Here is a 53078-nt window from a genome sequence, read left to right as displayed (position 1 = left end):
GACCTGTATTCGCGTAAGGTTGTGGGCTGGTCGATGTCTGAGCGCATGACGGCTACGCTGGTTTGCGACGCGCTGCGCATGGCGCTGTTTGCTCGCAATCGGCCTCGGGGAGTGATCGTGCATACTGGCCGTGGTAGCCAATACTGCTCGCGCGAGCACCGCGCCCTGTTGGAGCAATACGCTTTGATCGCCAGCATGAGTGCCAGAGGCAACTGCTACGACAACGCAGCAATGGAGAGTTGGAACCACAGTCTGAAGGTCGAGGCCATCCATGGTGAACACCTCGCCACACGGGAGCAGGCCAAGGCTCATGTGTTTGACTACATTGAGGTTGACTACAATCGGATCCGGCTGCACTCGACCCTGGGCTACCTCAGCCCAGAGCAGTACGAGCTGGCCAATGTCGCTTAGATAGGTGTCCGTAAATCAGGGGCAAGATCAGGGAGGTGGACATGGAAAAAGGCGGCGGGCCGGCGAAAAAAGAAGACCCATCGGTCAAGCGCTGCGCGCTCGCCCGGTCCCCCGAGGGGACGCTTTTTGTCTCGGGCGGCCCGGCGACAAAAAAGGGCCGCAATCATAGCGGCCCCGCGTGTCCCCCGTGTCCCGCGCTCTCAGCGCCGGTGGTGGATGGCGGCCGAGGCGGACTGCGCCACCCGCGCGGCTTCGCGCACCGCCAGCTGGCGATGCAGCCAGGGCGTGGGCGACTGCGCGGCCGGGTGCGGCGGCAGCGGGATCGCCGCGGCTGGCGTGTCGTCGTTCTGGACCAGCCGCCGCGGCGGCGGCGACAGCAGCGCCTGGAGCCGGCCGGCCGCATCGGCCAGCAGCGCGTCGGTGGCCTCGCCGTCGGCGTCGAGCACCTCGGCATGGCGCGCCAGCAGGCTGCGCACGGCGGCCAGGTGGGCCAGCAGGGCCTGGCTGTGCAGCAGCAGGCCCGCGAGCGTGTAGGCCGGCAGGCGCACGCGCGCGGGCTCGGCCCGGGTGCGCTGGGCGGCGGCGGCCAGGCTGTTGAGCGCGTCGTAGACCTCGCGGCGGGCCAGCCGCAGCGGCACGTCGCTTCCGGTCCCGGGGCGCTGCACCACCAGCGCGGCCAGCTCGCCCAGCGCGCGCCGCAGGCGGCCCACTACGCGCACCAGGCCGTGCCGCTCCCACGACGGCAGCACGTAGCTGAAGCCCCAGGCCAGCGCCGCGCCCAGGAGGGTGTCGGCCAGCCGCTCGGACACCGAGAAGCCGTGCTCCGGCGCCGCCAGGTGGGCCTGCAGCAGCGCCATCAGCGTGGCGGCGATGGAGGTGACGAGGTAGCGCCGCACGGCGAACGCATGCGCCGTGCCGACCGCGGCGAGGAACACCACCGTCGTGACGAGCGGCGTGTGCACCTGCGCCAGCAGCAACACCAGGGCGCAGCCGATCAGCGTGCCGGCGATGCGCGCGTTGCGCCGCGCCAGGGTCTGCTCCAGCGTGCCGCGCAGCACCACGGCCACGCTCAGCACCAGCCACTGCGGGTGCGCGGCCCAGGGCAGGGCCAGCGCGATGAAGTAGGCCGCGCCCAGCGCCACGGCGGCGCGCAGCGCATGCCGCAGGATCGGCGAGCGCAGCGTCGTGTGCCGCTTCAGCGCGGCCAACGGCCAGCCTTCGACCGAGACGAACGCCTGCAGCTGCGCGCGGTCCAGCTGCACCGTGGCCGGGCCGCCCTGCATCAGCGCCTGCATGCGGGCCAGGTCGTCGCGCATGTGGCGCGAGCGCTCCAGCACCAGGCTGACGAGCACGGCCCGGGCGTCGCCCTCGGCGAAGCGGGCAGCGGCCTCGGCCAGCGCCTGCACCGGATCGGCGCCGCCGGGGCGCGGGGGCTCCCAGGGCTGGGCGTAGCGCAGCGCGTGGTACATGCGGCGGAACACGTCGGCGGTCTGCGCGAGCTGCGCGGCCATGGCCTCGCGCACCCGCATGCCGGCGGCGTCGTAGCCGACCAGCTCGCGGTCCAGCTCGCTGACCAGCAGGGTCTCGCGCAGGTCGATCGCCAGCAGCAGCAGCAGGGCGGTCTGGCGCCGGGCGGCAGGGCTGTCGGGCGCGGCGAAGAGCAGGTCGCGCGCGACCTGGAGCTTCTCGTCGAAGTCCGCGGTCTCCTGGATCCAGTCCTGCAGCGGGCTGGCGGCGCCGGCCGAACGGGGCTCGCGCACCACCAGCGCCGCGCGCGTGCGCAGCAGCCGGGCCACGGCCTGCAGCACCGAGGCCAGCGCCAAACTGCGGTAGCGCCGCTGCATCAGCGTGGAGGCCGCCAGCGCCCAGAGCACGTAGAGCACCGCGCCCACCGCCGTCCAGCCCACACGCTCCAGCAGCGGCGCCAGGCCGTGCAGCGGCGGCGCGGCCATCGCGAAGATGAAGGCCAGGATGCCGACGAAGGACACCGGCCCGGCGCGCTGCCCCCAGGCCAGCGCCATGGCGGACAGAAAGGCGATCACCACGACGGCCGCGCCCAGCGCCAGCGGCCAGGGCCGCAGCGCATCGACGCCGAAGCTGACGGTGCAGGCCACCAGCGCCGCCGTCACCAGCCGCAGCCGGGCGCGGGCCTGCGGATTGGGCAGGTCCGCCAGGCTGGTGCAGACGGCGCCGCTGGCGGCCAGCAGCGCCGCGCCCGGGCCGCCCAGCAGGCTGGTGACGCCCTGGATCACCGCCACGCCGAGCGTGACGCCGATGCCGTTGATGGCATAGGCCGGCAGGCCGAGGCTGCGTCGACGCAGCCAGGAGCGGATGGGATACGGCGCAGGCATGGCGCCGAATCATACGGTCGCCTTCGGCCTGCGCTTGTCGGCATGTGCCGCCTAGACGAGCGGCGGCGAAAGCCGCGCGAAACCCTCCTGGCGCCGATAGGGGAAGTACGGATAGGCGGCGGCCACCGCGCTTGCCGCGTCGAGACGCGCGACCTGTGCCGCGGTCAGGGCCCAGCCCACCGCGCCCAGGTTGTCGCGCAGCTGCGTCTCGTTGCGCGCGCCGATGATGACCGAGGCCACGGTGGGCCGCCGCAGCAGCCAGTTGAGCGCGACCTGGGGCACGGTCCGGCCGGTCTCCCCGGCCACGGCGTCGAGCGCGTCGACCACGCCGTAGAGGTGCTCGTCGTCCACCGGCGGGCCGAAAGCGGCGGTCTCATGCAGGCGGCTGCCGGGCGGCGGCGGCGAGCCGCGGCGGATCCTGCCGGTCAGCCGGCCCCAGCCCAGCGGGCTCCAGACCAGCGCGGCCACGCCCTGGTCGTGGCCCAGCGGCATCAGCTCCCATTCGTAGTCGCGGCCGACCAGCGAGTAGTAGACCTGCTGCGCCACGTAGCGCGGCCAGCCGTGCCGGTCGGCCGTGGCCAGCGATTTCATGAGCTGCCAGCCGGCGAAGTTGGAGACGCCCACGTAGCGCACCTTGCCTGCGCGCACCAGCGTGTCGAGCGTGGCCAGCACTTCCTCCACCGGCGTGCCGGCGTCGAAGGCATGGAGCTGCAGCAGGTCGATCCAGTCGGTGCCCAGGCGGCGCAGCGCGTCGTCCACCGCGCGCAGCAGGCGGGCGCGGCCGGTGCCGGCGTCGTGGGGGCCGTCGCCTACCGGCAGGCCGGTCTTGGTGGAGACCAGCACGCGGTCGCGCCGGCCGCGGATGGCCGCGCCCAGCACCTTCTCGGACGCGCCCTGCGAGTACACGTCGGCCGTGTCGAACAGCGTCACGCCGGCGTCGAGGCAGATGTCCACCAGCCGGCGCGCCTCCTGCGCGTCCGACTGGCCCCAGTGGCTGAAGAGCGGCCCGCTGCCGCCGAAGGTGCCGGCGCCGAAGCTCAGCGCCGGCACCTGCAGGCCGCTGTGGCCGAGGCGTCGGTATTCCATGTGGTTGTTCCTTTCCAGTCGATGCAATGCCCCCGAGGGTAGGGTGGGGCGCCGCGGCGCACTAGAGTGCCGGGCGGAACAACATCTGTGAGCGCAATTCACTCCCCATGGCACGCAGCAGCAGCGAGATCAACCGGTCGGGCGAGATGGAGGTCTTCGCCCGCGTCGCGGCGCTGGGCGGCTTCTCGCCGGCCGCGCGCAGCCTGGGCATGACGCCCTCGGCCGTGAGCAAGCTGGTCGGCCGGCTGGAGGCGCGGCTCGGCGCGCGGCTGCTGAATCGCTCGACGCGCCAGCTGCTGTTGACGGCCGAGGGCCAGGCCTTCCACGAACGGGCCGTGCGCATCCTGGCCGACATCGCCGAGGCCGAGCGCACGGCCGCCGGTGGCGGCGCGCCGGCCGGGCACATCCGCTTCAACACCAGCGCCTCGTACATGGCACATGTGCTGGCGCCGCTGCTGCCGGCGTTCTTCGATGACCATCCCTGCATCACGCTGGACATCGTGCAGACCGACGCGGTGATCGACCTGCTGGCCGAGCGCACCGACGTGGTCGTGCGCGCCGGCCCGCTGCGCAGCTCCACCCTGGTGGCGCGCGGCCTGGGCGACACGGCCTTCACGGTGGTGGCCGCGCCGGCCTACCTGGAGCGCTTCGGCACGCCGCGCACGCCGGCCGACCTGGACGGCCACCGCCGCCTGGGCCTGGCCTATGCGCGCAGCGGCAGCGAAGGCTGGCCGTTCCGCGACGCCTCGGGCGCCACGGTGGCGCTGCCGGTCAACGGCCCGGCGCATGCCGGCGATGGCGAAGGGCTGCGCCGCCTCGCGCTGGCCGGCCTGGGGCTCGTGCGGCTGGCCGCGTTCACCGTGCGCAGGGACATCGCCGCCGGCCGGCTGGTGCCGGTGCTCGACGCCTTCAACGCGGGCGATCGCGAGAGCTTTCACGCGGTGCACGTCGGGCAGGGCGGGCCGCTGCCGTCGCGGGTGCGGGCGCTGCTTGACTTCCTGGCCGAGCACGGCCGGGTGGCCTGAGCGCCTGAATATCCCGCCGCCGGCCTGCCCGGCCGGACTCTCCTACCATGGAGCCCGGCCGGGCGCTGGATCGTCGGCGGCCGGTATCCCACAACGACACACCGCATCCATGAATTCAACCGATATCCAGCTGCTGGTGATCGCGCTGCTCAGCGTGCTCGGACTGGTCGGGCTGATCGTCTCCCGGCTCCGGCTGCATCCCTTGCTGGCGCTGCTGGCGGTGTCGCTGGCGGCGGGCCTGGCCACCGGCATGCCGCTGGACCGCCTGCTGCATTCCGTCTCGGGCGGCGTCGGCAAGACGCTCGGCGCGGTCGGGCTGGTGGTCGCCCTGGGTGCGATGCTCGGCAAGCTGCTGGCGGATTCCGGCGTGACCGACAGCGTGGCCGACGCCATCGTGAGCCGCGCATCCGGCAGGGCGCTGCCCTGGGCCATGACCGGCGTGGCCTTCATCATCGGCATTCCGATGTTCTTCGAGGTGGGGCTGGTCGTGCTGCTGCCGCTGATCTTCGGCGTCGCGCGCAAGCTGGAGGCCGAGAAGTCCGGCGCCGGCTCGCCCTACGTGTACGTGGGCGTGCCGGTCATCGCCGCGCTGGCGGCCATGCACGGCATGGTGCCGCCGCACCCCGGACCGCTCACGGCCATCGCCACGCTCAAGACTAGCGTCGGCGCGACCATGCTCTACGGCTTCATCGCCGCGGTGCCGGCCATCGTGCTGGCCGGGCCGATCTATGGCGCGTTCATCGCGCCGCGGCTGAGGGTACGGCCGGACGACGCGCTGATCGCCCAGTACGCGCCGCAGGCGGACGCCACCGCTGCGCCGGCCCGCCGCAAGGCGCCGCCCGGCATCGGCCTGGGGCTGCTCGCGGCGCTGCTGCCGGCCCTGCTGATGCTGTTCCATGCGGTCTCCGAGGTCGTGCTGGCCAAGGGGTCGGCCGTGCTGCATGCGGCCGCCTTCGTCGGCGATCCGATCATCGCCATGCTGCTGGGCGTGGTGTTCGCGATCGCCGTGCTGCGGCCGGGCGTGCCCGAGGCGGTGCGCCAATCGCTGAGCCAGAGCGTCAGGCCCGTGGCCAACGTGCTGCTCATCATCGCCGGCGGCGGCGCGTTCCAGCAGGTGCTGACCGATGCGCACGTCGGCGACGCCATCGTGCACATGAGCCGCCAGCTGGCGCTGTCGCCGCTGCTGCTGGGCTGGCTGATCTCGATGCTGCTGTCGGTGTCCACCGGCTCGGCGACGGTCGGCATCGTGGGCGCGGCGGGGCTGCTGGCGCCGCTGGCCGCCTCGGGCACGGCGGTGAACCAGCCGCTGCTGGCGCTGTCCATCGGCTGCGGATCGCTGTTCTTCAACTATGCCAACCATGCCGGCTTCTGGCTGGTGAAGGAATCGTTCGGCATGGACATGGGCGAGGCGACCAAGACCATCTCGGTGGTCCAGTCCATCGTCGCGCTCGTGGGCCTGGCGATGGTGCTGCTGCTGGACCTGCTGCCGCCGCTGGCCTAGACCAGTCCGATATCCCGCGGCGCCACGTCCGGGAACACCTGCGCCAGCCGGGCGCGGTCCAGCCCGTAGATGCGCTGGAACACGCCGCCGAGCACCGCGCGGTATTCGTTCTTCACCGGCCAGTCGCGGTTCTGGTTCAGCGTGGCGGGGCCGACGGCCACCTGCTCGCCCGCGAGCCGGCCGCCGCGCACCGCGCCGCCGGCGACCCAGTAGACGCTGCCGTGGCCGTGGTCGGTGCCGCGGGTGCCGTTCTCGCGGAAGGTGCGGCCGAACTCCGAGACGACGACCACGACGGTGCGGTCCCACGCGGGGCCCATCTCCTGCGCGAAGCCGGCGAGGCCGCGGCCCAGGTTGTCGAGCAGGCTGGCCAGCTGGCCCTGCGCGCCGCCCTGGTTGACGTGGGTGTCCCAGCCGCCCACGTCGATGAAGCCGAGGTTGTAGCGCTCCTTCAGCAGGCCGGCCATGCGCCGCGCCTCCAGCTCGAAGCCGCGCGCGGAGATCGCCTGGCGGCTCGCGGCCTCCATTTCCTGGCGGCGCGTCGCTGCGTCGGGTGCCATGCCGGCGGCCTGGGCGGACGCCTGCTTCTGCTGCGCCGCGGCCTGCTCGGCCACGGTGCGGCGCAGCTCGAAGCCCTCGGCGATCAGCGGGGCGTAGCGCGTGCCCTGGTACATCTGCGCGAGCAGGCCGGTCTGGCGCGCATCGAACGGCGCGCGGGCCGTGCCCTTGAGCGAGACGTTGGGCACGTTGACCGGCCCGGCGAACGCGGCCGGCACGCCGTCGGTGAAGGCCACGGGCTGGCCCCGGGCATCGAGCACGCGCGCGAGCCGGTTCAGGAAGCCGCTGCCGCGCAGCGCCGCCGGCGGGCCGCTGCCTTCGCCCGGCAGCGGCAGGCCGGCCTCGACGCTGTCCTGCGTCTCGAAATGGCTGCGCGAGAGGTCGTCGGTGCCGGCGAACGGGATGAAGGCCAGCTGGCGCGCCTGCCACAGCGGCAGCACGCTGGGGCCGAGCGCCGGGTGCAGGCCCCAGCCATCGGCGCCGTGCAGCGCCAGGACGGCCTGCGGGTTTTCCGGCGCGCCGGCCGCGGGCGGCCGGGCGATGGCGATCGTGGGGCGCGACTCGTAATAGAAGTCGCTGCCCGTGGGCACGAGCACGTTGGTCGCATCGTAGGCACCGCGCAGGAAGACGAGCAAAAAGCGCGCGTCGCCCGCGCCCGGGGCGATCTGGGCCTGGGCGAAGACGCTCGGCGCGGTCGCGGCGAAGGCGCCCGCGGCTGCGAGTTGCAGCCATTGGCGGCGGTCGAGTAAGGTCATATCAGCACTCCAGGTGTTGCATCATGAAAGCGCGGCGTTAAAACTGGCGCGGCCCAGGCCGGCAGACGCCCGCGCAAGGGCCGCCCCGCCGCGCTGGCGTCGCCCCCTTCCGGCAAGCGAAGCGCAGCCAGAGACGAGGGAAGCGGCAAAGCCGCTCGGGGGGGAGGTCCTTCATTCACTCCTTCATTCATTCGGGGGACGACAGCAGGACGGTGTTCCACTCGCCCTGGCTCGCCGCCTTCGCCAGCGCGTCGCGCGTGGCGGCGCCCAGCGTCGGCTCGATCTGGTCGTAGTAGAAGCGGTTGGCGATCTGCGGAAAGCCCGTCTGCGCGGCGGGCTTGCCGTCGTCGCCGTTGAACAGGCCGCCGCCGCCGTTGCCGATGGCGCGCGCGATCTCGAAGCGCTTGACCATCTGGCCCGAGCTGGCCCAGGCGCCCTCGGCGAGCGGATAGCCGTCGGGCGAGACGCGGCCATAGAGCGGCTCGCCGAGCTGCTGCAGCCAGTTGGCGACCGGCCGCAGGTTGGCGACGGGCCGCTCGCCATAGGCCAGCCGCAGCGACGAGACGACGTAGCGCATCGGGTCCTTCAGCCGCCCGGCCTCGGGCGTGGCCAGCGCCGCATCGAACTCGGGCGCGAGGAACAGCGTGCGCAGCACGGCGGCGATGTCGCCGCCGCTGCGCTGGAAGGTCTGCGCCATGCGGTCCACCAGCGCGGGCGGCGGCGTGTCGGCCACGAAGTAGACCGCCAGCTTGTGCGCGATGAAGCGCGCACAGGCCGGATCGCGCACGAGGATGTCCACCGCCTGCTGCACCTCGCCGAAGCCGCTGCCCTCGATGCGGTGGCCGAGGAAGGTCTTGGCGCCGAAGTCGTGGCGCGCGGGGTTGAACTCGAACAGGCCGTCGCGCCGGTAGAGCGCCGCGCGCGCGGGCGGCAGCTTCGGCGGCTGGCCGCTCGCGTTGAGGCCCACGCCGGTCAGGATGCGGGCGAGTTCCTGCACGTCCTGCTGCGTGTAGCGCGAGCCGCTCGGGCCGCCCGAGACGCCCAGCGTGTGCAGCTCCATCAGCTCGCGCGCGTAATTCTCGTTGACCCTGCCGGCCGCGCTCTGCGCGTTGTCGAGGAATTCGAGCATGGCCGGCGCGGTCAGCGTGGCCAGCACGAGGTCGCGAAAAGCGCCGAACGCATGTGGGCGCACGGCGCGTTCCTCGTAGTCGGCCAGCGTCCAGCGTACGTTGGCCTTGCCGCTGTAGACGCTGAAATGGTTCATCCAGAACCAGGTCATGCGCTCGCGCAGCGGGTCGGTGGAATACAGGGCGCGCAGCAGGTGGCGGCGCTGCGCCTGCACGATGGCGTCGTTGCCGGCGCGGTTGTAGGCGTCGCGCGCCTGGCGCTGGGCCTCGGGGTCGGCCTTCAGGTCGTTGTTGATGTGCTGCTGCTCGGCGCGCGCGGCGCGCCAGCGCTGTTCGGCGCTCTGGTCCAGGCCGGGCAGGGCGGCGATCTGGCGGGCCAGCGCCGGCGGGTCGGCCGGCGGCGCCTTCAGCTGGGCATCGAGGAACGCCGCGCGCCCGACGCTCGCGAGCTGCGCCGCCGCGCCCGGGTCGGCGCCGTAGCCGGTGCGGTCCAGCCAGGCGATATCCGTGGTGGGGAGTATGGTGCCAGGGCGCCCGGTTGATGTGCGCTGCAGGGAGGTGGATGGAGGAGTATGCGTGCACGCCGCCAAGCCGAGCAGCAGCGCGGCCAGCGCGCCGCGCCAGGGCAGGGCGTGCCGCGGCACGGTGCGGGGCCGGCGGGCGGCCCGGTTCGGATCGACGTCCATGGCTTATGGATGGGCCGGCGCCCGCGGAGTTCGGCAGCACATGTGACGAAGGGGCAGCAAATGTACGCCGCCGGCCGGGCTGCGCGACAATAGCGGGTTTGGCCGCCGCGCCGCGCTGCGCGTCGCCCGTCTTCCTGCTCTTCCCGCACCCGCCTACGCCATGAACCGCAGAACCCTTACCGCCGCCCTCGCCGCCGCTTCCCTGGCCGCCCTGCTCGCCGCCTGCGGCAGGCAGGAGCCCGCACCGCAGGCCGCCGCCGAAGCCCCGCCGGCGCCGCTGAAGATCGTCGTCGGCCTCGACGACAACTTCCCGCCGATGGGCTTCCGCGACGCGAAGAACGAGATCGTCGGCTTCGACATCGACTTGGCCCGCGAGGCCGCCAGGCGCCTGGGCGCCGAAGTGGAGTTCAAGGCCATCGACTGGAGCGCCAAGGAGGCCGAACTCGCCGGCAAGCGCGTGGACGCGCTGTGGAACGGCCTGACCATCACCGAGGAGCGCAAGGCCAACATCGCCTTCACCGCGCCCTACATGGAGAACCACCAGATCATCGTGGTGGCCGCCGCCTCGCCGATCCAGTCCAAGGCCGACCTGGCCGGCAAGACCGTCGGCGCGCAGGACGGCAGCAGCGCGGTCGACGCGATCAAGAAGGACGCGGCCACGGCCCAGAGCTTCAAGGAACTCAAGACCTTCGGCGACAACATCACCGCGCTGCTCGACCTGTCGGCCGGCCGCCTCGACGCGGTGGTGGTCGACGAGGTCGTCGGCCGCTACCACGTGGCGAGGAAGGCCGGCGAGTACCGCGTGCTCGACGACAACTTCGGCACCGAGGAATACGGTGTGGGCGTGCGCAAGGACGACACGGTGCTGCTCGGCCGCCTCGACCAGGCGCTGGCCGACCTGAAGAAGGACGGCACGGCCGCCAAGATCGCCAACCAGTGGTTCGGCAAGGACATTGTGAAATAACAACGGCTGACTGGCAGGGTATGGGGCTGCAACCCGTGATCATCGCTGGCTACAGGCTGTAACCCTCCTGGGTATGGATTACGTCCTCTCTCTTCTCGGGCCGCTCGCGCAGGGCGCGACGGTCACGCTCAAGCTCTTCGTCATCACGCTGGCGCTGGCGGTGCCGCTCGGGCTGGTGCTGGCGCTGGCGCGCACGTCGCGCATCCGCACGCTGAGCCTGGCGGTCAACGGCTACATCTGGCTCATGCGCGGCACGCCGCTGATGCTGCAGATGCTGTTCATCTACTTCGCGCTGCCGTTCGTGCCGGTCGTGGGCGTGCGGCTGCCGGACTTTCCGGCCGCAGTCGTGGCCTTCGCGCTGAACTACGCGGCCTACTTCGCCGAGATCTTCCGCGCCGGCATCCAGTCGATCGACCGCGGCCAGTACGAGGCTGCCCGGGTGCTCGGCCTGACCTATGGCCAGACCATGCGCCGCATCGTGCTGCCGCAGATGGTGCGCCGGATCCTGCCGCCGATGAGCAACGAGACGATCACGCTGGTCAAGGACACGTCGCTGATCTACGTGCTCGCGCTCAACGACCTGCTGCGCGCCGCGCGCGGCATCGTGCAGCGCGACTTCTCCACCACGCCGTTCGTGGTGGCCGCCGCCTTCTATCTCGCGATGACGCTGGTGCTCACCTGGGCTTTCCAGCGGCTGGAGAAACGCTATGCCAGGCACGACGAGTGAGGCCGCGGCGTCCGTGCCGATGATCGACGCGCGCGGCCTGCGCAAGCAGTTCGGCGCGGTGCCGGTGCTGCGCGGCGTGTCGCTGCAGCTCCAGCGCGGCGAGGTCGTGGCGGTGGTCGGCCCGTCGGGCTCGGGCAAGAGCACCTTTTTGCGCTGCCTGAACCACCTGGAGACGATCGACGCCGGCCACATCGCGATCGAGGGCGACGTGCTCGCCACCAGCGGCGGCGGTGCCGACGGCCGCGCCGTCTACGCGCCCGACGCGAAGGTGCGCCGCATCTGTCGGCGCATGGGCATGGTGTTCCAGCACTTCAACCTGTTCCCGCACCTCACGGTGCTGGGCAACGTGATCGAGGCGCCGATCCTGGTGCGCGGCCTCAGGCGCGAGGAGGCCGTGGCCCGCGCCGAGGCGCTGCTCGGCAAGGTCGGCCTGCTGGCCAAGAAGGACAGCTACCCGGCGCGCCTGTCCGGCGGCCAGAAGCAGCGCGTGGCCATCGCCCGGGCGCTGGCGATGGAGCCGGACATCATGCTGTTCGACGAGCCGACCTCGGCGCTCGACCCGGAACTCACCGGCGAGGTGCTGCGCACCATGCGCGCGCTGGCCGAGGAGCACATGACCATGCTGGTCGTCACCCACGAGATGGGCTTCGCCCGCGAGGTGGCGCACCGCGTGGTGTTCATGGACCAGGGCGAAATCCTCGAGGTCGCGCCGGCCGCCGCATTCTTCGCCGATCCGCAGCACCCGCGCGCCCGCGCCTTCCTGCGCACGCTGCTGTAGCGGCCCCGGCGCACGGCCTATGCCCCCATTTACCTTCATCAGTGTATGTATGAGTTACCATCGCGTGCCCTTGGGTGGTGGTTCTCCTCTTTTCCTGCACACCATCCCAGCCTCCTTCCGTTCTTCGCCCTTCCTTTTCCTGACTGCATGTCCCAGCAGCCTTTCCTCGCGGAACTGCGCAACGTTTCCTTCGGCTATGGCGACCGCCTGGTGCTGCGCGATGTGTCGCTCGCCGTGCCGCGCGGCAAGGTCACGGCGCTCATGGGCGCCTCCGGCGGCGGCAAGACCACGGTGCTGCGCCTGATCGGCGGCCAGCAGCACGCCCGGCAGGGCCAGGTGCTGTTCGACGGCCGGGACGTGGGCGCATTCGACGCGCACGGGCTCTACGCGGCGCGCCGGCGCATGGGCATGCTGTTCCAGTTCGGGGCGCTGTTCACCGACCGCTCCGTGTTCGACAACGTGGCCTTCCCGCTGCGCGAGCACACCGACCTGCCCGAGGCGCTGATCCGCGACGTGGTGCTGATGAAGCTCGGCGCCGTCGGCCTGCGCGGCGCGCGCGACCTGATGCCCAGCGAAGTCTCCGGCGGCATGGCCCGCCGCGTCGCCCTGGCCCGCGCCATCGCGCTCGACCCCGAACTCGTGATGTACGACGAACCCTTCGCCGGGCTGGACCCGATCTCGCTGGGCACGACGGCGCGGCTGATCCGCGAACTCGGCGAGGCCATGGGGCTCACCAGCCTGATCGTGTCGCACGACCTCGACGAGACCTTCCGCATCGCCGACCACGTGGTCGTGCTGGCCAACGGCGGCATCGCCGCCCAGGGAACGCCGGCGGAGGTGCGCGGGAGCACCGACCCGCTGGTCCACCAGTTCGTCAACGCGCTGCCCGAGGGACCGGTGCATTTCCACTATCCGGCGCCCGACGCGGCGCAGGACTTCAGCACGTTCCACTGATGGCCTGGTATCAACCCGCCGACGTCGGCTTCGCCGTCCGCTCCCAGCTCGCCGGCATCGGCGCGGCCGCGCGGCTGTTCGGGCGCCTGGTGGCGCTCACCGGCCCGGCGCTGCGGCGCTTCGGCCTGGTGCGCGACCAGATCCACTTCCTCGGCAACTATTCGCTGGCGATCATCGGCGTCTCGGGCCTGTTCGTCGGCTTCGTGCTCGGTCTGCAGCTCTACTACATCCTGATGCGCTTCGGGTCGGCCGACACGCTGGGGCTCGTCGTCACGCTCGCGCTCACGCGCGAACTGGGGCCGGTGATCGCCGCGCTGCTGTTCGCCGGCCGCGCCGGCACCTCGCTGACGGCCGAGATCGGCCTCATGAAGGCCGGCGAGCAGCTCTCCGCGATGGAGATGATGGCCGTCGATCCGGTGCAGCGCATCCTCGCGCCGCGCTTCTGGGGCGGCGTGATCGCGCTGCCGCTGCTGTCGTCGGTGTTCAACGTGCTCGGCATCCTGGGCGCCTGGGTCGTCGGCGTGGCCATGCTCCGCCTGGATGCGGGCGCCTTCTGGGGCCAGATGCAGACCGGCGTGGATGTCTGGACCGACGTCGGCAACGGCGTGCTCAAGAGCCTTGTCTTCGGCGTGACCGTCACGTTCGTCGCGCTGCACCAGGGCTACACGGCCCAGGCCACGCCCGAGGGCGTGTCGCGCGCGACCACGCGCACGGTGGTGGTCGCATCGCTGGCCGTGCTCGGCCTCGATTTCATCCTCACGGCGCTGATGTTCAGCGTCTGAAAGAGATAAGGATTCTTCGATGCAACGTTCCAAGAACGACGTCTGGGTGGGCCTGTTCGTGCTGATCGGCGCGGCGGCCGTCCTGTTCCTCGCGCTGCAGTCGGCCAACCTGCTGTCGCTGAGCTTCGCCCAGCGCTACCGCGTCACGGCCAAGTTCGACAACATCGGCGGCCTGAAGCCGCAGGCGGCGGTCAAGAGTGCCGGCGTCGTGGTCGGCCGGGTCGACGGCATCGCTTTCGACGACAAGAGTTTCCAGGCCAGCGTGACGCTGGCGCTCGACCAGCGCTTCGCCTTCCCCAAGGACAGCTCGGTCAAGATCCTCACCAGCGGCCTGCTCGGCGAGCAGTACGTGGGCATCGAGGCCGGGGCCGACGACAAGAACCTGGTGGCCGGCGATACCATCGCATCCACGCAGTCGGCCGTCGTGCTGGAAAACCTGATCGGCCAGTTCCTCTACGGCAAGGCCTCTGGCGACGGCGGCGACACCAAGACGGGCAATAACAAATGACGACGAAACCCATGCTCCTCCTCCTCGCGCGCAGCGCCGCCGCCGTGGCCGCGCTCGCCCTGGTGGCCGGCTGCGCCACGGCGCCCGGCGGCGATCCGCGCGACCCGTTCGAGCCCTTCAACCGCGACGTGACCCGCTTCAACGACGCCGTCGACAACGCGGTGCTCAGGCCGGTGGCCATCGGCTACCAGAACATCACGCCGCAGTTCGTGCGCACCGGCGTCAACAACTTCTTCGGCAACCTGCGCGACGTCTGGTCGCTGGTCAACAACGTGCTGCAGCTCAGGGTCCAGGCCTCGGGCGAGACGCTGATCCGCATCGGCACCAACACGCTGTTCGGCCTGGGCGGCCTGGTCGACATCGCCAGCGAACTGGAGATCGACCGCCACAAGACCGACTTCGGCCTCACCCTCGGCCGCTACGGCGTGCCCACCGGCCCGTACCTGGTGCTGCCGCTGCTGGGCCCGTCCACCGTGCGCGACACCGCGGCGCTGCCGGTGGAGTGGAAGGGCGACGTGCTCAGCTACGTCCACGACGTTCCGGTGCGCAACTCGCTCTATGTGCTGCGCCTGGTCGACACCCGCGCCGGCCTGCTGCGCGCCGGCTCGGTGCTGGAGCAGGCCGCGCTCGACAAGTATTCGTTCACCCGCGACGCCTACCTGCAGCTGCGCAACGCCAGCGCGCAGAAGGCCGACGACGGTTCGCTCGATGACGATCCGGCGGGCGCCGACGCGGCGCCGGCCGCGGGCGCCAGGCCCTGACCGCGATGGCCGATCGGCGGCGTTGCATGCTGTTGCAGCACGCTGTCGTGCGTTGGGAACACTGGATCATGAAGCACGGTCCAAACCGCAGGGCCGGCCGCCGCTGACCGCACGGGGCAGCCCGCCGCACACCATACGAAAGGATTCCACACATGCATGCCACCTTCCTCACCCGCCGCGGCCTGGGCCGCATCGCCGCGATGCTGGCCGCATCCGCCAGCCTGGCGCTGCCGCTGGCCTCGCATGCGGCCGACGAGGCGCCCGACGCCTTCATCAAGCGCGTCTCGGTCGACGTGCTCGATGCCATCAAGGCCGACCGTGCGGTCAAGGCCGGCAACCTCGACCGCATCATCGCGCTGGTCGACAGCAAGGTCATCCCGAACATCAACTTCGAGCGCATGACCGCCTCGGCCGTCGGCCCGGGCTGGCGCCAGGCCACGCCGGAGCAGCGCCAGCGCCTGCAGGGCGAGTTCAAGCTGCTGCTGGTGCGCACCTATGCCGGCGCGCTCAGCGAGGTGAGCGACCAGACCATCGTCGTGCGCCCGGTGCGCGCCGGCGCCGACGACAAGGACGTGACGGTGCGCACCGAGGTGCGCGGTCGCGGCGATCCGATCCAGCTCGACTACCGCCTCGAGAAGACGCCGGGCGAGGGCGCCGGCTGGAAGATCTACAACGTCAACGTGCTCGGCGTGTGGCTGGTCGAGACCTACCGCAGCCAGTTCGCGCAGGAGATCAACGCCAAGGGCGTCGACGGCCTGATCCAGACGCTCGAAGCGCGCAACAAGGCCAACGCGGTCGGCAAGAAATGACGACAACCCCCCGGGCAACTTCGCTGCTCCCCCCTTCTCTGGCGGCGCGGCGCTTGTCGGCGGAGGGTCGGCGCCAGCGCGGCGGGGCGGCCCTTGCGCGGCGTCCGATGGCTTGCGCCGCGCCGGTTGTCGGCACCTTTGGTGGCGCAGGGGGGCGGGGGGAGCCGGGGTGAGCAGGAGCCAGACCGCCGATGCCGGTGCCACCACGCTGGTGCTGCCCGCCGAGATCACCTTCGGCAAGGCGGCGGCTTGCCGCGACATGCTGGTGCAGGGGCTCGACGCTTCTGCGGGGCGCCGGAGCGGCCCGGTGGTGGCGGATGCGTCGGCGCTCGCCGTGTTCGACAGCTCCGCGCTCGCGGTGCTGCTCGACTGCCGGCGCGAGGCGCTGGTGCGCGGCCGGGCGTTCGCGGTGCGCAGCCTGCACGACGGCCTGGCCGGGCTGGCGAAGCTGTACGGCGTCGATACGCTGCTGCCGGCCGGCTGAGGCCGCTGTCCCGGGGTCTGCGGCAGCCCCGGGCGGCGGCGCACCTTAAAATCGCGGGTCCCCATGCCCGCCGCCGTATCCTTCCAATCGGTCTCCAAGACCTACGCGACGCCACGCGGCCCCCTGCGGGCACTCGATGACGTGTCCCTCGACATCGCCGAAGGCGAATTCTTCGGCCTGCTCGGCCCCAACGGGGCGGGCAAGACTTCCTTGATCAGCATCCTGGCCGGCCTGGCCAGGCCGTCGGCCGGCCGCGTGACCGTGGGCGGCAGCGACGTGCAGGCCGACTACGCGGCCGCGCGCCGCAAGCTCGGCATCGTGCCGCAGGAGACCGTCTTCGACCCCTTCTTCAACGTGCGCGAAACGCTGCGCATCCAGTCCGGCTACTTCGGTCTGCGCAACAACGACGCCTGGATCGACGAGCTGCTGGAGAGCCTGGGCCTGGCCGACAAGGCCACGGCCAACATGCGCCAGCTCTCGGGCGGCATGAAGCGCCGCGTGCTGGTGGCGCAGGCGCTGGTGCACAAGCCGCCGGTCATCGTGCTCGACGAGCCCACGGCCGGCGTCGACGTGGAGCTGCGCCAGACCCTCTGGCAGTTCGTCGCCCGGCTCAACCGCGACGGCCACACCGTGCTGCTGACCACCCACTACCTCGAAGAGGCCGAGGCGCTCTGCGGGCGCATCGCCATGCTCAAGCAGGGCCGCATCGTGGCGCTCGACTGCACCAGCGAGCTGCTGCGCAAGGCCTCCGGCAGCAGCGTGCTGCAGTTCCGGCTGGAGCGCGGCGAACTGCCGCGCGACCTGGCAGTGCGTGCGCGTACCACTGGGAGTATGATCCAGCTGCCGGTGCATAACGCCCGCGAGATCGAGTTACTCCTGGGGAGTATCCGTGGGGCCGGCTTGGCACCCGAAGATGTCGAGATCCGCCGCGCCGACCTGGAGGACGTCTTCCTCCAGGTGATGTCGGCCCCGGTGCCGATCGAGCTTGCGCAGGTGGCGCGATGAGCGCCGACCCGCATCGCGGCCAGCGCGCAGCGGCGCGCCCCTTGCCGGCCACGGCCGCGCCCGCCGCGGTGGAGGGAGGGGCCGGCGGCTGGCGCACGCTGTTCTACAAGGAGGTCCTGCGCTTCTGGAAGGTCGGCTTCCAGACCGTCGGCGCGCCGGTGCTCACCGCTGTGCTCTACCTGCTGATCTTCGGCCACGTGCTCGAAGACCACGTCAAGGTCTACGACCGGGTGGGCTACACCGCCGTCCTCGTGCCGGGCCTGGTGATGATGAGCGTGCTGCAGAACGCGTTCGCCAACACCTCGTCGTCGCTGATCCAGCGCAAGGTGATGGGCAGCCTCGTCTTCGTGCTGCTCACGCCGGTGCCGCCGCGCGGCTGGTTCCTGGCCTACGTGGGCTCGTCGGTCGTGCGCGGGCTGGTCGTCGGGCTGGGCGTGTTCGTCGTCACGCTGGGCTTCGTGCGCACCGGCTTCGCGGCGCCGCCGTGGATCCTCGTCTTCGCCTTCCTCGGCGCGGCGCTGCTCGGCACGCTCGGGCTGATCGCCGGGCTCTGGGCCGAGAAGTTCGACCAGATGGCGATGTTCCAGAACTTCCTCATCATGCCGATGACCTTCCTGTCCGGCGTGTTCTATTCGGTGCATTCGCTGCCCGCCTTCTGGCAGGGCGCAAGCCGCCTCAACCCGTTCTTCTACATGATCGACGGCTTCCGCTACGGCTTCTTCGGGGTGAGCGACGCCTCGCCGTGGCTGAGCCTGGCGATCGTCGGCGGTGCGTGGTTGGTGGTCAGTGGTATCGCGCTGCACCTCCTGCGCACCGGCTACAAGCTCCGCGCCTGACGTTTCTTCCTGTCTCCGCCCCACCATGACCGCCGACCAACTCCGCGAACTCATCGCTGCCGCACTGCCCTGCGACCACATCACCGTGGAGGGCGACGGCGCGCACTGGTACGCCACCATCGTCTCGCCGCGCTTCGACGGCCTCAGCCGCATCCGCCGCCACCAGCAGGTCTATGCCACGCTGGGAACGCGCATCCAGACCAACGAGGTCCATGCGCTGTCGATGAAGACCTTCACGCCGGCCGAGTGGGCGACCGCCGGCGGCAAGGACTGAGCGCATGGACCAGCTGCTGATCCGCGGCGGCCGCCGCCTGCAGGGCGAGGTCGCCATCTCCGGCGCCAAGAACGCCGCGCTGCCCGCGCTGTGCGCCGCGCTGCTCACGGCCGAGCCGGTCGAGCTGCGCAACGTCCCGCAGCTGCACGACGTGACCACCATGCTCGCGCTGGTGCGCGCCATGGGCGTGGCGGCCGAGCGCGGCGCGGCCGCCGGCGTGGTGCGCATCGACGCCGGCACGCTGACCTCGCCCGAGGCGCCGTACGAGCTGGTCAAGACCATGCGCGCCTCGGTGCTGGCGCTGGGCCCGCTGCTGGCGCGCTTCGGCGAGGCGACCGTCGCGCTGCCCGGCGGCTGCGCCATCGGTGCGCGGCCGGTGGACCAGCACATCAAGGGCCTGACGGCGATGGGCGCCGGGATCGCCGTCGAGCACGGCTACATGATCGCGCGCCTGCCCACCGGCCAGCGCCGCCTGCGGGGCGCGCGCATCGCCACCGATATGGTCACCGTCACCGGCACCGAGAACCTGCTGATGGCCGCCACGCTGGCCGAGGGCGAGACGGTGCTGGAAAACGCCGCGCAGGAGCCCGAGATCGCCGACCTGGCCGACATGCTGATCGCCATGGGCGCGCGCATCGAAGGCCACGGCACCAGCCGCATCTGCATCGAGGGCGTGGACCGGCTGCACGGCTGCATCCACGAGGTGGTGGCCGACCGCATCGAGGCCGGCACCTTCCTCTGCGCCGTGGCGGCCGCCGGCGGCCAGGCGCTGCTGCGCCATGCGCGGGCCGACCACCTGGACGCGGTGATCGAGAAGCTGCGCGAGGCCGGCGCCTCCATCGAACCGGCGCCCGGCGGCCTGCGCATCCGTGCCGACGGCCGGCTCAAGGCCCAGTCGTTGCGCACCGCCGGATACCCGGGCTTCCCGACCGACATGCAGGCGCAGTTCATGGCGCTCAACACCGTGGCCGCCGGCACCGCGACGGTGACCGAGACCATCTTCGAAAACCGCTTCATGCACGTGAACGAACTGGCCCGCCTGGGCGCGCGCATCCAGGCCGACGGCCGCACGGCAGTGGTCGAGGGGGTGGAGCGCCTGTCGGGCGCCACCGTCATGGCGACCGACTTGCGCGCCTCCGCCGGCCTCGTCATCGCCGGCCTGGTGGCCGACGGGCAGACCGTGGTCGACCGCATCTACCACCTCGACCGCGGCTACGACCGCATGGAAGAGAAGCTGCGCCTGCTGGGCGCCGACATCGAGAGAATTTCCGCATGACCATCACCCTGGCCCTGTCGAAGGGGCGCATCTTCGACGAGACCCTGCCGTTGCTCGCCGCCGCCGGCATCGAGGTGCTGGAAGACCCCGAGAAGTCGCGCAAGTTGATCCTGCCGACCAACCGACCCGACGTGCAGGTCGTGCTGGTGCGCGCCACCGACGTGCCCACCTATGTGGAATACGGTGGTGCCGACCTCGGCGTGACCGGCAAGGACACATTGATCGAGCACGGCGGCGGTGGCCTCTACCAGCCGCTGGACCTGAACATCGCCCGCTGCCGCGTGAGCGTGGCCGTGCGCCACGACTTCGACTATGCCCACGCGGTGCGCCAGGGCGCGCGGCTGAAGGCCGCGACGAAGTACACGTCCATCGCGCGCGACTTCTTCGCGGCCAAGGGCGTGCACGTGGACCTCATCAAGCTCTACGGCAGCATGGAGCTCGCGCCGCTGACCGGCCTGGCCGACACCATCGTCGACCTGGTCTCCACCGGCAACACGCTCAAGGCCAACCGGCTGGTCGAGGTCGAGCGGATCATGGACATCAGCGCACGCCTGGTGGTCAACCAGGCCGCGCTCAAGCTCAAGCGCGAGCCGATCCGCCGCATCATCGACGCCTTCGCCAGCGCCATCCCGAAGGACTGATACGCCATGACGACGACCCTGCAAGCCCGGCCGCTGCGCCTGTCCACCGCCTCGCCGACGTTCGAGGCCGACTTCCAGGCCCGGCTGCACTGGTCGGCCGACACCGACGCCGCCATCGAGCAGCGCGTGGCCGACATCCTGGCCGACGTGCAGCGGCGCGGCGACGCGGCCGTGCTGGAGTACACCGCGCGCTTCGACGGCCTCTGCGCCCCCGGCATGGCGGCGCTGGAGCTCACGCAGGCCGATTTCAAGGCCGCGTTCGACGCCATTCCAGAGGCCCAGCGCGACGCGCTGCGGGCCGCGGCGAAGCGGGTGCGCAGCTACCACGAGGCGCAGAAGAAGGCCAGCGGCGAAAGCTGGAGCTACCGCGACGAGGACGGCACCCTGCTGGGCCAGAAGGTCACGCCGCTGGACCGCGTAGGCATCTACGTGCCCGGCGGCAAGGCCGCGTACCCGTCCAGCCTGCTCATGAACGCCATCCCCGCCCATGTGGCCGGGGTGCAGGAAATCATCATGGTCGTGCCTACGCCCGTGCGCGGCAGCGTGGCCACCGGGGGCTCGGGCGCCGCCACGGCCGCGCGGGGCGAGCGCAATGAACTGGTGCTGGCCGCCGCCTGCGTGGCCGGCGTCACGCGCGCCTTCACCATCGGCGGTGCCCAGGCCGTGGCCGCGCTGGCCTACGGCACGGCCACGGTGCCCAGGGTCGACAAGATCACCGGCCCCGGCAACGCCTACGTGGCCAGCGCCAAGAAGCGCGTGTTCGGCACCGTCGGCATCGACATGATCGCCGGGCCCAGCGAGATCCTGGTGCTGGCCGACGGCACCACGCCGCCCGACTGGGTGGCGATGGACCTGTTCAGCCAGGCCGAGCACGACGAGCTGGCGCAGAGCATCCTGCTGTGCCCCGACGCCGCCTACATCGACGCGGTGCAGGCATCGATCGACCGTCTGCTGCCTGCCATGCCGCGCGCCGAGATCATCGCCAAGTCGCTCAACGGCCGAGGAGCACTGATACTGACGGAGAGTATGGAGCAGGCGTCGGCGATCAGCAACCGCATCGCGCCGGAACACCTGGAAGTATCCAGCCGCGACCCGCGCCGCTGGGAGCCGCTGCTGCGCCACGCCGGCGCGATCTTCCTCGGCGCCTACACCAGCGAAAGCCTCGGCGACTACTGCGCCGGCCCCAACCACGTGCTGCCCACCAGCGGCACGGCCCGCTTCTCGTCGCCGCTGGGCGTCTATGACTTCCAGAAGCGCAGCAGCCTGATCGAGGTGAGCCCGGCCGGCGCCCAGGTGCTCGGTCCGATCGCCGCGACGCTGGCCTACGGCGAGGGCTTGCAGGCCCATGCCCGCGCGGCCGAGCTGCGACTCGACAGCGAAAAGAAATGACGGCTCTGGAACGCATCCGTGCCGACGTGCGGGCGATGCACGCCTACGTCGTGCAGGACGCGGCCGGCTTCGTCAAGCTCGACGCGATGGAGAATCCGTACAAGCTGCCACCGGCACTACAGACCGCGCTTGGCGCGCGCCTGGGCGCGGTCGCGCTCAACCGCTATCCCGGCGCGCGCATCGGTGCGCTGCGCCAGGCCCTGGCAACGCAGGCCGGGCTGCCCGAGGGCTGGGACATCGTGCTCGGCAACGGCTCCGACGAACTGATCTCGCTGCTGGCCATCGCCTGCGACCAGCCCGGCGCTGCGGTGCTGGCGCCCGAGCCGGGCTTCGTGATGTACGCCATGAGCGCGACGCTGCAAGGCCTGCGCTACGTCGGCGTGCCGCTGACGGCCGACTTCGAACTGGACGCCGAGGCGATGCTGAGCGCCATCGCCGCCGAGCGCCCGGCCATCGTCTGGCTGGCCTATCCGAACAACCCGACGGCCAACTTGTGGGACGACGCGGCCGTGCTGGACGTGATCGACGCCGCGGCGGAGCAGGGCGGCATCGTCATCATCGACGAGGCCTACCAGCCGTTCGCCAGCCGCAGCTGGATCGACCGCATCCGCGCCGAACCGCAGCGCCATGCTCACGTGCTGCTGATGCGAACGCTCAGCAAGTTCGGCCTGGCCGGCGTGCGCGTGGGCTACCTGCTGGGCCCGGCCGCGCTGGTGCGCGAGATCGACAAGGTGCGCCCGCCCTACAACATCAGCGTGCTCAATGCCGAGGCCGCGCTGTTCGCGCTGGAGCATGCTGCCGTGTTCGCCGAACAGGCGGCGGCGGTGCGCAGCGAGCGCGCCGCGCTGGTCGCCGCGCTGCGCGCGCTGCCCGGCGTGCACGTCTGGGACAGCGAGGCCAACATGATCCTCGTGCGCCTGGAGGGCGACGAGAACCTGGCCGCCCGCGCGTTCGCGGGCCTGCGCGAGCGCAAGGTTCTCGTCAAGAACGTTTCTACAATGCATCCACTGCTGGCCCGCTGCCTGCGCCTGACCGTCGGCACGCCGGCCGAGAACGCGCAACTGCTCGCGGCATTCCAGGCTTTTCTATGACCTCCTCCGCTCTCGTTCCCGCGCCCGCTGCCGCCCACCGCACGGCCGAGGTGACCCGCACCACCGCCGAGACGCGCATCACCGTGCGCATCGACCTCGACGGCACCGGCGCCGCGCGCCTGGCCACCGGCATCGGCTTCTTCGACCACATGCTCGACCAGATCGCCCGCCACGGGCTGATCGACCTCGACGTCGAATGCGACGGCGACCTGCACATCGACGGCCACCACACCGTCGAGGACGTGGGCATCACGCTGGGCCAGGCGTTCGCGCTCGCCGTCGGCGACAAGAAGGGCATCCGCCGCTACGGCCACGCCTACGTGCCGCTCGACGAGGCGCTGTCGCGCGTGGTGGTCGACTTCTCCGGCCGCCCGGGCCTGCACCTGCACATTCCGTTCACCGCCGGCAGCATCGGCGGCTTCGACACGCAGCTGACCTACGAGTTCTTCCAGGGCTTCGTCAACCACGCCGGCGTGACGCTGCACATCGACAACCTCAAGGGCATCAATGCCCACCACCAGGCCGAGACGGTGTTCAAGGCCTTCGCCCGCGCGCTGCGCGCCGCGCTCGAGATCGACCCGCGCGCGGCCGGCACCATCCCGTCGACCAAGGGATCGCTGTGAGTCCGTCGCGCAACACGGTCGCCGTGGTCGACTACGGCATGGGCAACCTGCGCTCGGTCTCGCAGGCGGTGCAGGCCGCCGCGCGGGACAGCAGCGTGCAGGTCGCCGTCACCCACCGTCCCGACGAGGTGCGCGCCGCCACCCGCGTCGTGCTGCCGGGCCAGGGCGCCATGCCCGACTGCATGCGCGAGCTGCGCGAGTCGGGTCTGCTCGCATCGGTGCTGGAGGCCGCGGCTTCCAAGCCGCTGTTCGGCGTGTGCGTCGGCATGCAGATGCTGCTCGACCGCAGCCACGAAGGTCCGGCCGAAAGCCTCGGCCTGATCCCGGGCGAGGTCGTCCGCTTCGACCTCGACGGCCGTCGGCAGCCCGACGGCAGCCGCTTCAAGGTGCCGCAGATGGGCTGGAACCGGGTGCGGCAGACCCGGCCGCATGCCATCTGGGCCGGCGTGCCCGACGGCAGCTGGTTCTACTTCGTGCACAGCTATTACGCGCAGCCGCGCGATCCGCGCCACGGCGTGGGCGAGGCCGACTACGGCGGACGCTTTACCGCGGCCGTGGCCCGCGATAATATTTTCGCCACCCAGTTCCACCCCGAGAAAAGCGCTGACCAGGGGTTGCAGCTGTACCGCAATTTCCTCCACTGGAATCCCTGATCCGTCACAACGCACCCGCCTGACGCGGGTGTTTTTTCACTCACACGCCGACCGGCTGCCCGTTTTCTCTCTGCGTTTCAGCACCATGCTTCTCATTCCCGCGATCGATCTCAAGGACGGCCACTGCGTGCGTCTCAAGCAAGGCGACATGGACCAGTCCACCACCTTCGGAGAAGACCCGGCGGCGATGGCGCTGAAGTGGGTGGAGCAGGGCGCGCGCCGGCTGCACCTGGTGGACCTCAACGGCGCCTTCGCCGGCAAGCCGCAGAATGCCGCGGCCATCCGGTCCATCCTCAAGGCCGTGGGCGACGAGATCCCGGTGCAGCTCGGCGGCGGCATCCGCGACCTGGACACGATCGAGAAGTACATCGACAACGGCCTGCGCTACGTGATCATCGGCACGGCGGCGGTGAAGAACCCGGGCTTCCTCAAGGACGCCTGCAGCGCCTTCGGCGGCTACATCATCGTAGGCCTCGATGCCAAGGACGGCAAGGTCGCCACCGACGGCTGGAGCAAGCTGACCGGCCACGAGGTGGTCGATCTCGCGAAGAAGTTCGAGGACTGGGGCGTCGAGTCCATCATCTACACCGACATCGGCCGCGACGGCATGCTCTCGGGCATCAACATCGACGCCACGGTCAAGCTGGCCCAGGCGCTGACCATTCCGGTGATCGCCTCGGGCGGCCTGTCGACCATCGCCGACATCGAGCAGCTTTGCGCAGTGGAAGGCGAGGGCGTCGAGGGCGTGATCTGCGGCCGCGCGATCTACTCGGGCGACCTCGACTTCGCCACGGCGCAGGCGCGGGCCGACGAGCTGAACGGCGCCGCAGAGTAAACAGGGTCGACGCTTTTTGTCCCGGAACTTCATCGACTTCCACGGCCAGCCGGCCATCGCGCTGGCGCTGCTCGGCGGCGACCGCGCCGTCGTGCTGCCGCACGGCGCGCAGGTCGTCTCCTGGCAGACCTCCGACGGCGCCGAGCGGCTCTACCTGAGCCCGCAGGCCGTGCTGGACGGCCAGGCCGCGATCCGCGGCGGCGTGCCGGTGTGCTTTCCGCAGTTCAACCAGCGCGGCCCGCTGGTCAAGCATGGGTTCGCGCGCCACATGCCGTGGCAGGTGGAAGAGGCGCAGCCCGCCCGTGCGGTGCTGGGCCTGCGCCGCGGCGTGGCCACGCAGGCGTTCTGGCCGGCGCATTTCCATGCGCGGCTGACGGTGGAGCTGCGGCCGGGCGCGTTGAAGATCCACCTGTCGGTGGCCAACACCGGTGCTTCCACCTGGTCCTTCACGACGGCGCTGCACACCTACCTGCGGGTCGACGACGTGCAGCAGGTGCGGCTGGACGGCCTCGACGGCGCGGCGCGCTGGGATGCGGTGGCCGACTGCCATGCGCCGCAGCAGGGCGCGCCGGCCTTCGGCGCCGAGTTCGACAGCGTCTACCAGGCGCCCGCGCAAATCCTGGCGCTGACGGAGCCCGGCCGCGGCACGCTGCACATCGCGCAGAGCTCCAGGTGCCCGCAGACCGTGGTCTGGAACCCCGGCCCGGTGCTCGCCCGCACGCTGGCCGATCTGCCGGACGAGGACTGGCGGCACCTGCTCTGCGTGGAAGCCGCCAGCGTCGATGCGCCGGTCGCGCTCGCTCCCGGTGCCCGTTGGCAAGGCTGGCAGCAGCTGCGCTGGTCGGCTTCTAGCTGACGCGCAGGCAGTCGTCGACCAGCCTGTGCGCATAGTCGTCCGACGGCGCCGGCCAGCGGTAGAGCGCGCGGTAGACGATGGGCGCGACCAACCGGTCGAGCACCCGGTCGAGCGATGGCGCCGACTCGCCACGCGCCTGGGCACGCTCCAGCATCCGCGCCACCTGGTCCGCAGTGAATTGCCCGCACTGCTGCGGCCCGCGGCCCCCATCGGACAGCAGGTCGCCGAGGTCGCCCCAGCGACGACAGATGGTCGAAGGCGTCACGCCGGCACGCGCGGCCACCATAGGCACGGTGAGCGCCGCACGGTCGTGCTCGGCCAGCAGCGCGCGCACGGCGGCATGGACCGATTCCTGCACCCGGGCGCTGCGGCCACCGGGATGAACGCCTTCTCGGATGGACATGGTGGGAGCGTTAAAGCAAATATTTTGCTTTGGCGCGATGATGAACACCTTGCAAAAGCAAAACTTTAGCCTTTGAAGTGCAACCATGCATGCTCCCTTCCCACCATACCGCCGCTCTCCGGCTGCGCGACATACCTTCGGCCCGGCCGCCTCGGCCGCGCTGGCCTCCCTACTGCTGGCCTTCTTCTTCGCCGCGTCAAGCGCGCCCACGCCGCTCTATGCGCTCTACCGCGAAGCCTGGGGTTTTTCGCCGGCGCGGCTGACCGTCGTCTTCGCCGTCTATGCGTTCGCCCTGCTGGCCGCGCTGCTGGTGACCGGCGCGCTGTCGGAGCATGCCGGGCGCCGCCCGGTCATCGTCGGCGCGGTGGCGCTGGAGGCGCTGTCGATGGCGGTGTTCGCGGTGGCGCCGTCGGTCGATGCCTTGATGGTCGCGCGCGTGATCCAGGGCTTCGCGACCGGCGTGGCGGCGAGCGCGCTGAGCGCCACGGTCATCGACCATGCGCCGGGCCGCGGCGCATGGCTCAACAGCATGGTGCCGGGCCTGGGCCTGGGCGCCGGCGCGCTGGGCGCGAGCCTGCTGGTGCAGTTCGCCCCGGCGCCGACACGGCTGGTCTATTGGCTGCTGCTGGCCGTCTTCGCGGTGCTGGGCCTGGCGGTGCTGCGCCTGCGTGAGACGGCGAGCCTGCGGCCCGGCGGCTGGGCTTCGCTGCGCCCGCGCGTGCAGTTGCCGCCGCAGGTGCGCGGCGCCTTCTGGTCGGTGGCGCCGGTGGAGGTGGCCGTGTGGGCACTGGGCGCGCTCTATCTGTCGCTGGGGCCGTCGCTGGTGCGGTCGGTCAGCGGCAGCCTGTCGCCGGTCGAAGGCGGCCTGCTGGTGGCGGCGCTGACCTTCAGCGGCGTGCTGGCCACGCTGGCGCTCGGGCGCCAAGCCACGGCCGTCCTCGTGCGCTACGGCGCCACGGCGCTGGCGCTGGGCACGGCGATCTCGCTCGCGGGCCTGCATGCCGGCTCGGTCGCCGTCTTCTTCGCCGGCGTGGTCGTGGCCGGCACCGGCTTCGGCGCCGGCTTCCTCGGCGCGCTGCGCACCGTGCTGGCACCGGCTGCGGCACACGAGCGGGCCGGGGTGCTGGCGGCCTTCTACATCCTGAGCTACCTGGCCAACAGCCTGCCGGCCATCGGCGCGGGCGTGGCGGCCGGGCGGTTCGGACTGACCGCCACGGCCAACGGCTACGGCGCGATCCTGATCGTGCTGTGCGCGGCATCGCTGTGGCTGTCCGCCCGCCGGGCCTGAGGGCGTCCTTACAATGGCGGGATGCTTGCCAAACGCATCATCCCCTGTCTGGACGTCACGGGCGGCCGCGTCGTCAAAGGCGTCAACTTCGTCGAACTGCGCGACGCCGGCGACCCGGTGGAGATCGCCGCGCGCTACAACGAGCAGGGCGCCGACGAACTCACCTTCCTCGACATCACCGCCACCAGCGACGGCCGCGACCTGATCCTGCACATCATCGAGGCTGTGGCTTCGCAGGTGTTCATTCCGCTGACCGTCGGCGGCGGCGTGCGCACGGTGGACGACGTGCGCCGGCTGCTCAATGCAGGCGCCGACAAGACCAGCTTCAACTCCGCCGCCATCGCCAATCCGCAGGTCATCGACGATGCCGCGGCCCGCTACGGCGCGCAGTGCATCGTCGTGGCCATCGACGCCAAGCGCCGCCAGGGCGAGGACCGGGCCGCGCACGGCCCGGGCTGGGACGTCTACAGTCACGGCGGCCGCAGGAACACCGGGCTCGACGCCGTGGCCTGGGCCGCCGAGATGGCCCGGCGCGGCGCCGGCGAGATCCTGCTGACCAGCATGGACCGGGACGGCACCAGGAGCGGCTTCGACCTTGAACTCACCCGCGCCGTGGCCGATGCGGTGCCGGTGCCGGTGATCGCCTCGGGCGGCGTCGGCAGCCTCGACCATCTGGCCGACGGCGTGCAGCAGGGCGGTGCCGACGCGGTGCTGGCCGCGAGCATCTTCCACTACGGCGAGTACACCGTGGGCCAGGCCAAGCAGCGCATGGCCGAGCGCGGTATCGAGGTGAGGCTCTGACGATGACCTGGCTCGACGACGTGAAGTGGGACGCCCAGGGGCTGGTCCCCGTGATCGCCCAGGAGAAGGGCACGAACGACGTGCTGATGTTTGCCTGGATGAACCGCGAGGCCCTGGCAAAGACGGCCGAACTCGGCCGCGCCGTGTATTTCAGCCGCTCGCGCAGCCGCCTGTGGTTCAAAGGCGAGGAGTCGGGCCACGTGCAGACCGTGCACGAGATCCGCCTGGACTGCGACAACGACGTGGTGCTGCTCCAGGTCACGCAGCAGGGCCACGAACCCGGCATCGCCTGCCACACCGGCCGCCACAGTTGCTTCTTCCAGCGGCTGGAAAACGGCGTCTGGCAGGCGGTCGAGCCGGTGCTCAAGGACCCGCAATCCATCTACAGATAATGAGTAGGCGAGCGATGAGCACGACCACCTCCAACGACACCCTCTCACGGCTCGCCGCCGTGATCGAGAGCCGCAAGCCCGCCAACGGCGGCGATCCGGCCACGAGCTACGTTGCGCGCCTGCTGCACAAGGGTCCGGACGCCTTCCTCAAGAAGATCGGCGAGGAAGCGACCGAGACCGTGATGGCCGCCAAGGACGGCGACGCCGAAAAGATCGTCTACGAAGTGGCCGACCTGTGGTTCCACAGCCTGGTTGCGCTGACCTATTATGGGCTCACGCCGCAGCAGGTACTGGCCGAACTGGAGCGCCGCGAGGGCACCAGCGGCATCGAGGAAAAGGCGCTGCGCAAGGCGCAGGCCCGTGAATCGCAGGGTGACTGACCCAGGGTATGCATCTGTAGCGGGCGGCTGCCGCCCGCAGCGAAGGAGTACTCCCCCATGAATGGCAGCATCGAACCGGCACGCCTGCCGCCGCCCGACGATTCGCTCGTGGCCATCGGCTGGGTCAGCTATGTGCTGCACTTCATCGTGGCCGTCGCCGTGGTGATCCCGTCGGCCCAGCCGTCGCTGGTGCTGCTGCTCATCGCGCTCATCATCGACCTGGTCAAGCGCGACGACGCGGCCGGCACCTGGCAGTCCTCGCACTTCCGCTGGCGCATCCGCTCGGTGCTCTGGGCGGCGGTGCTCTACATCGTCACCGCGCCGCTGTGGCTGCTGTTCTTCGTGCCGGGCTGGATCGCCTGGAGTCTGATTTCACTCTGGTTCCTCTACCGCATCATCAAGGGCATGGTGCGCATGAACCGCCGACTACCCCTGGAGCCCGCGGATGCCGCTGCGATCTGACCCCAACTGCATCTTCTGCAAGATCGTCGAGGGCACGATCCCCTCGCGCAAGGTCTACGAGGACGACGAGATCCTCGCCTTCCACGACATCGCGCCCTGGGCGCCGGTGCACTTCCTGGTGATCCCCAAGGAGCACATCCCCTCGCTCGCACACGTCACGCCGGAGCATGCCCCGCTGCTGGGCCGCATCATGACGCTGGCGCCCCGGCTCGCGGCCGAGAACGGCGCCGAACCGTACCCCGAGGGCGGCTTCCGCGTGGTGGTCAACACCGGCGAGCACGGCGGCCAGGAGGTGCACCACCTGCATCTGCACGTCATCGGCGGGCCGCGGCCGTGGAAGAAAGGCTAGCCGCCCCCAGGGCTATGCCGTATTGGTTTCAGGGGCTGTAACCGGCGCAATCACCGACACGGCCTAGAATCCCGCCATTGCATCAGGAGTAGATCCATGGGTTCCTTTTCCATCTGGCACTGGCTGATCGTGCTGGCCATCGTCGTGCTGATCTTCGGCACGAAGAAGCTCAAGAACATCGGCTCGGACCTCGGCGGCGCCGTCAAGGGCTTCAAGGACGGCATGAGGGACGGCGCTTCCGACGCACCGGCCGCCGACGTGGCGCCGACGGCCAAGGTCGCCAACGCGCCGTCGCCGGACAAGTCCGCCATCGACGTCGAAGCCAAGACCAGGTCCTGAACCGCATCCGCTTCGCACCGTGATCGACATCGGCATTTCCAAGATGGCGCTGATCGGCGCTGTCGCGCTCATCGTGATCGGCCCCGAGAAGCTGCCGCGCGTGGCCCGCACCGTCGGCACGCTGCTGGGCAAGGCGCAGCGCTACGTGGCCGACGTCAAGGCCGAGGTCAACCGCTCGATGGAACTCGACGAACTCCGCAAGATGAAGGACACGGTGGAGACGGCCGCGCGCGACGTGCAGCAGTCGATCCACGCGACCGCCAGCGAGTTCGAGAACCAGTGGTCGTCGGCCACGGGTACCGACGGCACGACCGCCGCGTCGAGCTTCGAGTCCGCCTCGGCCGTCGCGCCGGCGGCGCCGAGCTACAAGCACCCGGGCAAGAACTGGCGCATCAAGCGCGGCGCCACGCCCCAGTGGTACAAGGCCCGCGCCGGCGTGCGCACCAAGGCGCTGTCGGGCGCGGCGCGCGTGGCCCGCTACCGTCCGCAGAAGTTCCACTGATCCCCCGCATCGCAGGCTGTCCTGCGCCGGCCGCCGCGCCGCCTGCCGGCCCCGTTGAATCCCACCATGCCTGACAACCACGATCCCGCCGACGAACTTGCCGGCACCGAGCAGCCGTTCGTGCAGCACCTCATCGAATTGCGCGACCGGCTCATCCGCGCCGTCGCCGCGATCGCGGTGGCCGCGGCCGTGCTGTTCTTCTGGCCCGGGCCCGGCCAGCTCTACGACCTGCTGGCCGCGCCGCTCGTGGCGCACCTGCCCAAGGGCGCGACGCTGATCGCCACCTCGGTGATCTCGCCGTTCATGGTGCCGCTGAAGATCCTGCTGATGTCGGCCTTCCTGGTCGCGCTGCCGGTGGTGCTCTACCAGGTCTGGGCCTTCGTTGCGCCGGGGCTCTATTCGCACGAGAAGAAGCTGGTGCTGCCGCTCGTGGTGTCGAGCACGATTCTGTTCTTCCTCGGCGTGGCGTTCTGCTACTTCTTCGTGTTCGGCAAGGTGTTCGCCTTCATCCAGAGCTTCGCGCCCAAGAGCATCACCGCCGCGCCGGACATCGAGGCCTACCTGAGCTTTGTGCTCACCATGTTCCTCGCGTTCGGCCTCGCGTTCGAGGTGCCGATCGCCGTGGTGGTGCTGGCGCGGCTGGGCATCGTCCCGGTCGACAAGCTCAAGTCCTTCCGCGGCTACTTCGTCGTGCTGGCCTTCATCATCGCCGCCGTGGTCACACCGCCGGACGTGGTGTCGCAACTGGCGCTGGCCATCCCGATGTGCGTGCTCTACGAGCTGGGCATCTGGGCCGCCCAGGTCTTCATCAAGCACACCCAGGCGCCGGAAGACAGCGGCAACACCGAATCGGTGTCCTGATACCCCTTGCGGTATAGGGCTGGGGTGGACGAGGCAAGGCTGCTACGGCTGTATACCCCTCCAGTCTGCATCGCAGCCACAATACGCCATGGCCCGACTGCCCCGCCTCAGCCTCGCCGGTCTGCCGCACCATGTGCTCCTGCGCGGCAACAACCGGCAGCCGGTGTTCGACGGCGATGCCGACTACGAGCGCATGCTGGCCCTGCTGGCCGAGCATGCCGCGGCGGAAAAGGTGGCGCTGCACGCTTACGTGCTGATGCCCAACCACCTGCACCTGCTCCTCACGCCCGGGGCGGCCGACGGCCTGCCGCGCCTGATGCAGGCGCTGGGTCGGCGCTACGTGCGCCATTTCAACGACCGGCATGGCCGCAGCGGCACGCTGTGGGAGGGGCGCTACCGCGCCACCGTCGTGCAGCCGGACCGCTGGCTGCTGCCGTGCATGGTCTACCTCGACCTCAATCCCGTCCATGCCGCGCTGGTCGGCCTGCCGGAGGACTATCCCTGGTCCAGCCACGGCCACTACGCCGGCCAGCGGCCCCAGCGCCTGCTCACGCCACCGGCCCCGTTCTGGGAGCTGGGCAACACGCCGTTCGCACGCGAGGCGGCCTACGCCGACAGGGTGCGCGCCGGCCTCTCGCTGGCGCAGCAGATGGCCATCGTGGACGCCACGCTCGCGGGCTGGGCGCTCGGCGATGCGGCCTTCGTCGCCGAGCTGCAGCGGACCACGCCGCGCCGGCTGACCCGCTCGCGGGCAGGAAGGCCGGCGCGCCAGGCACCGCCCGCGGCCACGGACCGGCGATAGATCCGGGGGTATGCCCCTCTGCCGCCTGTAGAAAAAGCGGCAAGGAGATATACGGGTAGGGGTTTGTTATGCGGACTGCGTCCGCGCTGCTTCGAAGAGGAACCAGGTGCGACGTTCCGACTCGTCGATCCAGTTCTCGATCAGGCTCGAAGAGGCGATGTCGTTGTGCCCGCTCGTAACCTCGTGGGCTGCGCGCAGCAGGGCGGTGAGCGTCTTGTTGTCCTCGCGCAGCTCGGCCAGGATGTCCTGCGCGTCGACGAAATCCGCATCGTTGTCCTGGATGCGCTGGCGGCGGGCGATGTCGCCGATGGAGCGCAGCGTCGTGCCGCCGACCTTGCGCACCCGTTCGGCCAGCAGGTCGGTCAGCGCGAACAGCTGGTCGGCCTGCTCGTCGAGCAGCAGGTGATAGTCGCGGAAGTGCGGCCCGCTCAGGTGCCAGTGAAAGTTCTTGGTCTTCAGGTAGAGCGCGAACACGTCGGCGAGCACGCCGTTGAGGGCGGCTGAGATGTCGCGCGTGGCCTCGGCCGGCAGGTCGCTCGGTGTGGCCAGGGGCGCCTTGCGGCGTTTTTCGAGATCGCTGCGGCGCTCGGCCGTGAGTTCCTTGGGCTTGGAGGATTCGGGACGTTTTGCCATGGCAGGGTTCCTAGGGAGCGGCGTACAAAGTGCTGGACGACGGGGGCTTGGCCGACACGGCGGACGGCTGCGCCATCCTACGCGCGTTCCGCCGCCGGCACACGGGCCCGGGCATCGCATTTTCAATATGTCCCTAATTATTTGATGAGAACTACTTTCAATAAAAATTTGTAATCCGACCCCTATTTTTCTGCTTGGCGTGGACGCTGCGCTGCCCTATGCTTGCGCTGCCCCGCGATCTTTGACAGGAGCACGCCATGACCACGGCTGCCGAAATCCAGCATCTCCAGCAACACGGCCTCTATTCCAAGGCCCACGAACACGACGCCTGCGGCCTCGGCTTCGTCGCCCACATCCAGGGCGTGAAGCGGCACGACATCGTGACCCAGGCGCTGAAGATCCTCGAGAACATCGACCACCGCGGCGCCGTGGGCGCCGACAAGCTCATGGGCGACGGCGCGGGCATCCTGATCCAGATCCCCGACGCGCTCTACCGCGAAGAGCTGGCAAAGCAGGGCGTGGCGCTGCCGCCGGCCGGCGAATACGGCGTCGGCATGATCTTCCTGCCGAAGGAACACGCATCGCGCCTGGCCTGCGAGCAGGAACTGGAGCGCGCCATCAAGGCCGAAGGCCAGGTGCTGCTGGGCTGGCGCGACGTGCCGGTCAACCGCGACATGCCGATGTCGCCCACGGTGCGCAAGAAGGAGCCGATCCTGCGCCAGGTCTTCATCGGCCGCGGCGCCGACGTGATCGTGCAGGACGCCCTGGAACGCAAGCTCTACGTGATCCGAAAGACGGCGAGCGCCAACATCCAGAACCTCAAGCTCAAGCACGGCAAGGAATACTACGTGCCGAGCATGAGCAGCCGCACCGTGGTCTACAAGGGCCTGCTGCTGGCCGATCAGGTCGGCACCTACTACGACGACCTGCGCGACGAGCGCTGCGTCTCGGCCATCGGCTTGGTGCACCAGCGCTTCTCCACCAACACCTTCCCCGAGTGGCCGCTGGCCCACCCGTACCGCTACGTCGCCCACAACGGCGAGATCAACACGGTGCGCGGCAACTACAACTGGATGTGCGCCCGCGAAGGCGTGATGTTCTCGCCGGTGCTGGGTCCGGACCTGAAGAAGCTCTACCCGATCAGCTTCGCCGGCCAGTCCGACACCGCCACGTTCGACAACTGCCTCGAACTGCTCACGATGGCCGGCTATCCGATCAGCCAGGCCGTCATGATGATGATGCCCGAGCCCTGGGAGGGCAACGAGACCATGGACGCGCGCCGCCGCGCGTTCTACGAGTACCACGCCTCGATGATGGAGCCCTGGGACGGCCCGGCCGCCGTGGTCTTCACCGACGGCCGCCAGATCGGCGCCACGCTCGACCGCAACGGCCTGCGCCCGGCGCGCTTCTGCGTGACCGACGACGGCTTGGTGATCCTGGGCTCCGAATCCGGCGTGCTGCCGATCGCCGAAAACCGCATCGTGCGCAAGTGGCGCCTGCAGCCCGGCAGGATGCTGCTGATCGACCTGGAACAGGGCCGCATGATCGACGACGAGGAGATCAAGGCCAACCTCGCCAACAGCAAGCCCTACAAGCAGTGGATCGAGAACCTGCGCATCAAGCTCGAGAACGTCCCGGCACCTGCCGCCGGTGACGCGGTCGCGCAGCCGGCCGCAGCCGAAGGTGTGACGTTGCTCGACCGCCAGCAGGCCTTCGGCTACACGCAGGAGGACATCAAGTTCCTGCTCTCGCCGATGGCCCGAAATGGCGAGGAGGGCATCGGCTCCATGGGCAACGACAGCCCGCTGGCCGTGCTGTCGTCCAGGGACAAGCCGCTCTACAACTACTTCAAGCAGATGTTCGCCCAGGTGACGAACCCGCCGATCGACCCGATCCGCGAGGCCATCGTCATGTCGCTGGTGTCCTTCATCGGTCCCAAGCCCAATCTGCTCGACATCAACCAGGTCAACCCGCCGCTGCGCCTCGAAGTGCCGCAGCCGATCCTGGACTTCGACGCGATGGCCAAGCTCAACAACATCGAGGCGGCCACGCAGGGCAAGTTCAAGAGCTACAAGATCGACATCACCTACCCGCTGGCCTGGGGCCACGAAGGCGTCGAGGCCAAGCTCGCGTCGCTCTGCGCCGAGGCGGTGGACGCGATCAAGGGCGGCCACAACATCCTGATCATCAGCGACCGCGCGGTCGGCCCCACGCAGGTGGCGATCCCCGCGCTGCTGGCGCTGTCGACCATCCACCAGCACCTGATCCGCGAGGGCCTGCGCACCAGCGCCGGGCTCGTCGTGGAGACCGGCTCGGCGCGCGAGGTACACCATTTCGGCGTGCTTGCCGGCTACGGCGCGGAAGGCGTGCATCCCTACCTCGCGCTGGAGACCCTGGCCGAGCTGCACAAGGACCTGCCGGGCGACCTGAGTCCCGCGAAGGCCACCTACAACTACATCAAGGCGATCGGCAAGGGCCTCTCGAAGATCATGTCCAAGATGGGCGTGTCGACGTACATGAGCTACTGCGGAGCCCAGCTGTTCGAGGCCGTCGGCATCAATGCCGACACGGTCGCCAAGTACTTCACCGGAACCGCCAGCCGCATCGAGGGCATCGGCGTGTTCGAGATCGCCGAGGAAGCGATCCGCGTGCACAAGGCCGCCTTCGGCGACGACCCGGTGCTCGCCACCATGCTCGACGCCGGCGGCGAGTACGCCTGGCGCGCCCGCGGCGAGGAGCACATGTGGAGCCCCGACGCGATCGCCAAGCTGCAGCATTCCGCGCGCGCCAACCACTGGAACACGTACAAGAAATACGCCCAGCTCATCAACGACCAGAGCCGCCGCCACATGACGCTGCGCGGCCTGTTCGAGTTCAAGATCGACCCGGTCAAGGCGATTCCGGTCGAGGAGGTCGAGCCTGCGGCCGAGATCGTCAAGCGCTTCGCCACCGGCGCGATGTCGCTCGGCTCGATCTCGACCGAGGCCCATGCCACGCTCGCCATCGCGATGAACCGCATCGGCGGCAAGAGCAACACGGGAGAGGGCGGCGAGGACCCCGCGCGCTACCGCAACGAGTTGAAGGGCATCCCGATCCGCCAGGGCGACACGCTCAAGAGTATCGTCGGCGAAGAGAACGTCGAGGTTGACCTGCCGCTGGCCGATGGCGATTCCCTGCGCTCGCGCATCAAGCAGGTGGCCTCGGGCCGCTTCGGCGTCACGGCCGAGTACCTGTCGTCGTCCGACCAGATCCAGATCAAGATGGCCCAGGGCGCCAAGCCCGGCGAAGGCGGCCAGCTGCCCGGCGGCAAGGTCACCGAATACATCGGCAAGCGCCGCTACTCGGTGCCCGGCGTCGGTCTGATCAGCCCGCCGCCGCACCACGACATCTATTCGATCGAGGATCTGGCCCAGCTGATCCACGACTTGAAGAACGTGGCGCCGCATGCCAGCATCAGCGTCAAGCTCGTGTCCGAAGTGGGCGTGGGCACGATCGCCGCGGGCGTGGCCAAGTGCAAGAGCGACCACGTCGTGATCGCCGGCCATGACGGCGGCACCGGCGCCTCGCCCTGGTCTTCGATCAAGCACGCCGGCTCGCCCTGGGAGATCGGCCTGGCCGAGACCCAGCAGACCCTGGTGCTCAACCGCCTGCGCGGCCGCATCCGCGTGCAGGCCGACGGCCAGATGAAGACCGGCCGCGATGTCGTGATCGGCGCGCTGCTGGGCGCCGACGAGTTCGGCTTCGCCACCGCGCCGCTGGTGGTGGAAGGCTGCATCATGATGCGCAAGTGCCACCTCAACACCTGCCCGGTCGGCGTGGCCACGCAGGACCCGGTGCTGCGCAGGAAGTTCTCGGGCAAGCCCGAGCACGTGGTGAACTACTTCTTCTTCGTCGCCGAGGAAGTCTGCCAGATCATGGCGCAGCTCGGCATCCGCCGGTTCGACGACCTGATCGGCCGCGCCGACCTGCTCGACACCCGAAAGGGCATCGCCCACTGGAAGGCCTGCGGCCTCGACTTCGGCCGGCTGTTCGCGCAGCCCCAGGTGCCGGCCGACGTGCCGCGCTACCACGTCGAGGAGCAGGACCACGGCCTGGCCGCCACGCTCGATCGCCGGCTGATCGAGAAGTCGCGCCCCGCCATCGACAAGGGCGAGCGCGTGCACTTCATCGAGGTGGCCAAGAACGTGAACCGCTCGGTCGGCGCGATGCTCTCGGGCGAGGTGACCCGCGCGCATCCCGAAGGGCTGCCCGACGACAGCATCCGCATCCAGCTCGAAGGCACCGGCGGCCAGTCGTTCGGCGCGTTCCTCACGCGGGGCATCACGCTCTACCTGATCGGCGACGCCAACGACTACACTGGCAAGGGCCTCTCGGGCGGCCGCATCGTCGTGCGCCCGAGCCTCGACTTCCGCGGCGAGGCCGCGAAGAACATTATCGTCGGCAACACGGTGATGTACGGCGCCACCACCGGCGAGGCCTACTTCGCCGGCGTGGCCGGCGAGCGCTTCGCGGTGCGCCTGTCGGGCGCCACCGCGGTGGTGGAGGGCACGGGCGACCACGGCTGCGAATACATGACCGGCGGCACCGTCGTCGTGCTCGGCAGGACCGGCCGCAACTTTGCAGCCGGCATGAGCGGCGGCGTGGCCTACGTCTACGACGAGGACGGCACCTTCGCCGAACGCGCCAACACGGCCATGGTCACGCTCGACCGCGTGCTGCCGGCCGCCGAGCAGGCCGCCACGATCGACCGCAACGTCTGGCACAACGGCCAGACCGACGACGAACAGCTGCGCGCCCTGCTCGAAGCCCACAACCGCTGGACCGGCAGCAAGCGCGCCCGCGACCTGCTGGACCACTGGGCCCAGTCGCGCGCGAAGTTCGTCAAGGTCTTCCCGAGCGAATACAAGCGCGCGCTGGCCGAGATCAACGCCCGCCGCCTGCTCGCCTCCACGGAGACGACGGAAGCCGTGGCCCGCACCAATCGGCCCGCCGAGGCCGTGCCGGCCAAGTAAGAAGACAAGAGCCTCACGAGGAAAGAACCATCATGGGAAAAGTCACCGGCTTCCTGGAGTACGAGCGCATCGAGGAGGGCTACCGCCCGGTCGGCGAGCGGCTCAAGCACTACAAGGAGTTCGTCATCGGCCTCGACGCCGCGCAGGCGAAGATCCAGGGCGCGCGCTGCATGGACTGCGGCACGCCGTTCTGCAACAACGGCTGCCCGGTCAACAACATCATTCCGGACTTCAACGATCTGGTCTACCAGGACGACTGGAAGAACGCCTGGGCGGTGCTGGACTCGACCAACAACTTCCCCGAGTTCACCGGCCGCATCTGCCCCGCGCCCTGCGAGGCCGCCTGTGTGCTCAACGTCAATGACGACCCGGTCGGCATCAAGTCGATCGAGCACGCGATCATCGACCGCGCCTGGGCCGAGGGCTGGGTCGCGCCGCGCCCGGCCAAGCACAGGACCGGCCGCAAGGTCGCCGTCGTCGGCGCCGGCCCCGCGGGCCTCGCGGCCGCGCAGCAGCTCGCGCGCGCCGGCCACGACGTGACGCTGTTCGAGAAGAACGACCGCGTCGGCGGCCTGCTGCGCTACGGCATCCCCGACTTCAAGCTCGACAAGTCGCACATCGACCGCCGCGCCGCGCAGCTCCAGGCCGAGGGCGTGACCATCCGCACCGGCGTCGTCGTCGGCGCCGCGAAGGAGCCGCTCGGCAAGGGCTCCAAGCTCACCAACTGGGCCAAGGAGACGGTCACGCCGCAGCAGCTCGACAAGGAATTCGACGCGGTGCTGCTGACCGGCGGCGCCGAGCAGAGCCGCGACCTGCCGGTGCCGGGCCGCGACCTCGACGGCATCCATTTCGCGATGGAATTCCTGCCGCAGCAGAACAAGGTCAACGCCGGCGACAAGCTCAAGGGCCAGATCCGGGCCGACCGCAAGCACGTCATCGTGATCGGCGGCGGCGACACCGGCAGCGACTGCGTGGGCACCAGCAACCGCCACGGCGCGGCCAGCGTGGTCCAGTTCGAACTCATGCCCCAGCCGCCCGAGCATGAGAACAAGCCGCTGACCTGGCCCTACTGGCCCTACAAGCTGCGCACTTCGTCGAGCCACGAGGAGGGCTGCGAGCGCGAGTTCGCGATCGCGACCAAGGAGTTCGTCGGCGAAAACGGCAAGGTCACCGGTCTGAAGACCGTGCGCGTCGAATGGAAGGACGGCAAGATGGCCGAGGTGCCAGGCTCCGAGCAGACGCTCAAGGCCGATTTGGTGCTGCTGGCCATGGGTTTCGTGAGCCCGGCCGCCGCCGTGCTGGATGCGTTCGGTGTGGAAAAGGACGCCCGCGGCAATGCCAAGGCCACGACCGACTTCACCGGCGGCTACGCGACCAGCGTGCCCAAGGTGTTCGCCGCGGGCGACGTGCGCCGGGGCCAGTCGCTGGTCGTCTGGGCGATCCGCGAGGGCCGGCAGGCCGCACGGGCGGTGGACGAGTTCCTGATGGGCTATTCCGACCTGCCGCGCTGACCGGCGGCAGACCAAAACGAGAACGGCGCCCTGGAGGCGCCGTTCTCGTTTCCGCTTATCGGGTCGGTTGGTGCGGCTGGCGGGGATCGAACCCACGACCCTTGGCTTCGGAGGCCAATACTCTATCCACTGAGCTACAGCCGCAACTGAACGAAAAGTGGGATTCTAGCAGCGCCCGGGGGCCGCGATCGTGAACCCGAGGCCGATCAGGTAGGCATCCATCACGCCGCAGCCGACATGCACCAGGTCGAAGCTGCGGCTGAGGATCCAGTTCTGCACCAGACCGTCGAACAGGGCGTGCAGGCCGATCGCCGCCTCGCGTGCCGGCAGGCGAAGCGTGACGCGCTGCTCGCGTGCGGCAGCGGCAAGGTCGCGCTCCAGCACGGTGCAGAACTGGTCGCGGGCGCTGAGATGGCGCTCCTGCACGCTGCGCAGTTCCTCGACGTATTCCACGCGCAGCATGGCGATCTCGAACACACGGCGGATCTGCTCGTCGACTTCCACCTTGTGCAACACATGGGCCATGCTGTCGCGCAGGCGCGCGAACGGGTCGATGCCGGGGTCGTCGCTGTTGAAGCGGCAGGCTTCCTCCAGAGGCAACTTGGCCCGCTCCATCATTGCATTGCACAGGTCACCCTTGTCCTTGAAATGCCAGTAGATGGCGCCGCGCGTGGTGCCGGCTTCCGCAGCGATGTCGGCCAGCGAAGTGCGGGACACACCCTGGGTATGGAACAGGCGCTCGGCCGCATCGATCAGACCCGTGCGGGTGGCGAGAGCGTCTTCCTTCGTCTTGCGGACCATGGCGGTATTGTCTTGGCGTTGTCTGTGGGCGGATGGTCACTATACATTCATGATTGTATGTATACTCGCCCGCTTTGACGTTGGATACCTGACCCGGCTGGTGCGCTTTGAGCCGTCCTGCCGCGGTGCTCGGGCGCCAACTCCTCATCCCGTTTCCCCGGCCCTCGGGCCAGATGCATTCCCCTGGAAGGAACACCATGTTTGCCTTGCGCGATGCACGCACATCGTCTCCCCCCTCATTCATCCTGGGCCTGCTTGCCGTGGCGGCCGCGTTGCTGGTGGCCGGCTGTGGCAAGAAGGATGGCGAAGGCCAGCAAGGCGCTGGCCAGGCGCAACAGCCGCCCAAGGTGGGCGTGGTGACGGTCGAGCCGGGCGTAGTCGGCCTCGTCACCGAACTTCCCGGCCGGCTGGAGGCTTCGCGCGTGGCCGAAGTTCGCGCCCGCGCCTCGGGCATCCTGCAAAAGCGCCTGTTCGCCGAAGGCAGCGACGTGCAGGCCGGCCAGCAACTGTTCCAGATCGACAACGCGCCGTACCGCGCCACGCTCGAGAGCGCCCAGGCCAACGTGGCCCAGGCCGAGGCCAACGTGGCCCAGACCCGCGCCCAGGCGCAGCGCTACAAGCCGCTGGTCGAGGTCAATGCGGTGAGCAGGCAGGACTACGACAACGCCGTGGCCTCGCAGAAGGCCGCCGAGGCGCAACTGGCCGTGGCCAAGGCGTCGGTGACGACGGCGCAGATCAACCTCGGCTACGCCGCCGTGACCTCGCCGATCTCCGGCCGCATCGGCCGCGCGCTGGTGACCGAGGGCGCGCTGGTCGGGCAGGGCGACGCGACCCAGCTGGCCACGGTGCAGCAGATCGATCCGCTGTACGTGAATTTCACTCAGCCGGCCTCCGATGCGCTGCGCCTGCGCGCGGCCATCGCGGCCGGCCAGTACAAGCTGGCGGCCAAGGGCCAGGCATCGGTCAGCGTGGTTCTGGAAGATGGCACGGTTTACGGCCGCACCGGCCGCCTGCTGTTCACCGACCTGACGGTGGATTCCACCAGTGGCCAGGTCACGCTGCGCGCCGAAATCCCCAATCCCGACCGCCAACTGCTGCCGGGCCTGTACGTGCGCGTGCGCCTGGAGCAGGCCCAGATCGACAACGGCATCCTGCTGCCGCAGCAGGCCGTCACCCGCGCGGCCAGCGGCGACACGGTGCAGGTCGTCGGCCCGGACAACACGCTGTCGGTGCGCCAGGTCAAGCTGGGCCCGGCCCAGGGCAACCGCTGGGTGGTGCTCGATGGCCTGAAGGCTGGCGAGAAGGTCATGGTCGACGGGGTCCAGAAACTGCCGCCCGGCGCGCCCGGCGCCAAAGTCACGGTCACCCCGGTGCCATGGCAGCCCACCGGCGCCGCGCAGTCCCCGCAGCCGTCCGCAGCGCCGGCCAAGCAGGCCGAATAAGGAGCGCGGCGCATGGTCAGGTTCTTCATCGAACGGCCCATCTTTGCATGGGTCGTCGCCATCTTCATCATGCTGCTCGGCGCGGTATCCATCACCCGCCTGCCGATCGCGCAATATCCGGCGGTCGCACCGCCGACCATCCAGGTGACCGCCACATATCCCGGCGCCACCGCACAGACGCTGGAAGACAGCGTGCTGGCGGTGATCGAGCGGGAAATGAACGGTGCCACCGGGCTGCTCTACATGGAAGCGACCGCCCAGGCCAACGGCACGGGCACGATCGCCCTGAGCTTCGATCCGGGCATCAACCCCGACCTGGCCCAGGTGGACGTGCAGAACCGCCTGTCGCGCGCCTCGCCGCGGCTGCCGACGGCGGTGACGCAGCAGGGCGTGCGCGTGGAGAAATCGCGTTCCAACTTCCTGCTGTTCGCGATGCTGTCGTCCAAGACGCCGAACGTGTCGATCGACGCGCTCAACGACTATGCGGCCCGCAACGTCCTGCCTGAACTGCAGCGCTTGCCCGGCGTCGGCTCGGTCACGCAGTTCGGTGCGGAACTGGCCATGCGGGTCTGGATCGATCCGGCCAAGCTCAAGGGCTACAACCTGTCGATCGACCAGGTCGGCGCGGCCATCCGCGCGCAGAACCTGCAGGTCTCCGCAGGCAATATCGGCGACCTGCCCAGCGTGCAGGGACAGGGCATCGCGGCCACCATCGTGGTACAGGGTCAGCTGTCGTCGGTGGACCAGTTCAGGCAGATCGTCCTGCGCGCCAACACCGACGGCTCGGCCGTGCGGCTGGGGGACGTGGCCCGCATCGAGCTTGGCGCCCAGACCTATTCCACCAGCGCCAAGCTCAATGGCGAAGACGCCGTGGGCCTGGGCGTGCAGCTGACGCCCTCGGCCAACGCGCTGGAGACCGCCAGGGCGGTGAAGGTGCGGCTCAAGGAGCTCAAGCAGTTCTTCCCGCAGGGCGTGGAATACACCATCCCCTACGACACCTCGACCTTCGTCTCGGTCTCGATCGAGAAGGTGGTCCATACGCTGTTCGAAGCGGTGGTGCTGGTGTTCCTGGTGATGTTCCTGTTCCTGCAGAACTTCCGCTACACCGTCATCCCGACCATCGTGGTGCCGGTGGCGCTGCTGGGAACCTGCGGCGCGCTGCTGGCCTTGGGCTTCTCGATCAACGTGCTCACGATGTTCGGCATGGTGCTGGTGATCGGCATCGTGGTGGACGATGCGATCGTGGTGGTCGAGAACGTTGAGCGCATCATGAGCCAGGAAGGCCTGCCGCCGCTGCAGGCCACTCGCAAGGCCATGGGGCAGATCTCGAGCGCCATCATCGGCGTGACCGTGGTGCTGATCTCGGTGTTCGTGCCGCTGGCGTTCTTCGCGGGCTCCACCGGCAACATCTACCGCCAGTTCTCGGCCACGATGGCAACTTCGATCGCCTTCTCGGCCTTCCTGGCGCTGTCGCTCACGCCGGCGCTGTGCGCCACGCTGCTCAAGCCGGTGGAAGCCGGCCACCACCAGGAGAAGAAGGGCTTCTGCGGCTGGTTCAACCGCAAGTTCGCCTCGACGGCCCACGGCTACGAGGGCAGGCTGAGTCGCCTGCTCAAGCGGGCCGGCCGCATGATGATCATCTACGCGCTGCTGATCGTGGTGGTCGGGCTGGTCTACACCCGCCTGCCGACCTCGTTCCTGCCGAACGAGGACCAGGGCTACATCATCGTGAACGTGCAGCTGCCGCCGGGCGCTTCCCAGGAGCGCACGCAGGATGCGCTCAGGCAGGTGCAGCAGTACATGGCCCAGCAGCCCGAAGTGGCCAACGTGGTCACGGTGGCCGGCTTCTCGTTCTCGGGCCAGGGCCAGAACGCCGGCATCTCGTTCGTGCCACTCAAGGACTGGAGCGAGCGCTCCGGCGCAGAGCACACTGCGCAGGCGCTGGCCGGCCGCGCCTTCGGCGTGTTCTCGCAGATCCGCGACGCGTTCATCTACCCGCTGTCGCCGCCGCCCATCCCCGAACTGGGCACGGCCACCGGCTTCACCTTCCGCCTGCAGGACCGCGCGAGCAAGGGCCACGACGCCCTGCTGGCCGCGCGCAACCAGCTGCTCGGGCTGGCCTCGCAGAGCAAGGTGCTCGCCAGCGTGCGGCCCGAGGGGCTGGAAGACGCGCCGCAGATGCAGCTGGTGATCGACCGCGACAAGGCGGCCGCGCTCGGTGTGGGCTTCGACAGCATCGGCACCGCGCTGTCCACCGGGCTGGGGTCGAGCTACATCAACGACTTCCCGAACGAAGGCCGGCTCCAGCGCGTGATGGTGCAGGCCGAGGCCGCGCGCCGCATGCAACCCGAGCAGGTGCTGGACCTGCCGGTGCTCAACAGCAAGGGGCAGGTCGTGCCGCTGTCGGCCTTCGCGACGACGAAATGGGTCATCGGCCCGATGCAGACCGTGCGCTACAACGGCTATCCCGCGATGAAGATCGCCGGCGACGCCGCGCCGGGCTACAGCTCCGGCGACGCGATGGCCGAGATGGAACGCCTGGCGGGCCAGCTGCCCGACGGCTTCGGCTTCGAGTGGACGGGCCAGTCGCGCGAGGAGAAGCTTGCCGGCTCGCAGTCCCTCATCCTCTACAGTTTCTCGCTGATGGCGGTGTTCCTCTGCCTGGCCGCGCTGTACGAGAGCTGGTCGATTCCGTTCTCGGTGATGCTGGTCGTTCCCCTGGGCGTGATCGGCGTGCTGCTGGCCACGCTGCTGCGCGGCATGTCCAACGACGTGTACTTCCAAGTCGGCCTGGTGACCATCAGCGGCCTGTCGGCCAAGAACGCCATTCTGATCATCGAGTTCGCCAAGGACCTGCAGGCGCAGGGCAAGGGCGTGATCGAGGCCGCGCTCGAAGCCGCGCACCTGCGGTTTCGCCCGATCGTGATGACCTCGCTGGCCTTCACGCTCGGCGTGTTGCCGCTGTTCGTCGCGACCGGCGCCAGCTCGGCCAGCCAGCGTGCCATCGGCACCGGCGTGATCGGCGGCATGATCACCGGCACCGTGCTGGCGGTCATCTTCGTCCCGGCGTTCTTCGTGCTGGTCCGTGGTTTCTTCAAGGGCAGCGATCGCCAGCACGAGCACGATCTCAAGCTCGCCCAACAACACAAAGAGGAGGCCGAGCGTGGGTAGCAGCAGGCTGACCATCTCCGTGCGCCGTGCCCGGGCGCGCTTCGTCCCCGCCGCGCTGGCGCCGCTCGCGGCCGCCCTGGTGCTGGCCGGCTGCTCGCTCGCCCCGAAGTACGAGCGCCCGCAGGTGCCACTGGCCGCGTCCTTCCCCGACGCCCAGAGCGTGCGGTCGGCCCAGGGCCGGCCCGCGGCGGCCGACCTGGCCTGGAAGGACTTCTTCGGCGACGAGCGGCTGCGCCGCCTGATCGGCATCGCCCTCGAGAACAACCGCGACCTGCGGGTCGCCGCGCTCAACGTCGAGAAGGCCCAGGCCCAGTTCCGCGTGCAGCGCGCGGCGCAGTTCCCGACCGTGAACGCCGCGCTGACCAGCCAGCGGGAGCGCCCCAGCTCGTCGCAGAACTATGCGTCCATCGGCATCGGCATCACCTCGTACGAGATCGACTTCTTCGGCCGCATCCAGAGCCTGAAGGATGCCGCGCTCGCACAGTACCTGTCGACCGAGGAATCGCGCCGCACCACGCAGATCAGCCTGGTGGCCAGCGTGGTCACGGCCTACCTGAACCTGCTGGCCGACGACGAACTGCTGCGCGTGACGCAGGAAACGCTCAAGACCCGCGAGGAATCGTTCCGCCTGTCCAAGCTCAAGCTCGACAACGGCGTGAGTTCCGAGCTGGACCTGCGCCAGGCCGAAGGCCTGGTGGAGGCCGCCCGGGCCAGTCTCGCGCAGCTCCAGCGCCAGCGTTCGCAGGATGTCAATACGCTGGTGCTGCTGCTGGGCCAGCCGGCCCTGCCGGCCGATCTGCCGGCCGGCCGCACGCTGGCCGAGCAGGCCGAGCTGCTGGCCGCAGTTCCCGCCGGTCTGCCGTCCGACCTGCTGCAAAGCCGCCCCGACGTGCGCGCCGCCGAGCAATCGCTGGTCGCGGCCCATGCCAACATCGGTGCGGCCCGCGCCGCGTTCTTCCCGCGCGTGGGCCTGACGGCATCGCTCGGCCGTGCCAGCACCAGTCTTTCGAACCTGTTCGACGAGTCGACCCGCGCCTGGACCTTCATCCCCCAGATCACACTGCCGATCTTCGATGCCGGTGCCAACCAGGCCAACCTCGACGTGGCCCGCGCCAATCAGGGCATCGCCGTCGCGCAGTACGAGAAGGCGGTGCAGACCGCCTTCCGCGAGGTGGCCGATGCGCTGGCCGGTTCGGCCACGCTCGGCGAACAGCTGCGCGCGACCGAGGCCCAGGTGCGCGCGGCGCAGGCCAGCTTCAACCTGTCGGACCTGCGCTACCGCAACGGCGTGGCCAGCTACCTGGACCTGCTCGATGCCCAGCGCTCGCTCTTCACCGCGCAGCAATCGGCGGTGCAGATCCGTCTGGCCCTGCTGACCAACCAGATCACGCTGTACAAGGCGCTGGGCGGTGGATGGACGGCAGCCGACGACGGCAACGGTGCCGCGGCTGCTGCTGCGGCACCTGCGCCTGCCGGGAGCTGATGTTCGGGCAGACGGCCGCGGCGTGAACGCACGCGGCCGTCGTCGTTTCACGGGGGTTGCGGCATCGCCTCAGCCCCTCTTTCATGGTGACCCGTCCTGCCAGAGGTTCCTGCCCTTTCCGAGGAAGGAAAGGGGGAGCCGATCGAATCGAGGGTCAAGCGCACGCAGCGCGCCGCTGGCGCCCGAGCAGTGCTACCGGGGTCAGGTCGACCCGGAGCCTATTGCCGCGCCGTGCGGATGTTGGGCGGCACCGGCTGCGGGTGGCTGCTGCGCCAGGGGTTGATGTCCAGCCCGCCGCGGCGCGTATAGCGCGCATAGACCGCGAGCCGGGCCGGTTTGCAGCGGCTCCGGATGTCCATGAAGATGCGCTCCACGCACTGCTCGTGGAATTCGTTGTGGTTGCGAAAGCTCACGATGTATTGCAGCAGCCCGGCCTGGTCGATCTGCGGGCCGCTGTAGGCGATGCGCACGCTGCCCCAGTCGGGCTGGCCGGTCACGAGGCAGTTGCTCTTGAGCAGGTTGCTGGTCAGCACCTCGCGCACCGGCTGCTCGTCGAAAGCGGCGGTCAGCAGCTCGGGCGCCGGCGTGTAGCGGCTGCATTCGATGTCGAGCCGGTCCAAGCTCAGGCCGTCGAGTTCCTGCACGTCCTCGCGACCGAAGGCGTCCGGCAGCACCAGCTTGACGCCGAGCGAGCCACTGCGCTCGCCGCCGCGCCAGGCGGCTGCGGCCAGGTCGGTGCGCAGCCGCTCGCGCACCGCGTCGGTATCGGCGAAGCGGGTGGCGTTGAAGCTGTTGAGGTACAGCTTGAACGACTTGCTCTCGATGATGTTGGGCGTCTCGGCCGGTACGGTGACGTGGGCGATCGCCACCTGCGGCTTGCCGCGCGGCGTGAGCCAGCTCAGCTCGAAGGCGGTCCAGAGGTCGGCGCCGACGAAGGGCGGCATGGCGCCGATGCCGATCTCGCTGCGCTTGACGGCGCGCGGGATCGGAAAGAGCAGGCCGGGGTCGTACTGGTCGGCGTAGGCGGCGGCCTTGCCCAGCAGGGATTGTTCCGGGGTCGTCATGCAGCAGGGGTCAATGGAATTCGCGCTCTCGGAGCCACTTGGTGGCGATCCACTTCTCGCCCGCGACCACCGGGGCGCCGCCATGCAGGGTCTGGGTGGAGGCGTGCGGGCGCTCGTAGCTGAAGAAGACGGCATTGCCGCGCCTGGGCGCGACTTCGAGCTGCACGTCGGGGAAGGTGGTGCCGCCGCCCTTCTCGGGGTCGTTGAGGTAGACGACCACCGTGCCCACGCGCTGGCCGCCGCGGCGCAGGATGGTCGGCGTGCCGGGCGCGGCCGGGTCGAAGTAATCGTGGTGCGGCTTGTACTCGGCGCCGGGGCGGTAGTGCAGCACCTGCAGGCCCTCGCCGTTTTCGAGCGGCCAGGTGATCAGCCTGGCGATGCGGGCTTCGAGCCGGGCGACCACCGCGTTCTCGCCGCGTGAGAAGAACATGCCGTTGCTGGTGCGGTCGGCGTTGAGTTCCTCCCCGCCGGTCTGCGTGGCCACGGTGAGCGAGCGCGCCATGCGCGGCCGGGCGGCCTCGATGATGGCGTCGCATTCCTCGCCGGACAGCAGGTTGCCGAAAACGACGACGCGCGGCCTGGCCATGGTCATCAGCACATGGACCTGGCGGTCGCCCGCGTCGAGGAACAGGGGCGAATCGGCCAGCGAAGGCTCCGGCACCTTGGATGCCGGGGGCAGGCCCTTGCTGCGGGCGGCTTCTTCCAGGTGGCCGCGCAGTGTGTTTTCCAGCGCTTCGGTCGCGACGGTCTCGTCCCAGCCTGCGTCGATCATGGATTGCAGGACCACGGGCGCGCTGTAGCCGGCCTGGGCCTGCTGCACGATCCAGCTGCGTAGCTCGGGCGTGACCGCCTGGGCGCGGCCGGCCGAGCGGGAAGACGAGGAGGAAGAGGAAGAAGAAGTGGAGTTGGCGACCATGGCCGGTGTTTTAGCCAACTTTGCGGCGGAAGACCAGCCTGTCGGGCTCGGATTCCCCGGGAGAAAAGGCGTAACCTTCGGTGTCGAAGCCCTGGAGCTGCTGCGGCAGGGTGAGGCGCCGGGTGATGGCGTAGCGCGCCATCAGCCCGCGCGCGCTTGGCAAGGAAGCTGATGACCTTGTACCGGCCGTTCTTCCAGTCCTCGAACACGCACTCGACCACGCGCGCCTTCAGCACCTTGCGGTCCACCGACTTGAAATACTCCTGCGACGCCAGGTTGACCACCACCGGCGTTTCGTCGGCGCGCAGGCGCTTGTTCAGGTATTCGGCGATCTCGCTGCCCCAGAACTGGTACAGGTTGGCGCCGGCCCCCGTCGGCAGGCGGGTGCCCATCTCCAGCCGGTAGGGCTGCATGCGGTCCAGCGGCCGCAGCACGCCGTAGAGGCCGCTGAGGATGACCAGGTGCTCCTGTGCCCAGGCCAGGTCGTCGGCGCCGAGGCTGCGGGCGTCCAGCCCTTCGTACACGTCGCCGTTGAAGGCCAGCACCGCCTGGCGCGAATTGCGGGAGGTGAAGCGCGGCGACCAGGCCTGGTAGCGGGCGACGTTGAGCGCCGACAGGGCGTCGCTCAGGTCCATCAGCTCGGCGATCTGCTGCGGCGAACGCTCGCGCAGCACTTCGATCAGCGCGGCGCTGCGCTTGGTGAACAGCGGCGTCGTGTGGGACAGCCCGGCGGCGACGGGTGTTTCGTAGTCGAGCGACTTGGCGGGGGACAGGAGAAACAGCATGGCGGTACGTCGGATGCGGGAACGGCAAGGCGGGGAGGGCGCCGTCGCGGGCCGGCGCCCTCCCCGCCGCGGGACGGACCTCAGGCGGCCGGCGTCTGCTGCGCGTCGAACGGCAGCTTCAGCGCGCCCAGGTCGCGGCGGGTTTCGACCAGCACCAGCGGGCCTTCATCGACGACGGCGACCGGTGGCCGCTCGCGCGGCACGCGCACCGGCGCGGGCTCGGCGGCGATGGCGGCCCGGACGGCGGCCACTTTCTCTGCATCGGACTGCACCCATTGCAGGCCCGAGGCCTCGGCCACCTGCACCAGGTCGGCCACCGGCAGCGCGTAGGCGGCCGGTGCTGGCGCCTGGACGATGGCCGGCACAGCTTCGGGTGGCACGGGCGCAGCAGGTGCCGGTGCGGCGACCTCGGGAGCCGCCGCTGGCGCTGCCGCGGCCGGGAAGGGCTCGGCGGCGACCGGCGCTGCCGCGGGTGCCGCAGCAGCCGTCGGCGCGGCGGCTGCTTCAGCCACCGCAGCAGCCGGATGCGGCTCGGCAGCAGGTGGGGCGAAGTAGCTGCGGCGCGGAGTTACTGTCGGGGGTTCCCCCTCCTCGCGCGCAATTTCCGGGGGCTGTGGCTCGATACCCTCAGTGCTCTCGCCAACTTCTGCGCCGGCTTCGCGGTTGCGGCCGTTGCGCTCGCGGCGGTCGCGGCCGTAGCGGTCGCGGGAGCGGCGTTCGCGGCGTTGCGGCTCTTCGCCTTCACGGTCGGCGGCCGGTGCGGCGTCGTTCTCCACGGCTTCGCCAGCGGGGAAGGCCGGCGGCGCGACGTCGGTCGCTGGCGCGGCGGCCGACGCTGCCTCGGGCACGGCGGCGGCATCCGCTGCGACCGGCAGTCCGTTCTCGTCGGGCTGCGAGCGCGGCGTGCGCTCGCGGCCCCGGCCGCCGCGCTCGCGGCGGCCTTCACGCGGCGCGCGTTCCTGCGGCGCCTCGGTGCCGGGCTGCTGGGCCTCGGCACCCGGGCTCACCGGGTCGATGGCGGCGTCGGTGCGCTGGGGCTGCTGCTCCTCGCGGCGGTCACGGTCGCGGCCGCGGCCTTCGCGTCGGGCTTCGCCGTCGCGCGGGGCCTGTTGTTGGCGCGGTTCGCGGTTGTCGCGGCCTTCGGCGCGGTCGCCGCGCTCGGCGCCGCGTTCGCCACGGCGGCCGTCGCGCGGCGCGCGGTTGCCGTTGGCATCGCTGCGTTCGGCACGGTCGCCGCCGCGTTCGCCCGTGCGTTCACCACGGCCGCGGCCGCCACGGCCACCGCGCTCGCCACGGCCTTCGCGCGGCGCCTGCTCGGCAGGGCGGGGCGCCGCGGGCGCGGCCACCGGCGTCGGCGCTGCCGGGCCGAAGCCGAACAGGCTCTTGAGCCAGGCGAGGAAGCCGAACTCGGCGGGCGGCGTGGGCGCCGCCGCGGGGACGGCGGCCGGTGGGGCCGCCGCAGCCGGTGCGCCGGCCTGGCGCTGCTGGCTGCCTTGGCGCGGGCGGGCGCCTTCGGGGCGCGGCTCGGCCTGGGGCGCCGGCGCGTCGGGCAGCACGCCCTTGATGATCGGCGTCTGCCGGTTGGTTGGCTCCTGCGAGCGGCGGGTGACGGTGGTCGGGTCTTCGACCTCCTCGGCCAGCTTGTAGCTGGGCTCGATGCCGTCGAGGCGCGGGTCGTCGTGCTTCAGGCGCTCGAGCTTGTAGTGCGGCGTCTCGAGCGTCTTGTTGGGCACCATCAGCACCGAGACGCGCTGCTTGAGTTCGATCTTGGCGAGCTCGGTGCGCTTTTCGTTGAGCAGGAACGAGGCGACCTCGACCGGCACCTGCACGTGCACGGCGGCCGTGTTGTCCTTCATCGACTCCTCCTGGATGATCCGCAGGATCTGGAGGGCCGAGCTTTCGGTGTCGCGGATGTGGCCGGAGCCGCCGCAGCGCGGGCAGTTGATGTGCGCGCCTTCGGACAGAGCAGGCTTCAGGCGCTGGCGGCTCATTTCCATGAGGCCGAACTTGCTGATCGAGCCGAACTGCACGCGGGCGCGGTCGTGGCGCAGCGCGTCGCGCAGGCGGTTCTCGACCTCGCGGCGGTTCTTGCTCTCGTCCATGTCGATGAAGTCGATGACGATCAGGCCGCCCAGGTCGCGCAGGCGCATCTGGCGGGCCACTTCGTCGGCGGCTTCGAGGTTGGTGCGGGTGGCGGTCTCCTCGATGTCGCCGCCCTTGATGGCGCGCGCGGAGTTGACGTCGATCGAGACCAGCGCCTCGGTGTGGTCGATCACGATGGCGCCGCCCGAGGGCAGGGTCACGGTGCGGGAGTAGGCCGACTCGATCTGGTGCTCGATCTGGAAGCGGCTGAACAGCGGCGCATCGTCGCGGTAGCGCTTGACCCGGTTGGCATGCTCGGGCATGACGTGCGCCATGAACTGGTGTGCCTGCTCGTAGATGTCGTCGGTGTCGATGAGGATGTCGCCGATGTCGTGGTTGAAGTAGTCACGGATCGCGCGGATGACCAGGCTCGACTCCTGGTAGATCAGGAAGGCGCCCTTGCCGCCCCTGGCCGCGCCGTCGATGGCGGTCCAGAGCTTGAGCAGGTAGTTCAGGTCCCACTGCAGCTCGGGCGCGGTGCGGCCGATGCCGGCGGTGCGCGCGATGATCGACATGCCCTTCGGGTAGTCGAGCTGGTCCATCGCCTCCTTGAGCTCGGCCCGGTCCTCGCCCTCGATGCGGCGCGATACGCCGCCGCCGCGCGGGTTGTTGGGCATCAGCACCACGTAGCGGCCGGCCAGCGAGACGAAGGTCGTCAGGGCCGCGCCCTTGTTGCCGCGCTCTTCCTTCTCGACCTGGACCAGCAGCTCCTGGCCTTCCTTGATCACTTCGTTGATGCGCGCCTGGCTCGGCGAGACGCCCTCGGCGAAATACTGGCGCGAGATTTCCTTGAACGGCAGGAAGCCGTGGCGGTCCTCGCCGTAGTCGACGAAGCAGGCTTCGAGCGAGGGCTCGACCCGGGTGACGACGGCCTTGTAGATGTTGCCCTTGCGCTGCTCGCGCCCTTCGATCTCGATCTCGTAGTCGAGCAGCTTCTGTCCGTCGACGATGGCCAGGCGGCGTTCTTCGGCCTGCGTGGCGTTGATCAGCATCCGCTTCATGATGCGTTTCCTTTGTGCGTTCGGTACGGGTCCGCTGTAGGCGGGTCCGCGTGGTAAAGAGACAAACGACAGGCTCTGGAAGGAGCCAGCGATGCCGGGGCCGACGCGTGGAAACGAGAGGGAATGGCCGTGGTAGCCGGGGAGGGCGAAGCTAGCGCTAGCTCGACCGCCGGGGCAAGGGCACAGGGATGGGCGCGAGCCGGCGCCGTGGCCGCGCCGCCACGAAGGCGGTGGCGGGCAGGGGCTTGCCGGGGGGAGGGGCCGCGGACGCGGGCACGCCGGCGGGCGACGGGGCTATCCATCGCTGCAGGAGTTGTACCAGCGCCATCAGCACAGAAATGTCTCGCTTCGATCCGCCCGCCGCATCGGGCGCCCGCTGGGGGCGCACAGCTCGGCGGGGTTGGGTATTCCGTATCGGTGTTTCAACGTGTCAGTCCGCCGCGCTGCACCGGGGCCGCCGCAGGCAAATGGCTTGCGGCCGGCGGCAATGTCGCGCGCTGGCATCGACCTGCTGGCGCCGGCGAAGGTGGCGGTGGATTAAAATCCAGAAAAATCAACCACTTACGGCATGGCGCCAGTGAAACAGATTATAGGGGGCAAACGCCCATAAGCGCTAACCGACCATCTCGCGCAGATCATCCTGTTGATACGTTCTGCGTCGAGGAGGTTCACGCAAGCTGGCGGCGATTTCCTTCCAGCGCTTCAGGCTATCGAGCAGCGAGAGCACTGGATTGACGGCTTGCATCAGCAGATGGCGCATCAGGGAGGTCTCGCGCCAGCGACATCGCCGTTTGC

49 protein-coding genes, 1 tRNA gene and 1 pseudogene are annotated in these 53078 nt (G+C 70.0%); 38 read left to right on the top strand and 13 right to left on the bottom strand.

All coding sequences use genetic code 11. From position 1 onward, the window contains the following. A partial coding sequence (locus tag GAK38_RS14610) for an IS3 family transposase (RefSeq protein WP_325343662.1) occupies positions 1-411 on the top strand: 411 nt, incomplete at its 5' end. Positions 412-611: 200 nt separating this feature from the next. On the opposite strand, the gene GAK38_RS14605 is transcribed toward GAK38_RS14610, so the two are convergent. Both GAK38_RS14605 and GAK38_RS14600 read right to left on the bottom strand, forming a co-directional pair. Then, positions 612-2762 (bottom strand): FUSC family protein, encoded by a 2151-nt coding sequence (locus GAK38_RS14605; protein WP_325345313.1) that lies wholly within the window; start codon positions 2760-2762, stop codon positions 612-614. A 51-nt stretch (positions 2763-2813) separates the two neighbouring features. Beyond that, positions 2814-3848 (bottom strand): aldo/keto reductase, encoded by a 1035-nt coding sequence (locus tag GAK38_RS14600; RefSeq protein ID WP_325345311.1) that lies wholly within the window; start codon positions 3846-3848, stop codon positions 2814-2816. 107 nt (positions 3849-3955) lie between these two features. Here GAK38_RS14600 and GAK38_RS14595 point away from each other — a divergent pair, with 107 nt between their 5' ends. Together GAK38_RS14595 and GAK38_RS14590 are read left to right on the top strand one after the other, a co-directional pair. Beyond that, entirely contained in the window at positions 3956-4873 is a 918-nt protein-coding gene (locus GAK38_RS14595; protein WP_325345309.1) for a LysR family transcriptional regulator, read from the top strand. A 109-nt stretch (positions 4874-4982) separates the two neighbouring features. After that, positions 4983-6374, top strand: coding sequence for a GntP family permease (locus GAK38_RS14590; RefSeq protein WP_325345307.1), 1392 nt, complete (start codon positions 4983-4985; stop codon positions 6372-6374). Here the strand turns inward: GAK38_RS14590 and GAK38_RS14585 are convergent. Further along, positions 6371-7684 (bottom strand): DUF1501 domain-containing protein, encoded by a 1314-nt coding sequence (locus GAK38_RS14585; RefSeq protein WP_325345305.1) that lies wholly within the window; start codon positions 7682-7684, stop codon positions 6371-6373. The two genes, GAK38_RS14590 and GAK38_RS14585, sit on opposite strands and share 4 nt — an antisense overlap. Positions 7685-7871: 187 nt before the next feature. Then, positions 7872-9497, bottom strand: coding sequence for a DUF1800 domain-containing protein (locus GAK38_RS14580; protein WP_325345303.1), 1626 nt, complete (start codon positions 9495-9497; stop codon positions 7872-7874). A 160-nt stretch (positions 9498-9657) separates the two neighbouring features. On the opposite strand from GAK38_RS14580, the gene GAK38_RS14575 reads away from it, so the two are divergent. The 20 genes from GAK38_RS14575 to GAK38_RS14480 all read left to right on the top strand — a co-directional run bounded on the left by GAK38_RS14575 (position 9658) and on the right by GAK38_RS14480 (position 25743). Continuing rightward, positions 9658-10461, top strand: a complete 804-nt coding sequence (locus tag GAK38_RS14575; RefSeq protein WP_325345301.1) for an amino acid ABC transporter substrate-binding protein — start codon at positions 9658-9660, stop codon at positions 10459-10461. 73 nt (positions 10462-10534) lie between these two features. Next, positions 10535-11188, top strand: a complete 654-nt coding sequence (locus tag GAK38_RS14570) for an amino acid ABC transporter permease (protein WP_325345299.1) — start codon at positions 10535-10537, stop codon at positions 11186-11188. Next, entirely contained in the window at positions 11169-11966 is a 798-nt protein-coding gene (locus tag GAK38_RS14565) for an amino acid ABC transporter ATP-binding protein (RefSeq protein WP_325345297.1), read from the top strand. The genes GAK38_RS14570 and GAK38_RS14565 overlap by 20 nt, the downstream gene beginning before the upstream one ends. A gap of 147 nt (positions 11967-12113) precedes the next feature. Next, positions 12114-12920, top strand: a complete 807-nt coding sequence (locus tag GAK38_RS14560; protein ID WP_325345295.1) for an ABC transporter ATP-binding protein — start codon at positions 12114-12116, stop codon at positions 12918-12920. After that, complete coding sequence (gene mlaE, locus GAK38_RS14555; RefSeq protein ID WP_325345293.1) at positions 12920-13702, top strand: lipid asymmetry maintenance ABC transporter permease subunit MlaE; 783 nt, start codon at positions 12920-12922, stop codon at positions 13700-13702. Before GAK38_RS14560 ends, mlaE begins: the two co-directional genes overlap by 1 nt. 19 nt (positions 13703-13721) lie before the next feature. Next, positions 13722-14210 (top strand): outer membrane lipid asymmetry maintenance protein MlaD, encoded by a 489-nt coding sequence (mlaD, locus tag GAK38_RS14550; RefSeq protein ID WP_325345291.1) that lies wholly within the window; start codon positions 13722-13724, stop codon positions 14208-14210. Positions 14211-14221: 11 nt separating this feature from the next. After that, positions 14222-14971 (top strand): MlaA family lipoprotein, encoded by a 750-nt coding sequence (locus GAK38_RS14545; protein ID WP_325345289.1) that lies wholly within the window; start codon positions 14222-14224, stop codon positions 14969-14971. 152 nt (positions 14972-15123) lie between these two features. After that, positions 15124-15780: an MlaC/ttg2D family ABC transporter substrate-binding protein gene (locus GAK38_RS14540; RefSeq protein WP_325345287.1), complete on the top strand. Its 657-nt coding sequence runs from the start codon at positions 15124-15126 to the stop codon at positions 15778-15780. Between the two features lie 169 nt (positions 15781-15949). Continuing rightward, on the top strand, positions 15950-16264 hold the full coding sequence (locus GAK38_RS14535; protein WP_325345285.1) for an STAS domain-containing protein: 315 nt from the start codon (positions 15950-15952) through the stop codon (positions 16262-16264). A gap of 63 nt (positions 16265-16327) precedes the next feature. Next, complete coding sequence (locus tag GAK38_RS14530) at positions 16328-17269, top strand: ABC transporter ATP-binding protein (protein WP_325345283.1); 942 nt, start codon at positions 16328-16330, stop codon at positions 17267-17269. Then, complete coding sequence (locus GAK38_RS14525) at positions 17266-18105, top strand: ABC transporter permease (protein WP_325345281.1); 840 nt, start codon at positions 17266-17268, stop codon at positions 18103-18105. Before GAK38_RS14530 ends, GAK38_RS14525 begins: the two co-directional genes overlap by 4 nt. Positions 18106-18130: 25 nt before the next feature. Next, the gene (locus GAK38_RS14520; protein WP_325345279.1) at positions 18131-18379 is read left to right on the top strand and encodes a BolA family protein; all 249 of its coding nucleotides are present in this window, start codon (positions 18131-18133) and stop codon (positions 18377-18379) included. A 4-nt stretch (positions 18380-18383) separates the two neighbouring features. Then, a complete protein-coding gene (gene murA / locus GAK38_RS14515) occupies positions 18384-19655 on the top strand; it encodes a UDP-N-acetylglucosamine 1-carboxyvinyltransferase (RefSeq protein WP_325345277.1) in 1272 nt (423 codons plus the stop codon). Beyond that, complete coding sequence (gene hisG, locus GAK38_RS14510; RefSeq protein WP_325345275.1) at positions 19652-20296, top strand: ATP phosphoribosyltransferase; 645 nt, start codon at positions 19652-19654, stop codon at positions 20294-20296. Before murA ends, hisG begins: the two co-directional genes overlap by 4 nt. A gap of 6 nt (positions 20297-20302) precedes the next feature. After that, positions 20303-21685 (top strand): histidinol dehydrogenase, encoded by a 1383-nt coding sequence (gene hisD / locus GAK38_RS14505; protein WP_325345273.1) that lies wholly within the window; start codon positions 20303-20305, stop codon positions 21683-21685. After that, positions 21682-22776, top strand: a complete 1095-nt coding sequence (gene hisC, locus GAK38_RS14500; RefSeq protein WP_325345271.1) for a histidinol-phosphate transaminase — start codon at positions 21682-21684, stop codon at positions 22774-22776. Before hisD ends, hisC begins: the two co-directional genes overlap by 4 nt. Continuing rightward, positions 22773-23399: an imidazoleglycerol-phosphate dehydratase HisB gene (gene hisB, locus GAK38_RS14495; RefSeq protein WP_325345270.1), complete on the top strand. Its 627-nt coding sequence runs from the start codon at positions 22773-22775 to the stop codon at positions 23397-23399. Before hisC ends, hisB begins: the two co-directional genes overlap by 4 nt. Then, positions 23396-24052, top strand: a complete 657-nt coding sequence (gene hisH, locus GAK38_RS14490) for an imidazole glycerol phosphate synthase subunit HisH (protein ID WP_325345268.1) — start codon at positions 23396-23398, stop codon at positions 24050-24052. Before hisB ends, hisH begins: the two co-directional genes overlap by 4 nt. Before the next feature lie 85 nt (positions 24053-24137). Next, positions 24138-24887, top strand: coding sequence for a 1-(5-phosphoribosyl)-5-[(5-phosphoribosylamino)methylideneamino]imidazole-4-carboxamide isomerase (gene hisA, locus GAK38_RS14485; protein ID WP_325345266.1), 750 nt, complete (start codon positions 24138-24140; stop codon positions 24885-24887). 16 nt (positions 24888-24903) lie between these two features. Beyond that, entirely contained in the window at positions 24904-25743 is an 840-nt protein-coding gene (locus GAK38_RS14480; RefSeq protein WP_325345264.1) for a D-hexose-6-phosphate mutarotase, read from the top strand. Here GAK38_RS14480 and GAK38_RS14475 read toward each other — a convergent pair. Further along, positions 25736-26146, bottom strand: coding sequence for a TetR-like C-terminal domain-containing protein (locus GAK38_RS14475; RefSeq protein WP_325345262.1), 411 nt, complete (start codon positions 26144-26146; stop codon positions 25736-25738). The genes GAK38_RS14480 and GAK38_RS14475 overlap by 8 nt on opposite strands. 85 nt (positions 26147-26231) lie before the next feature. Between GAK38_RS14475 and GAK38_RS14470 the strand changes: the two genes are divergently transcribed. The 10 genes from GAK38_RS14470 (at position 26232) to GAK38_RS14425 (ending at position 32322) form a co-directional block, all read left to right on the top strand. Then, positions 26232-27434 (top strand): MFS transporter, encoded by a 1203-nt coding sequence (locus tag GAK38_RS14470; protein WP_325345260.1) that lies wholly within the window; start codon positions 26232-26234, stop codon positions 27432-27434. 21 nt (positions 27435-27455) lie between these two features. Next, positions 27456-28235 carry an imidazole glycerol phosphate synthase subunit HisF gene (hisF, locus tag GAK38_RS14465; protein WP_325345258.1) on the top strand — a complete coding sequence of 260 codons (780 nt, stop codon included), beginning with the start codon at positions 27456-27458 and terminating at the stop codon, positions 28233-28235. 2 nt (positions 28236-28237) lie between these two features. Further along, entirely contained in the window at positions 28238-28627 is a 390-nt protein-coding gene (gene hisI / locus GAK38_RS14460; protein WP_325345256.1) for a phosphoribosyl-AMP cyclohydrolase, read from the top strand. A 14-nt stretch (positions 28628-28641) separates the two neighbouring features. After that, a complete protein-coding gene (locus tag GAK38_RS14455) occupies positions 28642-29007 on the top strand; it encodes a phosphoribosyl-ATP diphosphatase (RefSeq protein ID WP_325345254.1) in 366 nt (121 codons plus the stop codon). A gap of 57 nt (positions 29008-29064) precedes the next feature. After that, complete coding sequence (locus tag GAK38_RS14450; RefSeq protein ID WP_325345252.1) at positions 29065-29469, top strand: DUF4870 family protein; 405 nt, start codon at positions 29065-29067, stop codon at positions 29467-29469. Then, a complete protein-coding gene (locus GAK38_RS14445; RefSeq protein WP_325345317.1) occupies positions 29459-29818 on the top strand; it encodes a histidine triad nucleotide-binding protein in 360 nt (119 codons plus the stop codon). The genes GAK38_RS14450 and GAK38_RS14445 overlap by 11 nt, the downstream gene beginning before the upstream one ends. 96 nt (positions 29819-29914) lie before the next feature. After that, entirely contained in the window at positions 29915-30157 is a 243-nt protein-coding gene (gene tatA / locus GAK38_RS14440; protein ID WP_325345250.1) for a Sec-independent protein translocase subunit TatA, read from the top strand. 19 nt (positions 30158-30176) lie between these two features. After that, the gene (gene tatB, locus GAK38_RS14435) at positions 30177-30659 is read left to right on the top strand and encodes a Sec-independent protein translocase protein TatB (RefSeq protein ID WP_325345248.1); all 483 of its coding nucleotides are present in this window, start codon (positions 30177-30179) and stop codon (positions 30657-30659) included. 66 nt (positions 30660-30725) lie between these two features. Then, complete coding sequence (gene tatC / locus GAK38_RS14430; protein ID WP_325345246.1) at positions 30726-31520, top strand: twin-arginine translocase subunit TatC; 795 nt, start codon at positions 30726-30728, stop codon at positions 31518-31520. 88 nt (positions 31521-31608) lie between these two features. Then, positions 31609-32322, top strand: coding sequence for a transposase (locus tag GAK38_RS14425; protein ID WP_325345245.1), 714 nt, complete (start codon positions 31609-31611; stop codon positions 32320-32322). A 66-nt stretch (positions 32323-32388) separates the two neighbouring features. Here the strand turns inward: GAK38_RS14425 and GAK38_RS14420 are convergent, their stop codons facing one another. Then, the gene (locus GAK38_RS14420) at positions 32389-32955 is read right to left on the bottom strand and encodes a Dps family protein (RefSeq protein ID WP_325345243.1); all 567 of its coding nucleotides are present in this window, start codon (positions 32953-32955) and stop codon (positions 32389-32391) included. 257 nt (positions 32956-33212) lie between these two features. Here GAK38_RS14420 and GAK38_RS14415 point away from each other — a divergent pair, with 257 nt between their 5' ends. Both GAK38_RS14415 and GAK38_RS14410 read left to right on the top strand, forming a co-directional pair. Then, a complete protein-coding gene (locus tag GAK38_RS14415; protein WP_325345241.1) occupies positions 33213-37967 on the top strand; it encodes a glutamate synthase-related protein in 4755 nt (1584 codons plus the stop codon). A gap of 32 nt (positions 37968-37999) precedes the next feature. After that, on the top strand, positions 38000-39478 hold the full coding sequence (locus GAK38_RS14410) for a glutamate synthase subunit beta (RefSeq protein WP_325345239.1): 1479 nt from the start codon (positions 38000-38002) through the stop codon (positions 39476-39478). Between the two features lie 68 nt (positions 39479-39546). Here GAK38_RS14410 and GAK38_RS14405 read toward each other — a convergent pair. After that, positions 39547-39622, bottom strand: a tRNA-Arg gene (locus GAK38_RS14405). A 21-nt stretch (positions 39623-39643) separates the two neighbouring features. After that, complete coding sequence (locus GAK38_RS14400; RefSeq protein WP_325345237.1) at positions 39644-40279, bottom strand: TetR family transcriptional regulator; 636 nt, start codon at positions 40277-40279, stop codon at positions 39644-39646. Positions 40280-40476: 197 nt separating this feature from the next. Here GAK38_RS14400 and GAK38_RS14395 point away from each other — a divergent pair, with 197 nt between their 5' ends. Genes GAK38_RS14395 through GAK38_RS14385 form a run of 3 tightly spaced genes read left to right on the top strand, consistent with a single transcriptional unit; the run spans position 40477 to position 46375 of the window. Beyond that, positions 40477-41721 carry an efflux RND transporter periplasmic adaptor subunit gene (locus GAK38_RS14395; protein ID WP_325345235.1) on the top strand — a complete coding sequence of 415 codons (1245 nt, stop codon included), beginning with the start codon at positions 40477-40479 and terminating at the stop codon, positions 41719-41721. A gap of 12 nt (positions 41722-41733) precedes the next feature. Next, a complete protein-coding gene (locus GAK38_RS14390; protein ID WP_325345233.1) occupies positions 41734-44892 on the top strand; it encodes an efflux RND transporter permease subunit in 3159 nt (1052 codons plus the stop codon). Further along, positions 44885-46375: an efflux transporter outer membrane subunit gene (locus GAK38_RS14385; RefSeq protein WP_443089221.1), complete on the top strand. Its 1491-nt coding sequence runs from the start codon at positions 44885-44887 to the stop codon at positions 46373-46375. The genes GAK38_RS14390 and GAK38_RS14385 overlap by 8 nt, the downstream gene beginning before the upstream one ends. A gap of 218 nt (positions 46376-46593) precedes the next feature. Here GAK38_RS14385 and queF read toward each other — a convergent pair whose 3' ends face one another. From queF to GAK38_RS14360, 5 genes and pseudogenes are all read right to left on the bottom strand, one after another. Further along, positions 46594-47439 (bottom strand): NADPH-dependent 7-cyano-7-deazaguanine reductase QueF, encoded by an 846-nt coding sequence (gene queF, locus GAK38_RS14380; RefSeq protein ID WP_325345231.1) that lies wholly within the window; start codon positions 47437-47439, stop codon positions 46594-46596. Positions 47440-47449: 10 nt separating this feature from the next. Further along, positions 47450-48355: a 2OG-Fe(II) oxygenase gene (locus GAK38_RS14375; protein WP_325345229.1), complete on the bottom strand. Its 906-nt coding sequence runs from the start codon at positions 48353-48355 to the stop codon at positions 47450-47452. A gap of 10 nt (positions 48356-48365) precedes the next feature. Further along, positions 48366-49140, bottom strand: a pseudogene (yaaA, locus tag GAK38_RS14370) (peroxide stress protein YaaA). A gap of 80 nt (positions 49141-49220) precedes the next feature. Further along, entirely contained in the window at positions 49221-52283 is a 3063-nt protein-coding gene (locus GAK38_RS14365) for an Rne/Rng family ribonuclease (protein WP_325345227.1), read from the bottom strand. Positions 52284-52896: 613 nt separating this feature from the next. Continuing rightward, a partial coding sequence (locus GAK38_RS14360; RefSeq protein ID WP_325345225.1) for a hypothetical protein occupies positions 52897-53078 on the bottom strand: 182 nt, incomplete at its 5' end.

It is taken from the genome of Xylophilus sp., assembly GCA_009914555.1.
GTDB lineage: Bacteria > Pseudomonadota > Gammaproteobacteria > Burkholderiales > Burkholderiaceae_C > WNDY01.
Note: the sequence above shows the minus strand (reverse complement) of the source record. Positions and strands in the feature narration are given on the sequence as shown.

Bases quoted from the DNA above. Each gene is read 5' to 3' on its own strand.
- GAK38_RS14525 (WP_325345281.1), top strand. From the start codon at position 17,266: ATGAGCGCCGACCCGCATCGCGGCCAGCGCGCAGCGGCGCGCCCCTTG.
- GAK38_RS14455 (WP_325345254.1), top strand. From the start codon at position 28,642: ATGAGCACGACCACCTCCAACGACACCCTCTCACGGCTCGCCGCCGTG.
- GAK38_RS14420 (WP_325345243.1), bottom strand. From the start codon at position 32,955: ATGGCAAAACGTCCCGAATCCTCCAAGCCCAAGGAACTCACGGCCGAG.
- GAK38_RS14365 (WP_325345227.1), bottom strand. From the start codon at position 52,283: ATGAAGCGGATGCTGATCAACGCCACGCAGGCCGAAGAACGCCGCCTG.
- GAK38_RS14590 (WP_325345307.1), top strand. From the start codon at position 4,983: ATGAATTCAACCGATATCCAGCTGCTGGTGATCGCGCTGCTCAGCGTG.
- GAK38_RS14410 (WP_325345239.1), top strand. From the start codon at position 38,000: ATGGGAAAAGTCACCGGCTTCCTGGAGTACGAGCGCATCGAGGAGGGC.
- GAK38_RS14575 (WP_325345301.1), top strand. From the start codon at position 9,658: ATGAACCGCAGAACCCTTACCGCCGCCCTCGCCGCCGCTTCCCTGGCC.
- GAK38_RS14520 (WP_325345279.1), top strand. From the start codon at position 18,131: ATGACCGCCGACCAACTCCGCGAACTCATCGCTGCCGCACTGCCCTGC.
- GAK38_RS14595 (WP_325345309.1), top strand. From the start codon at position 3,956: ATGGCACGCAGCAGCAGCGAGATCAACCGGTCGGGCGAGATGGAGGTC.
- murA (WP_325345277.1), top strand. From the start codon at position 18,384: ATGGACCAGCTGCTGATCCGCGGCGGCCGCCGCCTGCAGGGCGAGGTC.
- GAK38_RS14530 (WP_325345283.1), top strand. From the start codon at position 16,328: ATGCCCGCCGCCGTATCCTTCCAATCGGTCTCCAAGACCTACGCGACG.
- hisB (WP_325345270.1), top strand. From the start codon at position 22,773: ATGACCTCCTCCGCTCTCGTTCCCGCGCCCGCTGCCGCCCACCGCACG.
- tatA (WP_325345250.1), top strand. From the start codon at position 29,915: ATGGGTTCCTTTTCCATCTGGCACTGGCTGATCGTGCTGGCCATCGTC.
- mlaD (WP_325345291.1), top strand. From the start codon at position 13,722: ATGCAACGTTCCAAGAACGACGTCTGGGTGGGCCTGTTCGTGCTGATC.
- GAK38_RS14470 (WP_325345260.1), top strand. From the start codon at position 26,232: ATGCATGCTCCCTTCCCACCATACCGCCGCTCTCCGGCTGCGCGACAT.
- hisF (WP_325345258.1), top strand. From the start codon at position 27,456: ATGCTTGCCAAACGCATCATCCCCTGTCTGGACGTCACGGGCGGCCGC.
- GAK38_RS14395 (WP_325345235.1), top strand. From the start codon at position 40,477: ATGTTTGCCTTGCGCGATGCACGCACATCGTCTCCCCCCTCATTCATC.
- GAK38_RS14475 (WP_325345262.1), bottom strand. From the start codon at position 26,146: ATGTCCATCCGAGAAGGCGTTCATCCCGGTGGCCGCAGCGCCCGGGTG.
- hisA (WP_325345266.1), top strand. From the start codon at position 24,138: ATGCTTCTCATTCCCGCGATCGATCTCAAGGACGGCCACTGCGTGCGT.
- GAK38_RS14545 (WP_325345289.1), top strand. From the start codon at position 14,222: ATGCTCCTCCTCCTCGCGCGCAGCGCCGCCGCCGTGGCCGCGCTCGCC.
- hisD (WP_325345273.1), top strand. From the start codon at position 20,303: ATGACGACGACCCTGCAAGCCCGGCCGCTGCGCCTGTCCACCGCCTCG.
- GAK38_RS14400 (WP_325345237.1), bottom strand. From the start codon at position 40,279: ATGGTCCGCAAGACGAAGGAAGACGCTCTCGCCACCCGCACGGGTCTG.
- GAK38_RS14540 (WP_325345287.1), top strand. From the start codon at position 15,124: ATGCATGCCACCTTCCTCACCCGCCGCGGCCTGGGCCGCATCGCCGCG.
- hisG (WP_325345275.1), top strand. From the start codon at position 19,652: ATGACCATCACCCTGGCCCTGTCGAAGGGGCGCATCTTCGACGAGACC.
- GAK38_RS14605 (WP_325345313.1), bottom strand. From the start codon at position 2,762: ATGCCTGCGCCGTATCCCATCCGCTCCTGGCTGCGTCGACGCAGCCTC.
- GAK38_RS14570 (WP_325345299.1), top strand. From the start codon at position 10,535: ATGGATTACGTCCTCTCTCTTCTCGGGCCGCTCGCGCAGGGCGCGACG.
- GAK38_RS14425 (WP_325345245.1), top strand. From the start codon at position 31,609: ATGGCCCGACTGCCCCGCCTCAGCCTCGCCGGTCTGCCGCACCATGTG.
- GAK38_RS14565 (WP_325345297.1), top strand. From the start codon at position 11,169: ATGCCAGGCACGACGAGTGAGGCCGCGGCGTCCGTGCCGATGATCGAC.
- mlaE (WP_325345293.1), top strand. From the start codon at position 12,920: ATGGCCTGGTATCAACCCGCCGACGTCGGCTTCGCCGTCCGCTCCCAG.
- GAK38_RS14560 (WP_325345295.1), top strand. From the start codon at position 12,114: ATGTCCCAGCAGCCTTTCCTCGCGGAACTGCGCAACGTTTCCTTCGGC.
- GAK38_RS14390 (WP_325345233.1), top strand. From the start codon at position 41,734: ATGGTCAGGTTCTTCATCGAACGGCCCATCTTTGCATGGGTCGTCGCC.
- hisC (WP_325345271.1), top strand. From the start codon at position 21,682: ATGACGGCTCTGGAACGCATCCGTGCCGACGTGCGGGCGATGCACGCC.
- GAK38_RS14450 (WP_325345252.1), top strand. From the start codon at position 29,065: ATGAATGGCAGCATCGAACCGGCACGCCTGCCGCCGCCCGACGATTCG.
- GAK38_RS14375 (WP_325345229.1), bottom strand. From the start codon at position 48,355: ATGGTCGCCAACTCCACTTCTTCTTCCTCTTCCTCCTCGTCTTCCCGC.
- hisI (WP_325345256.1), top strand. From the start codon at position 28,238: ATGACCTGGCTCGACGACGTGAAGTGGGACGCCCAGGGGCTGGTCCCC.
- GAK38_RS14600 (WP_325345311.1), bottom strand. From the start codon at position 3,848: ATGGAATACCGACGCCTCGGCCACAGCGGCCTGCAGGTGCCGGCGCTG.
- tatC (WP_325345246.1), top strand. From the start codon at position 30,726: ATGCCTGACAACCACGATCCCGCCGACGAACTTGCCGGCACCGAGCAG.
- queF (WP_325345231.1), bottom strand. From the start codon at position 47,439: ATGACGACCCCGGAACAATCCCTGCTGGGCAAGGCCGCCGCCTACGCC.
- GAK38_RS14415 (WP_325345241.1), top strand. From the start codon at position 33,213: ATGACCACGGCTGCCGAAATCCAGCATCTCCAGCAACACGGCCTCTAT.
- GAK38_RS14585 (WP_325345305.1), bottom strand. From the start codon at position 7,684: ATGACCTTACTCGACCGCCGCCAATGGCTGCAACTCGCAGCCGCGGGC.
- GAK38_RS14580 (WP_325345303.1), bottom strand. From the start codon at position 9,497: ATGGACGTCGATCCGAACCGGGCCGCCCGCCGGCCCCGCACCGTGCCG.